This is a genomic window from Geodermatophilus sp. SYSU D00684, assembly GCF_054050455.1.
Window position 1 is genome coordinate 1 of sequence record NZ_JBJGZI010000037.1, and the last position, 51,116, is coordinate 51,116.

The 51,116-nt window shown below is 74.9% G+C and carries 53 protein-coding genes and 1 tRNA gene; 27 read left to right on the forward strand and 27 right to left on the reverse strand.

Going from position 1 to position 51,116, the window contains the following annotated elements; all coding sequences use genetic code 11:
• Positions 1-33 precede the first annotated feature (33 nt).
• The 6 genes from ACI79L_RS21505 to ACI79L_RS21530 all read right to left on the reverse strand — a co-directional run bounded on the left by ACI79L_RS21505 (position 34) and on the right by ACI79L_RS21530 (position 3,902).
• Entirely contained in the window at positions 34-816 is a 783-nt protein-coding gene (locus ACI79L_RS21505) for a zinc-binding dehydrogenase (RefSeq protein ID WP_456938742.1), read from the reverse strand.
• 111 nt (positions 817-927) lie between these two features.
• Positions 928-1,209, reverse strand: a complete 282-nt coding sequence (locus tag ACI79L_RS21510; protein WP_456938743.1) for an alcohol dehydrogenase catalytic domain-containing protein — start codon at positions 1,207-1,209, stop codon at positions 928-930.
• Positions 1,206-1,694, reverse strand: a complete 489-nt coding sequence (locus tag ACI79L_RS21515) for a hypothetical protein (protein WP_456938744.1) — start codon at positions 1,692-1,694, stop codon at positions 1,206-1,208. The genes ACI79L_RS21510 and ACI79L_RS21515 overlap by 4 nt, the downstream gene beginning before the upstream one ends.
• A complete protein-coding gene (locus ACI79L_RS21520; RefSeq protein WP_456938745.1) occupies positions 1,691-2,266 on the reverse strand; it encodes a type 1 glutamine amidotransferase domain-containing protein in 576 nt (191 codons plus the stop codon). Before ACI79L_RS21520 ends, ACI79L_RS21515 begins: the two co-directional genes overlap by 4 nt.
• A 1-nt stretch (position 2,267) precedes the next feature.
• A complete protein-coding gene (locus ACI79L_RS21525) occupies positions 2,268-3,422 on the reverse strand; it encodes a glutathione-independent formaldehyde dehydrogenase (RefSeq protein ID WP_456938746.1) in 1,155 nt (384 codons plus the stop codon).
• Between the two features lie 240 nt (positions 3,423-3,662).
• Positions 3,663-3,902 (reverse strand): hypothetical protein, encoded by a 240-nt coding sequence (locus tag ACI79L_RS21530; protein WP_456938747.1) that lies wholly within the window; start codon positions 3,900-3,902, stop codon positions 3,663-3,665.
• Between the two features lie 192 nt (positions 3,903-4,094).
• On the opposite strand from ACI79L_RS21530, the gene ACI79L_RS21535 reads away from it, so the two are divergent.
• From ACI79L_RS21535 to ACI79L_RS21560, 6 genes are all read left to right on the forward strand, one after another.
• Positions 4,095-4,472 (forward strand): DUF2267 domain-containing protein, encoded by a 378-nt coding sequence (locus tag ACI79L_RS21535; protein ID WP_456938748.1) that lies wholly within the window; start codon positions 4,095-4,097, stop codon positions 4,470-4,472.
• 193 nt (positions 4,473-4,665) lie between these two features.
• Positions 4,666-4,806 (forward strand): hypothetical protein, encoded by a 141-nt coding sequence (locus tag ACI79L_RS21540; RefSeq protein WP_456938749.1) that lies wholly within the window; start codon positions 4,666-4,668, stop codon positions 4,804-4,806.
• Between the two features lie 374 nt (positions 4,807-5,180).
• Positions 5,181-5,948, forward strand: a complete 768-nt coding sequence (locus ACI79L_RS21545; RefSeq protein ID WP_456938750.1) for a LysR family transcriptional regulator substrate-binding protein — start codon at positions 5,181-5,183, stop codon at positions 5,946-5,948.
• 137 nt (positions 5,949-6,085) lie between these two features.
• Positions 6,086-6,439 carry an ANTAR domain-containing protein gene (locus ACI79L_RS21550; protein ID WP_456938751.1) on the forward strand — a complete coding sequence of 118 codons (354 nt, stop codon included), beginning with the start codon at positions 6,086-6,088 and terminating at the stop codon, positions 6,437-6,439.
• A 171-nt stretch (positions 6,440-6,610) separates the two neighbouring features.
• A complete protein-coding gene (locus ACI79L_RS21555) occupies positions 6,611-7,639 on the forward strand; it encodes a hypothetical protein (protein WP_456938752.1) in 1,029 nt (342 codons plus the stop codon).
• A 15-nt stretch (positions 7,640-7,654) separates the two neighbouring features.
• The gene (locus tag ACI79L_RS21560; RefSeq protein WP_456938753.1) at positions 7,655-7,900 is read left to right on the forward strand and encodes a hypothetical protein; all 246 of its coding nucleotides are present in this window, start codon (positions 7,655-7,657) and stop codon (positions 7,898-7,900) included.
• On the opposite strand, the gene ACI79L_RS21565 is transcribed toward ACI79L_RS21560, so the two are convergent.
• On the reverse strand, positions 7,890-8,849 hold the full coding sequence (locus ACI79L_RS21565) for a LysR family transcriptional regulator (protein WP_456938754.1): 960 nt from the start codon (positions 8,847-8,849) through the stop codon (positions 7,890-7,892). The two genes, ACI79L_RS21560 and ACI79L_RS21565, sit on opposite strands and share 11 nt — an antisense overlap.
• 209 nt (positions 8,850-9,058) lie before the next feature.
• Between ACI79L_RS21565 and ACI79L_RS21570 the strand changes: the two genes are divergently transcribed.
• From ACI79L_RS21570 to ACI79L_RS21590, 5 genes are all read left to right on the forward strand, one after another.
• Positions 9,059-10,075, forward strand: a complete 1,017-nt coding sequence (locus ACI79L_RS21570; RefSeq protein ID WP_456938755.1) for a response regulator transcription factor — start codon at positions 9,059-9,061, stop codon at positions 10,073-10,075.
• A gap of 888 nt (positions 10,076-10,963) precedes the next feature.
• Positions 10,964-11,338: a DUF2267 domain-containing protein gene (locus ACI79L_RS21575; RefSeq protein WP_456938756.1), complete on the forward strand. Its 375-nt coding sequence runs from the start codon at positions 10,964-10,966 to the stop codon at positions 11,336-11,338.
• Positions 11,339-11,404: 66 nt separating this feature from the next.
• Positions 11,405-12,121 carry a 4a-hydroxytetrahydrobiopterin dehydratase gene (locus ACI79L_RS21580; protein WP_456938757.1) on the forward strand — a complete coding sequence of 239 codons (717 nt, stop codon included), beginning with the start codon at positions 11,405-11,407 and terminating at the stop codon, positions 12,119-12,121.
• A 51-nt stretch (positions 12,122-12,172) separates the two neighbouring features.
• Entirely contained in the window at positions 12,173-12,457 is a 285-nt protein-coding gene (locus ACI79L_RS21585; protein ID WP_456938758.1) for a DUF2795 domain-containing protein, read from the forward strand.
• A gap of 169 nt (positions 12,458-12,626) precedes the next feature.
• A complete protein-coding gene (locus tag ACI79L_RS21590) occupies positions 12,627-12,845 on the forward strand; it encodes a hypothetical protein (protein ID WP_456938759.1) in 219 nt (72 codons plus the stop codon).
• 262 nt (positions 12,846-13,107) lie between these two features.
• Here the strand turns inward: ACI79L_RS21590 and ACI79L_RS21595 are convergent, their stop codons facing one another.
• The 8 genes from ACI79L_RS21595 to ACI79L_RS21630 form a co-directional block, all read right to left on the reverse strand.
• Positions 13,108-13,956 (reverse strand): aldo/keto reductase, encoded by an 849-nt coding sequence (locus ACI79L_RS21595; RefSeq protein WP_456938760.1) that lies wholly within the window; start codon positions 13,954-13,956, stop codon positions 13,108-13,110.
• A 369-nt stretch (positions 13,957-14,325) separates the two neighbouring features.
• Positions 14,326-14,928, reverse strand: coding sequence for a hypothetical protein (locus tag ACI79L_RS21600; protein WP_456938761.1), 603 nt, complete (start codon positions 14,926-14,928; stop codon positions 14,326-14,328).
• Between the two features lie 16 nt (positions 14,929-14,944).
• The gene (locus ACI79L_RS21605; RefSeq protein WP_456938762.1) at positions 14,945-16,093 is read right to left on the reverse strand and encodes a zinc-dependent alcohol dehydrogenase; all 1,149 of its coding nucleotides are present in this window, start codon (positions 16,091-16,093) and stop codon (positions 14,945-14,947) included.
• A 349-nt stretch (positions 16,094-16,442) separates the two neighbouring features.
• The gene (locus ACI79L_RS21610) at positions 16,443-17,852 is read right to left on the reverse strand and encodes an FAD-dependent oxidoreductase (protein ID WP_456938763.1); all 1,410 of its coding nucleotides are present in this window, start codon (positions 17,850-17,852) and stop codon (positions 16,443-16,445) included.
• Positions 17,839-19,071, reverse strand: a complete 1,233-nt coding sequence (locus ACI79L_RS21615; protein WP_456938764.1) for a polysaccharide pyruvyl transferase family protein — start codon at positions 19,069-19,071, stop codon at positions 17,839-17,841. Before ACI79L_RS21615 ends, ACI79L_RS21610 begins: the two co-directional genes overlap by 14 nt.
• Positions 19,072-19,342: 271 nt before the next feature.
• Positions 19,343-20,110, reverse strand: a complete 768-nt coding sequence (locus ACI79L_RS21620) for a glycerophosphodiester phosphodiesterase (RefSeq protein WP_456938765.1) — start codon at positions 20,108-20,110, stop codon at positions 19,343-19,345.
• Between the two features lie 484 nt (positions 20,111-20,594).
• Positions 20,595-21,659, reverse strand: coding sequence for a zinc-dependent alcohol dehydrogenase (locus tag ACI79L_RS21625; protein WP_456938766.1), 1,065 nt, complete (start codon positions 21,657-21,659; stop codon positions 20,595-20,597).
• Between the two features lie 29 nt (positions 21,660-21,688).
• Positions 21,689-22,648 (reverse strand): Gfo/Idh/MocA family protein, encoded by a 960-nt coding sequence (locus ACI79L_RS21630; RefSeq protein WP_456938767.1) that lies wholly within the window; start codon positions 22,646-22,648, stop codon positions 21,689-21,691.
• A 161-nt stretch (positions 22,649-22,809) separates the two neighbouring features.
• Here ACI79L_RS21630 and ACI79L_RS21635 point away from each other — a divergent pair, with 161 nt between their 5' ends.
• The 5 genes from ACI79L_RS21635 (at position 22,810) to ACI79L_RS21655 (ending at position 28,797) form a co-directional block, all read left to right on the forward strand.
• Entirely contained in the window at positions 22,810-23,787 is a 978-nt protein-coding gene (locus ACI79L_RS21635) for a glucosyl-3-phosphoglycerate synthase (protein WP_456938768.1), read from the forward strand.
• On the forward strand, positions 23,784-24,962 hold the full coding sequence (locus ACI79L_RS21640) for a glycosyltransferase (RefSeq protein ID WP_456938769.1): 1,179 nt from the start codon (positions 23,784-23,786) through the stop codon (positions 24,960-24,962). Before ACI79L_RS21635 ends, ACI79L_RS21640 begins: the two co-directional genes overlap by 4 nt.
• Before the next feature lie 337 nt (positions 24,963-25,299).
• Positions 25,300-26,055: a type 1 glutamine amidotransferase domain-containing protein gene (locus ACI79L_RS21645; RefSeq protein ID WP_456938770.1), complete on the forward strand. Its 756-nt coding sequence runs from the start codon at positions 25,300-25,302 to the stop codon at positions 26,053-26,055.
• Positions 26,056-26,298: 243 nt separating this feature from the next.
• Positions 26,299-27,312 carry a response regulator transcription factor gene (locus tag ACI79L_RS21650; RefSeq protein ID WP_456938771.1) on the forward strand — a complete coding sequence of 338 codons (1,014 nt, stop codon included), beginning with the start codon at positions 26,299-26,301 and terminating at the stop codon, positions 27,310-27,312.
• A 162-nt stretch (positions 27,313-27,474) separates the two neighbouring features.
• Positions 27,475-28,797, forward strand: coding sequence for a DUF2254 domain-containing protein (locus ACI79L_RS21655; RefSeq protein ID WP_456938772.1), 1,323 nt, complete (start codon positions 27,475-27,477; stop codon positions 28,795-28,797).
• Between the two features lie 184 nt (positions 28,798-28,981).
• Here the strand turns inward: ACI79L_RS21655 and ACI79L_RS21660 are convergent.
• Positions 28,982-29,054 (reverse strand) — tRNA-Ala (locus tag ACI79L_RS21660).
• Positions 29,055-29,149: 95 nt separating this feature from the next.
• Positions 29,150-30,067, reverse strand: a complete 918-nt coding sequence (locus tag ACI79L_RS21665) for a M23 family metallopeptidase (RefSeq protein WP_456938773.1) — start codon at positions 30,065-30,067, stop codon at positions 29,150-29,152.
• Positions 30,068-30,585: 518 nt separating this feature from the next.
• Between ACI79L_RS21665 and ACI79L_RS21670 the strand changes: the two genes are divergently transcribed.
• The 4 genes from ACI79L_RS21670 to ACI79L_RS21685 are packed head-to-tail and all read left to right on the forward strand — an operon-like array spanning position 30,586 to position 34,844.
• Positions 30,586-32,139 carry a mannitol dehydrogenase family protein gene (locus ACI79L_RS21670; protein ID WP_456938774.1) on the forward strand — a complete coding sequence of 518 codons (1,554 nt, stop codon included), beginning with the start codon at positions 30,586-30,588 and terminating at the stop codon, positions 32,137-32,139.
• Entirely contained in the window at positions 32,136-32,915 is a 780-nt protein-coding gene (locus ACI79L_RS21675; RefSeq protein WP_456938775.1) for an HAD family hydrolase, read from the forward strand. The genes ACI79L_RS21670 and ACI79L_RS21675 overlap by 4 nt, the downstream gene beginning before the upstream one ends.
• Positions 32,912-34,039 carry a CDP-glycerol glycerophosphotransferase family protein gene (locus tag ACI79L_RS21680; RefSeq protein ID WP_456938776.1) on the forward strand — a complete coding sequence of 376 codons (1,128 nt, stop codon included), beginning with the start codon at positions 32,912-32,914 and terminating at the stop codon, positions 34,037-34,039. Before ACI79L_RS21675 ends, ACI79L_RS21680 begins: the two co-directional genes overlap by 4 nt.
• Complete coding sequence (locus ACI79L_RS21685; RefSeq protein WP_456938777.1) at positions 34,026-34,844, forward strand: phosphocholine cytidylyltransferase family protein; 819 nt, start codon at positions 34,026-34,028, stop codon at positions 34,842-34,844. Before ACI79L_RS21680 ends, ACI79L_RS21685 begins: the two co-directional genes overlap by 14 nt.
• 26 nt (positions 34,845-34,870) lie before the next feature.
• Here the strand turns inward: ACI79L_RS21685 and ACI79L_RS21690 are convergent, their stop codons facing one another.
• The 5 genes from ACI79L_RS21690 to ACI79L_RS21710 are packed head-to-tail and all read right to left on the reverse strand — an operon-like array spanning position 34,871 to position 39,846.
• On the reverse strand, positions 34,871-35,968 hold the full coding sequence (locus tag ACI79L_RS21690) for a hypothetical protein (RefSeq protein ID WP_456938778.1): 1,098 nt from the start codon (positions 35,966-35,968) through the stop codon (positions 34,871-34,873).
• Positions 35,965-36,648: an SCO family protein gene (locus tag ACI79L_RS21695; protein ID WP_456938779.1), complete on the reverse strand. Its 684-nt coding sequence runs from the start codon at positions 36,646-36,648 to the stop codon at positions 35,965-35,967. Before ACI79L_RS21695 ends, ACI79L_RS21690 begins: the two co-directional genes overlap by 4 nt.
• Complete coding sequence (locus ACI79L_RS21700) at positions 36,645-37,376, reverse strand: YcnI family copper-binding membrane protein (RefSeq protein WP_456938780.1); 732 nt, start codon at positions 37,374-37,376, stop codon at positions 36,645-36,647. Before ACI79L_RS21700 ends, ACI79L_RS21695 begins: the two co-directional genes overlap by 4 nt.
• Before the next feature lie 32 nt (positions 37,377-37,408).
• Positions 37,409-39,205: a copper resistance CopC/CopD family protein gene (locus ACI79L_RS21705; protein WP_456938781.1), complete on the reverse strand. Its 1,797-nt coding sequence runs from the start codon at positions 39,203-39,205 to the stop codon at positions 37,409-37,411.
• Positions 39,202-39,846 carry a zf-HC2 domain-containing protein gene (locus ACI79L_RS21710; RefSeq protein ID WP_456938782.1) on the reverse strand — a complete coding sequence of 215 codons (645 nt, stop codon included), beginning with the start codon at positions 39,844-39,846 and terminating at the stop codon, positions 39,202-39,204. The genes ACI79L_RS21705 and ACI79L_RS21710 overlap by 4 nt, the downstream gene beginning before the upstream one ends.
• 68 nt (positions 39,847-39,914) lie before the next feature.
• Between ACI79L_RS21710 and ACI79L_RS21715 the strand changes: the two genes are divergently transcribed.
• From ACI79L_RS21715 to ACI79L_RS21730, 4 genes are all read left to right on the forward strand, one after another.
• Positions 39,915-40,472, forward strand: a complete 558-nt coding sequence (locus ACI79L_RS21715; protein ID WP_456938783.1) for a sigma-70 family RNA polymerase sigma factor — start codon at positions 39,915-39,917, stop codon at positions 40,470-40,472.
• Positions 40,473-40,579: 107 nt separating this feature from the next.
• Complete coding sequence (locus ACI79L_RS21720; protein WP_456938784.1) at positions 40,580-41,197, forward strand: DUF47 domain-containing protein; 618 nt, start codon at positions 40,580-40,582, stop codon at positions 41,195-41,197.
• A 6-nt stretch (positions 41,198-41,203) separates the two neighbouring features.
• Positions 41,204-42,205, forward strand: coding sequence for an anion permease (locus ACI79L_RS21725; protein ID WP_456938785.1), 1,002 nt, complete (start codon positions 41,204-41,206; stop codon positions 42,203-42,205).
• Between the two features lie 300 nt (positions 42,206-42,505).
• A complete protein-coding gene (locus ACI79L_RS21730) occupies positions 42,506-43,510 on the forward strand; it encodes a sulfite exporter TauE/SafE family protein (RefSeq protein ID WP_456938786.1) in 1,005 nt (334 codons plus the stop codon).
• 108 nt (positions 43,511-43,618) lie between these two features.
• On the opposite strand, the gene ACI79L_RS21735 is transcribed toward ACI79L_RS21730, so the two are convergent.
• The 5 genes from ACI79L_RS21735 to ACI79L_RS21755 all read right to left on the reverse strand — a co-directional run bounded on the left by ACI79L_RS21735 (position 43,619) and on the right by ACI79L_RS21755 (position 48,459).
• On the reverse strand, positions 43,619-44,596 hold the full coding sequence (locus ACI79L_RS21735; RefSeq protein ID WP_456938787.1) for an NAD-dependent epimerase/dehydratase family protein: 978 nt from the start codon (positions 44,594-44,596) through the stop codon (positions 43,619-43,621).
• 61 nt (positions 44,597-44,657) lie between these two features.
• Positions 44,658-45,158 (reverse strand): DUF5994 family protein, encoded by a 501-nt coding sequence (locus ACI79L_RS21740; RefSeq protein WP_456938788.1) that lies wholly within the window; start codon positions 45,156-45,158, stop codon positions 44,658-44,660.
• A gap of 234 nt (positions 45,159-45,392) precedes the next feature.
• Entirely contained in the window at positions 45,393-47,282 is a 1,890-nt protein-coding gene (gene typA / locus ACI79L_RS21745; RefSeq protein WP_456938789.1) for a translational GTPase TypA, read from the reverse strand.
• 103 nt (positions 47,283-47,385) lie between these two features.
• The gene (locus tag ACI79L_RS21750; protein ID WP_456938790.1) at positions 47,386-47,739 is read right to left on the reverse strand and encodes a hypothetical protein; all 354 of its coding nucleotides are present in this window, start codon (positions 47,737-47,739) and stop codon (positions 47,386-47,388) included.
• A gap of 156 nt (positions 47,740-47,895) precedes the next feature.
• The gene (locus ACI79L_RS21755; protein WP_456938791.1) at positions 47,896-48,459 is read right to left on the reverse strand and encodes a YceI family protein; all 564 of its coding nucleotides are present in this window, start codon (positions 48,457-48,459) and stop codon (positions 47,896-47,898) included.
• Positions 48,460-48,549: 90 nt separating this feature from the next.
• Here ACI79L_RS21755 and ACI79L_RS21760 point away from each other — a divergent pair, with 90 nt between their 5' ends.
• The 3 genes from ACI79L_RS21760 to ACI79L_RS21770 all read left to right on the forward strand — a co-directional run bounded on the left by ACI79L_RS21760 (position 48,550) and on the right by ACI79L_RS21770 (position 51,001).
• Positions 48,550-49,056, forward strand: coding sequence for a MarR family winged helix-turn-helix transcriptional regulator (locus tag ACI79L_RS21760; protein ID WP_456938792.1), 507 nt, complete (start codon positions 48,550-48,552; stop codon positions 49,054-49,056).
• An 80-nt stretch (positions 49,057-49,136) separates the two neighbouring features.
• Positions 49,137-50,324, forward strand: coding sequence for a sensor histidine kinase (locus ACI79L_RS21765; RefSeq protein ID WP_456938793.1), 1,188 nt, complete (start codon positions 49,137-49,139; stop codon positions 50,322-50,324).
• Positions 50,321-51,001: a response regulator gene (locus tag ACI79L_RS21770; RefSeq protein WP_456938794.1), complete on the forward strand. Its 681-nt coding sequence runs from the start codon at positions 50,321-50,323 to the stop codon at positions 50,999-51,001. Before ACI79L_RS21765 ends, ACI79L_RS21770 begins: the two co-directional genes overlap by 4 nt.
• Positions 51,002-51,116 lie beyond the last annotated feature (115 nt).

The following is a 51,116-nucleotide window of genomic DNA, read 5'->3' on the forward strand; positions in this document are numbered from 1 at the left end:
GCCGGGCCGTACGGTGGGCCGGCCGGTGTCGCCTCAGCCACCCGGACGGAACACCGCACGGACGCACCCGTCCTCCTTCTCCTTGAACATCCGGTAGCCCTTCGGCCCGTCGTCGAGCGGCATCACGTGGGTGGCGAGGTGCTCGGTCCGCACCTCGTCCCGGCTCATCAGGTCGAGGATCTCCGGGACGTAGCGGTGCCCGTGCTGCTGGGCGCCGCGCAGGGTGAGCGCCTTGTTCATCACCGCCCCCATCGGGAACTTGTCCACCAGGCCGCCGAACACGCCCAGCGCGAACACCGTCCCGCCCTTGCGGCAGGCGTAGATGGCCTCCCGGAGGGCGGTCGGCCGGTCCGACTGCAGCCGCAACTGCTGCTTGACCTGGTCGTAGAGGTACTGCGGGCCGTTGCCGTGCGCCTCCATGCCCACCGCCTCGATGCAGACGTCCGGACCGCGCCCGCCGGACATCTCCCGCAGTTCCGCGGGGACGTCGACCTGCTCGTAGTCGAGGGTCTCCGCCCCGATGTGCGTGCGGACCTGCTCGAGCCGGTTGTCGTACCGGTCGATGACGACGACCCGCTCGGCACCCATGAGCATCGCCTTGCGCGCGGCCATCTGCCCGACGCCGCCGGCCCCCCACACCGCGACCACGTCACCCGGCCGGACCTCGGCCTGGTGCGCCCCCGTCCAGCCGGTGGGTGCGGCGTCGGAGGCGAACAGCGCCCGCTCGTCGGAGACGCCGTCCGGGATCGTGAAGGCGCCCTGGTCGGCGTAGGGCACCCGGATGTAGGGGGCGTGGCTGCCCGCCCAGCCGCCCATCGCGTGCGAGTAGCCGAAGCAGCCGCCGATGGACTGACCCCACAGCGCCTCGGTGATTCCCGGGTTGGGATTGCCGTTGTCGCACAGCGACCACAGCTCCTGCTTGCAGTATCAGCACTGCCCGCAGCCGATGAAGGAGACCACCACCACGCGGTCGCCGACCCGGTGCTTGGTCACCCCGGCCCCGACCTCGGCGACCGTGCCCATGAACTCGTGCCCGAGCACGTCACCGGCGCGCATCGCGGGGATGTACCCGCCCATCAAGTGCAGGTCGGAGCCGCAGGTCACTGACAGGCCGACCTCGAGGATGATGTCGTGGTCGTTGAGGAGCTTCGGCTCGGGGACGTCCTCGACGCCGATCTCGTTGACCCCGCGCCAGGTCACCGCCTTCATCGCACACCTGCTCTGGGGGCCATCCGGGTCCACGCCTCCAGGAGCACGCCACCGGGCGTCGCCGTCCGCCTGCCGTGCGGCGCCGGGTCCACCGCCAGCACCTCGCCCACCTCGATGAGCTGCTTGGCCTGGCGCAGCGCGGACCGCAGGTCGGCCTGCGGGTCGTTGCCGCTCAGCCGGCCGAGGGCGGTGCCCGGCGACGGCCGGTCGCGCAACCGGGCCGCGAGCTCGGTGCCCTTGCCGCCCGCGGCCGGGCGGACGCGGACCTCGATCCGGTCCCCGAACCCCGCGAGGGGGGCAGGCAGCCGCGCGGTGTCGACGTCGGACGGCTCGCGGAACACGGTCACCACGAGCCATCCGGACGCCGGCCGGCCCGCGCCGGCCGGCCGGGCGGCGGACGGGTCGATGGCCGACCGCACCTGGCGGACGACGCTCCCGCCGGCGCGGGCGGCGAAGGACGCCACGTTCCCGATGGGGTTGGTCATGCCCGACCTCCCGCGGCGGCGGTCTGCGGTGCCCGCGCGAACTCCTGCACGATGCGCTCGCAGAAGGCCGGCAGGTCGTCCGGCGACCGGCTGGTGGTGATGTTGCCGTCGGTGACGACCTGCTCGTCGACCACCTCGGCGCCGGCGTTGCGCAGGTCCGTGCGGATGCTCGGGAACGACGTCAGCCGCCGTCCTCGCGCGACGCCGGCCTCGACGAAGTTCCACGGCCCGTGGCAGATGCTCGCCACCGGCTTGCCCGACTCGACGAAGTTCCGCACGAACTCGACCGCCGCCGGCTGCATGCGCAGCTGGTCCGGGTTCACCGTGCCGCCCGGCAGCAGCAGCGCGTCGTACTCGTCCACCGACGCCGCGCCGACCAGCCGGTCGACGCCGAAGGTGCCGGCGTCCTCGAGGTCGTTGTTGCGCGCCTGGATCTCACCGTCGTGGATCGACAGCACGTCGGTCCGCGCGCCGGCGTCGTCCAAGGCCCGGCGGGGCTGCTCCAGCTCGACGCGCTCCACCCCGTCGGCCGCCAGGATCGCGACCCGCCGTCCGTTCAGCTCCCCGGCCACGTCAGCTCCCCGCCATCGCCGGGTGCAGGACGACCTTCGTCCAGCCGTCGTCCCGGGCGTCGAAGTGCTCGTAGGCCTCCGGCGCCTGGTCCAGGGGCAGCTCGTGGCTCACGATGAACGACGGCTCGGCCTTGCCCCCGGCGATGAGGTCGCGCAGCTGCCGGTTGTACTTCTTGACCGGCGCCTGGCCGCTGCCGATGTGCTGGCCCTTGAACCAGAACATGCCGAAGTCGAAGGCGAGCTTGCCCTGCTTGGCCAGCTCGTCGCTGGCGCCGGGGTCCTGCGGCACGAAGACGCCGACGGTGCCGATCGTCCCGGTGAAGCGCACCGAGGCGACCAGCCGGTTCATCGTCAGGTTGGCCTGCTCCTGGCCGTCGGGCTCGTGCGCCTGGTAGCCGACGCACTCGCAGCCGTTGTCCGCACCCAGCCCCATCGTCTGCTCGAGGACGGCCTGCACCGGGTCGACCTTCGAGTCGTCGATGGCGATCGCGCCGATCGACTCGGCCAGCTTGAGCCGGTCCGGGTGCCGGTCGACGACCATCACCTTGCCGGCCCCCCGGATGGTGGCCGAGAGGGCGGCCATCAGCCCGACCGGGCCGGCGCCGTAGATGACCGTCTGGTCGCCGGGCTTCACGCCGGCCATCTCGGTGGCGTGGTAGCCGGTCGGGAAGATGTCGGCGAGCATCACGTAGTCGGTCTGGCGCTGCTCGGCGTCCTCACCCAGCCGCAGGCAGTTGAAGTCACCCCAGGGCACGCGCAGCAGCTCCGCCTGCCCACCGGCCCAGGGGCCCATGTCGGCGAAGCCGTAGGCGGCGCCGGCCATCTTCGGTTCCGGCTGCGCGGTCAGGCAGTAGTTCGTGAGCTGCCGCTCGCAGTTCTTGCAGTGCCCGCAGGCGATGTTGAACGGCAGGACGACCCAGTCGCCCACCTGCACCTTGTCGACCCCGTCGCCGACCTCGACCACCTGGCCCATGTTCTCGTGCCCGAACCAGCGGCCGGTCTCGAAGTCGGTCCGGCCCTCGTACATGTGCAGGTCCGAGCCGCAGATGTTCGCCGAGGTGATCCGCACCAGGACGTCGGTCGACCGCTCGATCCGCGCGTCCGGTACGTCCTTGACGCTGACCTGGCGGGGTCCGTCGTACACGACTGCCTTCACGCTGCCTCCTCGTCGGGGTGGTCCCCGCTCCCGGCTCGGGTCGGGACCCCGATTGCACCCGGCGCGGCGGGGCGCCCGGAATCGGCAGACATGCCCATACCGGGCCGGTCGACGTCCCCCTGAGGGGTCCGACGGCACCAGAGAGAGCACGCCCACGGCGGCTGGCCAGCGCGCCCCCTTCACGACGGGACGCGGGGCGAGGGACCGGGCCGCGGCGTGCGCAGGAACAGGCGAGCAGGGTCAGGTGCGAGGCGCCAGCTCGTACACCGGTCCCAGATCGGTGCGGCTGGTGTCGGGGACCTCGTGCAGGATCTTCGGCTCGCTGTGCAGCAGGCGGTGGACGGCGGCCCGAGCCCGCTCGAGGTCCAGGCCGGCACCCCGGGCGATGTCCTGCAGGTGCGGAGCGCCGGCACCGACCTCCGCCTCGGCCACGGCCCGGTACACCGCGGCGTCGTCCCCCGACAGGTCCTCGACTCGCATGGTGGTCCTCCCCGGGACGGCGGCTCGACACCGCGGTCGGCGTCGCGGGAGGCCTACCCGGCTCGCGCACCGGTACCCGGACGGCGGGAGCACATCGGCAGGTCTGCCGATGTGCTCCCGCGGCCGCATCGTCCAGGTTGGGGGGCACCGGCCGGCGTCCGACGCGTCCGGTCTCCGCGAGGAGGAGGAGCAGTGCAGTACGACGACTTCGTCTCGTCCGTGCAGGCCCGCGGCGGGCGCCCCCGCGACGAGACCGAGACGCTCGTCCACGCGACGTTGCGCGTGCTGGCCGAGCGGCTCACCGCCGGCGAGGCCGACGACCTGCGTGCCCAGCTGCCCGGGGCCCTGCAGGCCGACCTCATCCCGCCGGAACCGGAGGCGCAGCCCTTCGGACCCGACGAGTTCGCCCGGCGGGTCGCCCGGATGGCGCGGTTGCCCGAACAGGACGCGCGGGACGGGATGGTCGCCGTGCTCGCCACGACCCGCGACGCGGTCGAGCCGGGCGAGTTCGACGACGTGCTGTCCCAGCTGGGCGGGGAGTTCGCCCGGCTCGTGCCCGGATCGACGTAGGCCCGACGGTGGCGTCCCCGACACGAACGGATCCGTAGCGCACGCCGGCCGGCCGGCGTCCTTCCGCAGCCCGACCGCGTGAGCACCCACAGCGCACGACCTGGATGGTGGAGTCGTGAGCGAGTCAGAGCTCGAGCAGACCGGGACCGGGTAGGCCGCCGAGCGCATCGGTCAGGCGCCGACGACCACCGACGTGACCGATCCGGAGCGGTCCTCCCGGAACACCGCCGCCGGCTCCGGTTCCGAGCCGGGCGAGGGCCCCGTCCAGCCGGACGCCGACGAGGGGGTGGACCCCTCGGCCGGCATCGAGCCCCACGACGAGGGGCTCGTCTGACCACGGCCGCCCCGCGGTCGCCGGCTGCGGAGGGGGCCAGATCAGGCTGGCCGCGAGAGAGTGGGTGTGCACGTCCAGCAAACGGCAGGCGCTGGTGGAGCGCTTCCGTTACCGACCCCGCCGGCGGGGGGGGGGGGGGGGGGGGGGGGGGGGGGGGGGGGGGGGGGGGGGGGGGGGGGGGGGGGGGGGGGGGGGGGGGGGGGGGGGCGGGGCGGGCGGGCGGGCGCGCGCCCCCGAACCCCCCGCCCCCGGGGCGGCGCCCCCCGCCCCACCCCCCCCCCCCCCCCGCGGGCCGCCCCCCCCCCCCCCCCCCCCCCCCCCCCCCCCCACGGCCCCGTGCCAGTGGAGCAGCCGATGCCGGCCGGCGAGAAGGCGTGATTCACCAGGCGCCGCAACCGGACGAACCTGGGTGCGGGAAGCCGGCGTGCGTCACCTCGAATGCCGGCCGCCGTTGCCGCAGTCGGGAGGCTCGCCGACGCCGGACGGGCTCTGCTCCCACCCGCCCGCGCCGCCCCTGGCCGGGACCGAGCGCGCCCGCGACGCCGTCGCCGAGGTCACCGGCCTGCTCCGCGGCTCGGTCCGCATCGCCTGCTCCACGACGGCGCCCGAGACCTCGTCGGACCGGTCGCCGACGGGGCCAGGTCGACTTCGCCGTCACCCCCTTGACCCACCTCGCCGGCCCGGCGCTGCGCTTCGAGCCGCTGGCCGGCACCCCGGTCGCGATCGTCTGCCCGGCGGGCCAGCGGCTGGCCGGGGCGCTCGACGTGGACCCCGGGGAGGTCGCCGACGAGCCGGTCATCGACCTGCCCCGCGGCTGGTGGGTCCGCGACCTCTTCGACCGGCTCATGGCCGACCGGGACATCCCCCGGCAGGTCCGGTTGGAGGCCGACGAGTGGTTCGGCGTCCTGACCATGGTGCAGCGGGGCCTGGGCACCACCTCCGGCCCGCAGGCGTGCCTCGACGAGGCCGTCTTCGGCGACGTCGCCGTCGCCACGTCGGCCGGCGCACCCCTGTGGGAGCTCGGCATCGTCAGCCGGGACGAGGTGCTCCGCGGCGCGGCCGGCCGCGCCGTCCTCGCCGCCCACCGCTCGCAGTGCCGTGGGCCGGTCGGCGGGCACGACCGTGGACCCGCCGAGGTCTAGATGGCTCGTGGAGCGCCGGACGTTGCCTGGCCGGACCCCGTCCCGCCCACCCCGGAGGCGCGGATCGGTCGCTCTGCCGATGCCGGACGCCGGAACGCGCCCGCACCCTGGCGTCCGTCGCAGGAGAGGTTCACGGCGTGCAGGCGACGACGCGCCGACCCATCCGCACACCGGTCGCACAGCAGGAGGACCAGGACACGATGACCGTCGACCCGTCAGTGGAGGCGCCGGCCGCGCCCGTGCACCGCCTCGCCGTCCTCGCCGAGCTCGACCAGCTGCACGCGCGGGTCCGATCGGCGGAGGACAGGGCGGCCAACCTGGAGCAGGCGCTGGCCACCAACCGGCAGATCGGCATCGCGATCGGCATCCTGATGTGCCAGCGCCAGCTCACGGCCGATCAGGCCTTCGCGATGCTCGTGACGCACAGCCAGAACGGCAACGTCAAGGTGCGAGTGCTGGCCGAGACGGTGATCTACACGGGGAGTCTGTGAGACGTGCCCCGCAGGACGGTGGCCGCCGACGCTCCTGCGCTCGAGTCGCCAGGGGGCGCACGTGGGGCACGTCCCGGCCGGGCCGGCGGCACCGACGCGAACCCGTGCCGCTGACCGTGCCGAACGCCTCGGGCTGTACGTCCACCCATGAGTGAGGGAGGGTGAGCTGTGATGAGCGGGAGCGAACCGCGGCTCCAGCGTGTGTGGTCGGAGGTCGTGGGCGTCGTCGCGTCGTCCGCCACCGTGCAGGAACGGGCTGCGGAGTACCTGCAGCAGCTCCGGCGGATCCTGGCCTTCGATGCCGGCTGGCTTGCCGTACGCGACCCCGAGCGGCAGACCCACGTCCCGCTGGCGACCACCGGTCCGTCCGAGGCATTCGTCGCCTACTTCGGCCGTCCGGAGGCCGACGAGGAGGTGGAGCGGCTCGGCCTGCACCGGCGCCGTCCGCCGATGCTGGCCAGCGACATCCCGGGTCCCCTGTCCGAGGTCCGCGCGTGGGCCGACCACCTGCTCCCGGCCGGCTTCCGCCAGGGTCTGGCGGCCGGGCTGTTCACGACGGACGGGCGGCACGTCGGCTTCCTCAGCCTGCTCTCCGCGGATCCCTCGCGACCGAGAGAGGCCGATCGCCGGGTCGTCGCGGCCGTCACCACGGTGATCGCCGACGACCTGGACCGGACCCGGGACATCGCCGAGAGCGCCCGCATCGTCGGGAACGCCGGCGCCGGCGTCGTGCTCACCCGCGGAGGCGACGTCCTGCCGCTGCCGGGGCTGCCCGGCGACCGCCTGTTGACGCCGGATTCACCGATCCTCGGGGTCGCCGCTGACGAGCTGGCCGTCAGCGGCGCGTACACCTCGTTCCTCGCCCCGGCACCGGGGACCGGCGGCGAGCAGCTGATCCGGGTGACCGCGCTCGACTTCGCCCGCCCGGACCTCGACCACCTCTCCGCCGCGGTGCTCCTGTGCCCACCGGGCGACCTGCACGGCCTCACCGTCCTGGACCTCCGGGTCCTGGGCCTCGTGATCGAGGGCGTCACCGACGTCCCGGCCCTCGCGCAGTCACTCCACGTGGCCGCGGAGGCGGTGGCGGACTCCCTGGGGCGGAGCCTGGTCGCCCTGGGGACCAGCGACCTCACGGCCGCCGCGGTGCGCGCCCTGCGCGGCGGGTTGCGCATCCCGCCCGGAGTGACGGGAGCGACCTGAGCGGCGGTCATCGGCGTGTACGGAGGGGGGTTCGTCGACAAGTTCCCGGCCGGCTCCTGGATGAACCGCTCCCTGACCCTGAAGACCGGGCAGTGCCACGTCCAGCGGTACATGCGCCCGCTGCTCGAGCGCATCGAGCGTGGCGAGATCGACCCCACCCGGGTGATCACCCACCGGCTGCCGCTGTCCGAGGCGCCGCACGGTTACGACGTCTTCAAGCACGAGCAGGATCGTTGCGAGAAGGTGGTCCTCAGGCCCTGACGGTGGCGTCCCGCCGGCCGTCGCCGGGACGGCGGACCGGCTCGATGAGCGTCTGCGGGTCCCGGGACGACGCGACGAGGAAGTCGACGAGCCTGCGGACGGCGGGGGTGGCCGGTGCCCGCCAGACCGCCTCCAGGTCCCACGTCAACGCCGGAACGAGGGGCCGCACCGTGATCCCCTCGATCCCCAGGTGATCGACGAGCCTGAGGATGCTCACGGCGATGCCGGTGCCGGCTCCGACCGCGCGCAGCACCGCCTCCGGCGCGTTCAGCAGGTTGGGTTCGATGACGACGTGGTCCTGCGCGGCCCCGGCGGGGAACACGTGGTCCACGGCCCGGTCCCACGTCCCGGCGAACGGCTCCCGCGGGAACATCACCAGCACCTCGTCGGCGAGCGCGGCCACCGGCACCGTGACCGCGCCGCTCAACGCGTGCCCGAGCGGGAGCACGACGCCGAGGACTACCGAGCCCAGCACCACGCCGGCGAGGTCCCGCTGCGGGTAGGACCGGCTCCAGACGATCGCCGCGTCCGCCCTGCCCTGGCGGACGGCCTCGACGGCGTCGTCCCCCCGGCCGGAGCTCACCGACACCTCGATCCCGTCGATCGCCAGCGCGGCGTGCCGCAGCGGGCCGTCGAGGACGAGGTCGGCCATGGTGGCCACCCGCAAGGTCAGTCGCTCGCGGGAGTCCGCTCCGGCGGCGCGCGCGTCAGTCAGCGCCCGGTCCACCTCCGCCAGGATGATCCGGGCCCGCTCGACCAGGACGACGCCGGCGAAGGTCAGCCGGGCCGCTTCCGGGGTGCGCTCGAACAACGGGACCCGGAGTTCCCGCTCCAGCGCGCGGATCTGCTGCGAGAGCGACGGGGCAGCCATGTGGAGCCGTTGCGCGGCCCGACTGAAGCGCCCCTCCTCAGCCACCGCCAGGAAGTAGCGCAGTTGGCGCAACTCCATGGTGGATCCTACTGCGGAAAACGTGCCGTCCACGGGCCGTGGTGGCGGTGGCGACGACTCCGACCACCGAGGTTTCCGGTCACGCGGTCACGGGTTGCTCCCCTGGTCGGGTCGGTATGTACAGCTGCAGCCCGGTCAGCCTCGTCCAGGGCCGCGGCCGTCCTCGACGGCTCCGTCCGACCGCGCAGGCCCTGGACTGGTGAAGCGACATGACCGAGGCCCCGGCTCTCCACCTCGCGGAGATCGCCGCCACTCCGGGACGGCTCCCCGACCGCGCCCAGGAGCTGCTGCACGAGCTGGGCCGCCACATCCCCTTCGACGCCTCCTGGATGGCGCTGGCCGACCCGCTGGGCAACGGCTACTCCACTCTGGCCAGCACCTCGCTGGACCGGAGCACCGTCCGGTACCTCAGCAGTCCGGCGACGGCGCACGACATCGAGGTGACCGGAGCCTGTCGCGCCCGCCCACCGCTGAGCCCGTCGGACCTCCCCCGTTCCGCCAAGGACCTGCCGACGTGGGCCGAGTGCCTCACCCCCGCCGGCTACCACGAGGCCCTCACCGTGGGACTGTTCGTACCGGGGCAGCGCCACGTCGGGTACCTGGCACTGCTCTCCGCCGACACCCGGCCTCCGCCGGAGGCCGTCCGGCGCCGCTTGGCGCAGTTCGCCCCCATCCTCGCCCGCGGCATCGACCCGATGGACTCGCTGCTCACCGCCGCCCGCATGGTCCAGGGTGCCGCGGCCGGCGTGGTGCTCTGCAGGGGCGGTGGCACCGCCCCGTTCCCGGGTCTCGGCGACGACGCGCTGCTCGCGGGAGGCTCTCCCGCCCTGGACGCCGCCCGCGCCGCCGTCCGGAGCGGCCAGGTGTACGCGTCCTTCCTGTGGCCGCGCGGTGGCCGGCACGCCCCGGACGGCCATGTCCGCGTGACGGTCCTGACGGGCACGGACGACGTGTCCCCCGTGCTGTCGGGGATGGTGCTGCTCTCCCCGGTCGGCGACCTGCGCGGGCTCACGCCCCGGGAGCTGGAGGTCCTCGGGCGGCTGGTCGAGGGGGACTCCAACCAGGAGATCGCCCGGGCTCTCGTGGTGGCCCCGCGGACGGTCGCCGCGCACCTGGAGCACATCCTCGTCAAGCTCGGGGCTCCCTCGAGGACGCTCGCCGCCGTGCGCGCCGAGAGGGCCGGCCTCTACGTCCCAGCGGGAACGGACGCGGCCGGCCGGCGCTGAACCTCGGCGGAGGACTCACGGCCACAGCGCCGACGGGACGTGGAGGCCGGCCCGCGCGACGCCGGGGAGCAGCCCGGGGACCGTGCCGGACCCCCCGGTGGGCCTGCTCCTCCGCCCGCGTGGCGTCCCGGGGAGCGCCGCAGCACGCGCTGATCCGCTCGTCGTCCCAGCCCTCCGCCCGGGCGCCCAGGATCCGCAGCCCCAGCGGTCGCCGCCCCCTCCCCGGAGAGCCGCAGCGGCCGGGGAGGAGACGACCGACGACCGGCGGGGTCCGGTCCCGGTCCGCCAGGCGACCGACGGGCATCGGCAGGTCTGCCGATCTCGGCCGGCGGCTCTGGTTCCGGCGGTGGCTCGGGGTACCCCCACGGCATGGACGGCGGAAGCATCCCTCCGCAGGACGACGCACCCGCGGCTGCGGCTGCCGACGAGGTCGACATCCGGCTCCCTGACGACCCGCGGGTGCCCCAGCCCGACGACGCGGATCCGACGGTGAGCAAGGAACTCGGCGGCGCGGCTCCGGCCGTCGGCCCTGGGCACTCGCGAGAGGAACCCGGGACCCGGGACCCGGACGGCTCTCGGCCGGGTGCGGACGACTAGCGGCTGACCGGACATCTCGGTCTCCGCAACGGTCCCCGACACGGAGACGCGGGCCGGGCGGTCACGTCCGGCCCGCGTCCGTCGTGACCAGCCTGCCGGCGTGCGGTCGCGGCGCGGAACCGCCGCTGCGTGTCGCCTCCCCGCGCGGGCAGCCGTGGCGGGACCCGGGACCGGAGGCCGGATCGGTCGATCGACCGATGTCCAGGGGTCGTGACGGGTCCTAACGTCTGAGCCGCGGTCGGACGACGGGATCCCTACGACCGGCGCCCGACGGCGCCTCCGGGAGCGCAGATGGACTACGCGACGTTCACGCGGACGACGGCCGAACGGGCCGGCGTGCCCGAGGAGACGGCGGAGCGGATCGAGCACGCCACCCTGCGGACCCTCGCCGACCGCATCAGCGGGGGTGAGGCCCAGGACCTCGCCGCGCAGCTGCCGACCCGGCTCCGGGGCGACCTGCGGCCCCCGCGCGAAGAAGCGGAGGCGTTTCGGGGTGGACGAGTTCCTGCGCTGGATCGCGGAACGCGGGGACGTCGGCCCGGACGAGGCACGGGGGCCGCCGCCGTCCTGACCACGGTGCGGGAGGCGCTGAGGCCCGGCGAGTTCGACGACGTCCTCTCCCAGCTGCCGCAGGAGTACCGGGAGCTGGTCGGGCCGATGGCCTGAACCCGCCGTCGCCCGTGCAGTGGCCGACGACGGGAGGCCAGGACCGCACAGCTCAGGAGGAATCCGGTGATCAAGTACGCGACGTTCATCGAGGCCGCGGGCGCTCAGGCCGGCGTTGCCGACACCGAGGAGGCCCGTCGGGCGGTGGAGGCCGTGATCGCGGCCGTGGCCGCCTCCCTGGACGAGCCCGACCGGGACCGGCTGGCCGCGGTCCTGCCCGGCTCCCTCCGGGCTGCCGCCGAGGTCCGCGGGCCGGGTCTGCACCCCGACAGCAGCGCCGCCCTGGTCTCCGCGGTGAGCGCGGGGTCCGGATGCCCGGCCGAGCGGGCCCGCTTCTACACCCAGGCGGTCCTGTCGACGCTGGCCGCCTCCGAGCCGGAGGTGGCCGGCGTCCTCGCCCGGCGGCTGCCGGACGGTGAGGAGTTGTTCGCACCGATCGACCAGGGCGTTCCGCCCCGCGGTTCCGGGGTGCCGATCGGGCTGACGCCGCGACTGCTCGAGCAGGACGAGCTCGACCGCGCACTGGCCGCCCTGGAGGGCTGGGAGGGCGACGAACACCGCCTGCGGCGCACCGTCGTGCTCCCGCCCGAGCGCCAGCGCCCCCTGCGCGACGCCGTCGCCCGCGCCGAGCAGGACATGACCCACCACGCGCGCGTCGAGCAACTGCAGGACACGGTGACCTTCGAGGTCTGGACGCACTCGCTCGACCGCGTGACCGACATGGACATCGAACTCGCCCGGCGGATCGACGCGGCCATCGCCGCGGTCGGGTCCCACGGCTGAGCCGCCCTCGGGCGCCGGACACCCACGACCACCAGTCGGAAGGCAACCACCGTGACCGATCCGCTCACCCCTGAGGACGTCCTGCGGTACCTGGAGGACGTCGACTACCCGGCCGGCAAGGAGGCGCTGGTCGACGCCGCCGAGCGGGCGGGCGCACCCGAGGCGGTGGTCCGCAGCCTCCGCGCCATCCCGCCGGTCGAGTACCGCAGCCGTGCGGAGGTGGCGCGGTCGGTGCGCGTCGACCCCGGCGCCGGACGATCGGCGAGCCGGGCGGCCGAGCAGGCCCGCACCCGTGCCCCTGCGGGGGTCGCCGAGCACATGCGCGAGCCCCGGTAGGACCGGTCACCGGCCACGTCACCGCGCCGGCCGGGTCCCGGCGTGCGCCGGCCGGCCCTCCGGACGTCACTGTCCGGCCAGCCGTCCCACGAGCCCGAGGAACTCGTGGAGCCCACTGCGTGATCACCGACGTCGTACGACCTGGATGAACCACCTGGATGGAGGAGTCGTGAGCGAATCAGAGCTGGAGGAGACCGGGACCGGGGATGCCGCCAAGCGCATCGGTCAGGCGCCGACGACCACCGACGTGACCGATCCGGAGCGGTCCTCCCGGAACACCGCCGCCGGCTCCGGTTCGGAGCCGGGCGAGGGCCCCGTCCGGCCGGACGCCGACGAGGGGGTGGACCCCTCGGCCGGCATCGAGCCCCACAACGAGGGACTCGTCTGACCGCGGCGGCGGCTCCGCAGTCGCTGACTGCGGAGCCGCCGTCCTGCCCAGCGCCGGCCGAGTCCCTCCGTCGCCTGCGACGCCGTCCGGGACTCCCCTCGGAGCCCGGCGAACGGGCCCGCGCCGGCGGGCGAGGCACCCGGGTCGCCGCTTGCCGGAGTGAGCACCGGCGAACCGCCCGCCGCTGTCACGGGATCGAGCCGAGGAACCCGCCGGCTGCGGCTCGTGAGGCAGGCCCTCGCGATCGGCTCGTCGGCCGGTCCTACAGGACGTCGAGCGGGACCTTGCCGGACGGCGGCGGGAAGAGCCGGTCGAGCTGGTCCAGCTCCGCCTGGCTGAGGCCGATCTCCAGCGCCGCGCGGTCCTCGATGACGTGCGCGCGGGTCGAGGCCTTGGCGACGGCGAACACGTCGGGCAGCCGCAGCACCCACGCGATGGCCAGCTGGGCGGGGGTGACCCCCTTCTCCGCGACCAGGTCCCGGACGGCCCGGTGCTCGAGGAGCCTGCCGTGGTCGACGGGCGAGTACGCCATCAGGGGCATGCGCCTGCCGCGGCACCAGGGGATCAGGTCGTACTCGGGGCCGCGCCGGGCGAGGTTGTAGAGCACCTGGTCGGTCTGGACCCGGTTGTCGCCGGGGAGCCCGACCAGCTGGTCGAGGTCGGGGACGTCGACGTTGCTCACGCCCCAGGCACGGATCAGCCCGCGGGAGACCAGCGACTCGAAGGCGGCGACGGTCTCCTCGACCGGGACCCGGCCGCGCCAGTGCAGCAGGTACAGGTCCAGGCGGTCGGTGCCCAGTCGGCGCAGGCTCCGCCGGCAGGCGTCCACCGTGCCCTGGCGCGTGGCGTGGTGCGGCAGCACCTTGCTGACCAGGAAGACGTCGTCCCGCCGGACGGCGATCGCCCGGCCGACGAGCTCCTCGGCGGCGCCGTCGCCGTACATCTCGGCGGTGTCGACCAGCGTCAGGCCGATGTCGATGCCCGTGCGGAGGGCGTCCAACTGGATGTCGTTCCTGCGGGGGTCCTCACCGAGGTACCAGGTGCCCATGCCGAGGGCCGGGGCTGCGGTGCCGTCGGGCAGGGTCACGGTGCGCATCGTGGATGCGGTCATGCGGGGCTCCTCCAGGTCCAGCAGGACGCGCACCGCGCCGTCCGGGTGGTGTGCACGCGGAAACCGCTCCCGGCCGCCACGAGCCGGCCGGAGCTGATGGTCAGGGCAGCGGCCCTGACCGGTTCACCGACCGGCCGCACCGCCACGTCGCGCACGCCGGCCCCACCGGACCTGCCCGGCGGTGTCCACCCGGAGCAGTTCGCGGGCGCCGTCGCACACCGGTCCTACCCCGCGTCGCGCGGGGCGGGACCGGGCGGGCGCGGCCTCGAGGACCGCGGGGTGGGCGGCCCGGTCGGCATCCGTCCGGCGGCGTGCCGTTCCCCGGGTCGCGCCGGTCCGTCCGTGTCCCCGGGGCGAGCCGTCCCCGGCTCAGTGCACCGGCCGCTGCCCGTCGGACCCGACGCGCGCCAGCGACCTCGACATGCTCCGGGCACCGGCGTAGACCGCCCCCGCCGCGGCGATCCACGGGCCACCGACGATCACCGGGTCCAGTACCTGGTGCTTGAGGTCCGTGCGGTGCTGCCCGATCCGCGACCGCAGGCCGTGGCGGGTGAACTCGGCCTTCACCCCGGTCTCGGTGATCGGGTTGTCCGGGTGCAGCGTGAGCAGCGACTTCAGGTGGTGCTCCCACGCATCCACCCGGTCGGCGAGGATGAGCAGCAGCCAGTGCGCCGCGCGGCCCTCGCTGTAGCGGTAGGCGTAGCGACGGATGGCGCCGGCGACGCCCGACGGCGGCTGGGCGGTGCCGAAGACCGGGGTGAGCATCCCGTGCTCGACCGAGCGTTCCCGCGGATACCTCTCCGGCTGCCGCTCGGGGAACTCCCAGTGCGCGCCGGTGAAGTCCTCCTGGAACTGCAGCTTCGGCACCGACGGCCGGTCCTTGGGGTCGAGGTCGACGCCCCAGCCCGGGATGCGCTTGCGCAGTTCCTCGGGCGACTCCGCGATCGGCGGCTTGTGCGGTGTGTAGGTCATCGGGGTCTCCTGACGCTCACGCCGCGGTCGGGACGACGAGGGGTTTGATGCAGCCGTCGAGCTTGGCCGAGAACATGTGGTAGCCCTCGGCGATGTCCTCGAGGGGCACCCGGTGGGTGGCCAGCTCGCTGGGCCTCAGGTAGCCGTCGCGCACGTGCTCGAACAGCCGGGGCCACTGCCGTTTGACCGGGCACTGGTTGGTGTGGATCGTCAGCCCCTTGTTCATCGCGTCGCCGAACTTGACGGCGCTGAAGAGCGGGCCGTACGCGCCCATCACCGAGATGGTCGCGCCCTTGCGGACGGAGTCGATCGCCCAGTTCAGCGCGACCGGGGAGCCGCCCTGCAGCTTGAGCTTGGACGAGGTGACGTGCTGGAGGAAGTTGCCGTCCGCCTCGGCGCCCACGCAGTCGATGGCCACGTCCGCGCCGAGCCAGTCGGTGGCCTTCTTCATCTCCAGGACGATGTCGCCGTACTCGGTGAAGTTGTAGGTCTCGGCATGGGCGAAGGTGCGCGCCTTCTCCAGCCGGTAGTCCAGGTGGTCGATGACGATGACCCGGCCGGCCCCCATCAGCCAGGCCGACTTCGCCGCCACCAGTCCGACGGGCCCGGCGCCGAAGACGATGACGACGTCACCCTGCACGATGTCGCCGAGCTGCGCTCCGAAGTAGCCGGTCGCCGTCATGTCGGTCAGCAGGACCGCGTCCTCGTCGGCCATCCAGTCCGGGATCTTCGACGGGCCGACGTCGGCGAACGGCACCCGCACGTACTCCGCCTGGCCGCCGTCGTAGCCCCCGGTCGTGTGCGAGTAGCCGTAGATGCCGCCGACGGCGGTGGCGTTCGGGTTGACGTTGTGGCAGTTGGAGTACAGCCCTCGCGCGCAGTACCAGCAGGTGCCGCAGAAGATGTTGAACGGCACCATCACCCGGTCCCCGACCTGCAGGTTCTGCACGGACGACCCCACCTCGTCCACCACGCCGATGATCTCGTGGCCGAACGTGTGACCGATCCGGGTGTCCGGCATCATGCCGTGGTAGAGGTGCAGGTCGGAGCCGCAGATGGCGGCCAGGGTGACCCGGACGATCGCGTCGTTGGGGTGCTCGATCCTGGGCCGCTGCTTCTCCTCCATCCTGACCTTGTAGGGACCTCGGTACACCATCGCTCGCATCCGGTCGCCTCCTGGTGCGCGGGCCCCGGGGCTCCTGAGAGCACTACGGGGCGCCCAGCGGCCGGCTCTGCTCACCGGCCCCCTGACTCTGCGTCGGCCGTCCCCCCGGGGCCACCGCACATCCGGACTCGCCGCGGGGCTCCGCCGAAAGATCGGCAGATCTACCAATGCCCGACATCCCTCCGGTCCCGCTCTGATGGGCTCGGACGTTCACCCCGCTGAGAGCTGACCGCACTGCCGGGCCGCTGGTCTGGTGGGACCCCGACCAGGGGCGGTACACGGGCCACGACGGCCCCGACTTCCCCGTCACGACCCCGCCCGACTGCGAAGCGCGGAGCAACCGGTCCGGTCACCCCGCCGGATCACCGCACGACACCCCGCTCGAGGGCCACGCCGCGTCTTCCCCGCGGCCCCCCAGATCGGCGCCCTGCCGGACCAGCTCCGCCTGCACGGCGGCGATCTCCACATCCCGGGGCGCCCGGCCCGCGGCGGCCGCGAGCGCCGCGCAGACCCCGGCGGCCTGGCCGGTGGCCATGGCGGTGGGCGTGACCCGGTAGGAGGAGTGGGCCTCGTGGGTGCCGGAGATGCAGCGTCCGGCCGTCAGGAGGTCGTCGACGTCCCGTGGCAGCAGGCAGCGCAGGGGGACGTCGTACGCGTCTCCTGGGGGCACCGACCGCAGCACGGTCCCCCTGCCGTTGGGGTTGTGGATGTCGACCGGGTAGGTGCCGCGCGCGATCACGTCGTCGAACTTCCGTGCGCTCAGGATGTCCTCGCCCGTGAGCACGTAGTCGCCCAGGATCCGCCGCGTCTCCCGGACGCCGACCTGCACGCCGCTCTGGGCGACGTAGGAGTCGGCGAAGCCGGGCACGTAGTCCCGGAGGAAGGCCGCGATCCGGGACATCTGCCGGTGGCTGACCGCCTCGGCGCGGGTGAGGTCGAAGACGTCGGTGCCGAAGACCTGCGTGACCCGTGTCGAGTTGACGGCGACCTCCCCCGGGTGCGCCGAGTTGAAGAAGAGGACGTCCTCGCGGGGCAGGTCCAGGTCGCCTGCTGCGGTCGCCTCCTCCACCAGGTCCCAGAGCCCGTGGACGCTGCGCCACTGGTCGGGGTGGTCGGCGACGTAGCGCTCGAAGGGTCCCGGGTCGAAGCCCACGACACGGAACATCAGCGTCATCGGCTGCACCAGTCCGTCGCTCTCGCGGCCGATCTCGAACGGCGCTCCCGCAGCCGCGGCGACGTCGCCGTCCCCCGTGCAGTCGACCGTCACGCGGGCGGTCACGACGACCGGCCCGGACTTGGTCTCGAACACCACCTCGCCGGCCCGGCCCGGTGTCCGGACCCCGCTGGCGAAGGCGTGCAGCACGTACCGGACACCCGCGCCGTCGAGCAGGTCCAGGGCCACCTGCTTGAAGACCTCGGGGTCGAAGGGGACGGTGTACCCGGTCTCCGGCGACGGGGGCAGCGCCCCGTCGGCCCGCACCAGCCGGTCGATGACCTCGATGTGCTTGCCCGCGACGACGGGCTCGCCCTCGCCGTGGTCGGTGGGGAACAGGCTCACGTCACCCAGCCGCGGCGGCTGCGGACGGCGGGTGTGGAAGGACATCCACGGCATCACGAGCGCCGCCGTCGCATTGCCGCCGAGGAACCCGTACCGCTCGACGAGGACGACGTCGGCGCCGGCGTCGGCAGCCGCCAGCGCAGCACCGATGCCGGCCGGCCCGCCTCCGACGACGAGGACGTCGGCCTCAGCCGCGTGCAACGCTGAGCGCGGGGGCAACGTCAACCGCTCCCCCGCGACCGGCCGGGTCAACGGCGGCATGCTGGACTCCCTCCTGCTCGATGGACCGGCCTGCGATCGCGGATGCCACCGGTGCCGACGGCCCCGCCAGGACGTCGAGGACGTGCTGCAGCGGGGCGGCCGACCGGCGCTTGAGCCTCTCGATCCGGGCCCGTACCCGTCCGGCGTCCGCCTCGCGCTCGTCCCAGAGCCGGTCGACGGCCGCCAGCAGCGGTCCCACGGCGTCCCGGTCGAGGCTGCCCGGCGTCTCGATGCCCAGTGCCCGCGCGAAGTCGGCGACCTTGCCCGCGTAGGGCAGCGGGAGGAAGGGCACCCCAGCGAGAGCCGCGAAGACCAGGAAGTGCAGCCGCATGCCGACCGCGAGGTCCATGTGCTGCATCAGGCCGAGGATCTCGCGGGGCCCGTACGTGCCGTGGAGGACCCGCGCGCGGTCGGGAGCCGTCATGCGGGCCAGCACCGCATGACTCTCGCGGACGTCGCCGCGCTCCATGGGGACGAACACCACCTGGCCGCCGTAGCGGTGCACCGCGAAGTCGGCGACCGCGGCCAGGGTGGCGTGATAGGCGTCCACGGCGAGATCCGGTGCCGCTCGCCCCGGTTCCCGGACGGACACGGCGATCAGCCGTCCGGAGGTGTCCACCCCGCTCCGGGCCAGTTCGTCGGCCGGGAAGGGAGCGGGGCTCAGCAGCAGCGCCGGGTCGGCCACCACCTCGATGGGCCGCTCGATGCCGACCTCCTCCAGGACCCGCCTGCTCTCCTCGTCGCGCACGGTCACCTGGGTCATCACCGACACGACCTCGCGTACGGCGCCGCGGTCCTCGGCCGTCGTGAGTGGCCCGACGCCGAGGGCGTATCCGACCGTCGGCACGCCGTTCCGGTGGGCCGTCCGCACGTGCCGGAGGTACTCCGTGGCCTCGCTGTCGTACAGCAGCCCGCCGCCACCGAGGACGAGGACGTCGAGCCCGGCGATCTCCTCGTTGACGGCGTCACACCGGCCCCGGCGGGCGTCGATGACCCGATCGACCAGATGAGCGTCCCGGGTGTGCGCGGCGTCGCGGGAGAACACCACCACCTCGGCGAAGGGCACGGCCTCTCGCCAGGTGGCGAGGATCGAGGTCAGGATCGCCTCGTCGCCGATGTTGAGCCCGCCGTAGGAACCGAGCAGTCCGATGGTCGCCATCCGGGTCCTCCAGTCGATGTGTCGCCGGTGGGTCGGGGAAGAAGGGACGCCGAGCAGGAGTCGCGATGCAGGACAGGCGGCCGAGGGACGGGATGATCGAGGGCGGGGCCTCGTGGTCCGTGGTCGCCGAGCCGGCCGGGTGCCGGCTGCCTCAGCGGAACGGCGTCGTCTCCAGAATCCCCTCGGCAGCCCCCGGCACACTCGGCAGATCGACCGATCCTGGCGGTCGGCACTCCGCCCACCTGCGTTCCCGACCACCAGCGGTCGTCGGCTAGGGGGAAGGGCTCAGTGCGACCAGCGCCTCCGGCAGGTCGTCCACGACCACGGCGTCGGTACCCGCGGAGACCAGCAACCGGGCCAACGCGATCTGCGGGCACCAGACCAGCAGTTGCCGCCCGCAGCGGTGGAGCAGTGAGAGCAGTCTCGCCAGGACGCCCGGGTCGACCTGGCCGGCGGCCGTCCCCTCCCCGAGCGAGCCGACGTGGAGCGCGAGCACCTCGACGTCCATGTGGACGCAGGCCGCCACGGCCATCTCCACGGGGAACCCGTGCCAGGTCAGCAGTCCGAGGGGCACCCGCGGCGCCGTCGCACGCAGGAGCCCCAGGGCTGCCGGGTCGAACGAGGAGACCATCAGCGGCCGCCGCGTCGCCTCCGCCGCCACGACCGGCGCGAGGATGCCTGCGCTGGTGTGCCCGGGGGACCGCAGACAGTCGTCCATCGAGGACTTGAGGTCCAGGTTGAGCCCCACCTCGCGAGGGAGCTCGTCCAGCAGGGTGCGGAGACGCAGCGTGCCGCGACGGTCGGCCTCCGCCCCCGTGACGTCGTCGAGCCGGGTGCCGTCCGGGTACACGGCGTCGTGCGCCACCACCAGGACGCCGTCGGGCAGGCGCCGGACATCGGCTTCCACCCATCTCGCCCCGCTGCGCACGGCGGCGGCGAAGGAGCCGAGGGTGTTCTGCCGATGCCCGTCGACCACGCCGCAGCCGAGCCCGCGGTGCCCGATGACGGCCGGCCCCTCCCCGAACACGTCCGGGGGCACGGGTCGTGCCCGGCCGGCCGTGGTCACGGGTCCACCGCGAGGTGGAGCAGGTGCACCGTCCCGTCCGGAGGGGTCACCGGCCGCAGCCCGCGAGGCCCCGACGGAGGGCGCAGCCGCCCCGTGACGCGAGATGGAGCACGCGGTCATCTCCCCCCGTGGCGTGGACGCGACCGCCGGCGTACCTGGCACGGCGTGCAGGTGCGGAGGTGCTACGAGACCGCCCGTTCCCGTCGGGCAGCCGCTCTCCCAGGATGGTCGGGCCGGTGCCCGGGCGCCGTCGGCACAACTGCCCATCTTCGGCCCCGAGCGGCCCGCACTCCCCGGGGCCCGGAGGCAGCTGCGCAGCGCCCGATCGTGGACACATCCGTATTCCTGCCGATCGACGCGGCGGCCCCGACCCGGCTGTCATGGACGCCTGGGCGCGCCCGCGCCGCAGGGACGGTGCGTTGCGCGGTGGACGGGAGGGACGGCCTCGATGACTCCCTCACGGCTCCGGCACGCGCAGTACTGCCGTGATCACGTGCCGACGCCGCGCGCTGATCTCGGCGAACAGCCGGGGTGCCTCGGCGAAGGGGACGACGTCGGTCACCAGTTCTCTCCCGATCCTCGCGCCGTGGACGTCGAGCAGCGCGAGCGTCTCCGCCGAGAGGCGCCGGCGGTCCCAGCGGTGCGCCAGCCCGCGCGGGACACGGCCGATCTGGGCACAGCGGAGCGACAGTCCGTTGTGGTGGAACTCCTCGCCGAGTGCGACGTGCTCGGCGCCGCCGGAGTAGAAGGCCAGGTCGATCACCGTGCCCTGCGGCCGGAGACAGCGCAGCGCGGTGGCCAGCGCCGCGCCGGTGCCCCGGCACTGGAACGCCACGTCGGCTCCGTGGTCGGCCGGTCCGTGCCGCCACCGGATCTTGAGTTCACGCGCCAGGTCAGGCGTGTCGTCGGCGGCGTCGAGGCCGAGCGCGCGCGCGGCCGCGCGACGCTCCGGGGTCGAGTCCACGAGGACGACCTCCGCGGCCCCGTGCACCTGTGCCAGCAACCCGACCAGCAGGCCGATCGGCCCGCCGCCCGTCACCAGGACGAGCCGGCCGTCCACCCCGTCCCGGAGCTCGCTGCCACCGACGTCCGCGGCCGCGTGCAGCAGACCGTTGACGCAGATGGGTCCGAGGTGGGCCGCGTACACGCCCAGCAGCGGGTCGAGTCCCGAAGGCAGGGGCACGACGTGCATGGTCAGCGGATCGCCGTGCACGGCCGTCGCGTGCCCGTAGGCCATGGCGACCAGGGCGCCCTCGGCCACCGCGGCGGTCCGGCTGTCGGTCACCCGGGCGACCTCCATGTAGCCCAGCCGCTGCACCGGGAAGTGCGTCGTGGGCCGGTCGCGGTCGAACACGCCCAGCTCGGCGTCCCAGCCGGCGCGGAAGTACGGGCTCGTCCCGCGGTACCAGGTGAGCTCGGTGCCGGCCGACAGGCCGGTGAACAGCGTCCGTCCCAGGAACCGGCCGTCCGGGAGCGGTGGCAGGGCGGTCTCCACGATCTCCAGTTCTCCCGCCCGGGGCACCACGAGGGTGCGGACGGGGACGGGGGTCCTCACCGGTCGCCGACGCGGACGGCGGCCCCGGTGCGGGCGGCCTCGGAGACGGCCCAGGCCAGCCGGTGGGTCCGCAGCGCCTCGGCCACGTCGACGATCGCCGGTGACGCGCTCCCGCCGGAGAGCAGGTCCACGAAGGCCCGGTCCACCGCCCTCCTGGCGTCGACCTCCGGCTCGGCGCGCACCTCGGCGTCCCGGGTGCGCACGTGCAGTGCGGTCTCGGTCAGCTCCAGGGCGACGCCGTCGCCGATCACCTCCAGGCCCGCAGCCGTCAGCGCCGGCAGGACGCAGGAGACGCTGACCGTCCCGACGGCGCCGGACTCCAGGCGCAGCACGGCCGCTCCGGCGTCGGGGACGTCCCGTCCACCGGCCGAGGACGGCGCGGACGCGCCGACCACCTCGACCACCTCCCCCGCCAGCAGCCGGACGAGGTCGAGCAGGTGGGTCGCCTGCTCGACCACCTGGCCGCCGGACCGGTCCCGCCGGCTCCACCAGGCGGGCGGGGGCGTGGTGCTCCACCAGCGCGCGTCCACGAGGCGGACGGTGGTACCGGCGAGCGCCGAGCGAGCCCGCTCGACGGTGTCCAGGTGCCGCCAGTGGTATCCCGTCGCCGTCGGCAGCGCGGCGGCGGAGACCGCGGCGGCCACGTGCTCGGCCACGCGGAGGTCGGCCGCCAGGGGCTTCTCGACGAAGAGCGGCAACCCGGCGCGCACGACGGACAGTTCCAGGTCCCCGTGCGCGAACGGCGGCACACACAACCAGACGGCGTCCAGCCCGAGGGCGAGCAGGCCGGTGAGGTCGGGGACGTGCCGGGCGTCCACCTCCTCGGCCAGCACCTCGGCGGACGCAGCCACGGGGTCGCAGACGGCGACGAGGTCGACGTCGTCGAAACCGGCCAGCGTGCGGGCGTGCCGGGCGCCGACGCCGCCCGCTCCCACGAGCCCCACCCGGACGGTCACGACGGTGCGGTGCCGTCGTCGAGGGTCACCGTGCCGATCCTGCCCCTCGGACCGCCTCCGCGGGGGAACGCCGTCCCGCCCGGACGGTCGGGAACCGCCATGCCTCCCCGCTGCCGAGACGCGGTGGCGTACTGGTCGTCGCTGGACGGGAAGGACACCGCATGCGCGTGGACGTCTCCCGGTGGCTCAGCCGCCGGACCTACACCGCCACGGACTACCGCGCGGCCGCGCTGACGGCCGCCAAGCGGGCCCAGGGCCGAACGGTCAGTGTCGTGCTCCCCGCGCTGAACGAGGAACGCACGGTCGGCGCGATCGTCGCCGAGATCCGCCGCGAGCTCGTGGAGCGGCACGCACTGGTGGACGAGCTGGTCGTGGCCGACAGCGGCTCGACGGACCGGACGGCGGCCACTGCGGCGAGTGCGGGCGCCCGGGTGGTGCGGGTCGACGACGTGCTGCCCGAGCGCGGCCGCGTCGCCGGCAAGGGCGAGGCGCTGTGGAAGTCGCTGCACGTCACCGACGGCGATCTGGTGGTCTTCATCGACTCGGACCTGATCTGCTTCGATCCGCAGTTCGTGGTGGGGTTGCTGGGCCCCCTCCTCACCGACCCCACCGTCGGCTACGTCAAGGGGCTCTACGACCGGCCGCTGTCCACCACCGAGGGACTGGTGCCGAGCGGCGGCGGACGGGTGACCGAGCTGACCGCCCGGCCCCTGCTGGGCGCGCTGTGGCCGCAGCTGTCCGGGTTCGTCCAGCCGCTGTCGGGTGAGTACGCGGGTCGGCGCGACCTGTTGGAACAGGTCCCCTTCGTCTCGCACTACGGCGTGGAGTTCGGTCTGCTCATCGACCTCGCGGAGCTGGCCGGGGTGGACGCCCTCGCGCAGGTCGACCTCGGCACGCGACGGCACTCGCACCAGCCCGACGCCGCACTGGGACGCATGGCCGGCCAGATCGTCCAGACCGCGCTGGCCCGCTGCCCCGGCATCGGGGTGCCGAGCGACCAGTTGGTCCAGTACATCCGGACCGGTGGGGGCATCGAGGCGGTGACCTGGGACGTCGGCGTGGTCGAGCGGCCACCGATGCGGACGGTGCCGGCCTACGCCGCCCGCCGCGCAGCCGGTGTGCCGGGCCGGTCGGCGTGAAGATCCTCATGGACGCCGGCCCGTGGCTGGCGGTGCCACCCCGGGGCTACGGCGGCCTCGAGACCGTCGTCGCCACGTTGACCACGGAGTTCCGCCGTCGCGGCCACCGCGTCGTCCTGGCGACCGTGGGTGAGAGCGAGCAGGACGCCGACGGCCGGGTGTGGGCCTTCCCCCGCGGGCAGTTCGCCCGTCTCGCGGCGCCGTACCCGGAGGTGGTCGGGGCCGCGCACGCGCACGCGCGGGTCGTGGTGGAGGAGATCGGCCGGCACGCCGCCGCGGGAGAGCCGTTCGACCTGGTGCACACGCACCTGGAGGTGGTCGGCCCCGCGGTGCTGGGAGCCCTCGGCGATGCGGTCCCGCCCGTGCTGCACACGCTGCACTGGGACCTGCGACGCAATGCCGACTTCTACGAGGCCTTCGACGGACGGGGGCGGGTCCTCTTCGCCGGTGTCTCGGACTCCCAGGTCGAGCGGGGCCCGGCCACGCTGCGCCGGCAGACCCTCGGCTCCGTGCCGCTCTCCGTGCCCATCCCGGACACCCCGCCGGCGACGCCGGAGGAGCGGACCGACTCGGTGCTGGTGTTGTCCCGGCTGTGCGAGGCCAAGGGCATCGACATCGCGCTGCGGGCCTGCCGGGCGGCCGGCGTGCCGCTGGTGCTGGCCGGACCGGTCGGTGGTCAGCCCGACCGGACCGCCCTGGAGACCGCGCTCGCCGACCCCACGAGCCCGGTCCGCGGCTACCCCGACGTCCGCTGGTTCCTCGACCGCATCGCGCCCCGTCTCGACGGGGACCGGGTCCGCTGGATCGGCAGCGTGGCCGGGGAGGAGAAGGCCGACCTGCTCAGGCGGTCGCGGGCCGTGCTCTTCCCCATCCGCTGGGAGGAGCCGGGCGGCACCGCGGTCTGCGAGGCGCTGGCCGCCGGCACACCGGTCGTGGCCATGGCCCGCGGGTGCCTCCCCTCGCTCGTCGAGCCCAAGGTCACCGGGTACCTGGCCGAGGACGAGGCGGACTTCACCGCGGCGCTGGGCCGGCTGGCCGAGCTGGACCCCGAGGCCTGCCGGGGGACCGCGCTGAGCCGCTTCAGCCCCGGGGTCATGGCCCGGGGCTATGAACGGCTCTACGCCGAACTCCTCGCCCGGACCGCCCCGGGGGCGCCCTGCGGCACGGCCGGATGAGCACCGGCAGCCCGCGCAGTACCGCGGCGCAGGCCGGCACCGAGCCGGACGTCGTCCCGAACGCGCTTCCCGGGCCCGCTCCGACGGCCGCACCGGCTCGGCGGACCCGCCGTGGGCCCACGTGCCGGGTCAGCCGGGTGCTCCGGCCGGTAGGAGCAGGACGACGGGCTGGTCACGCGTCGGTTCGCCCGGGGACGTGTCCGGCTGTCGGGCGCGGGTACCCCGCTCACCGCCGAGCAGCCGGCCAGGTGAGAGCAACTCCGTGGCGCCCCGATCGAGGCTCCCGCCGCCGAGGGGATCTCCGTCATCTCTTCGCCATCGAGCAACAGGGGACGACATGCCCACCAGACGCAGGCTGAAGGGCCGCACGCTCGCTGCCCTGGCGGCCGACGGCTTCGAGAAGGTCGAGCTGATCGTTCCGCTGCGAGCCCTGAAGGCGGCCGGCGCCGAGGTGGACGTCGTGTCCCTGCGGCGCGGACGCATCCGCGGGGTGAACCTGCACATGCCGGCCGGCCGGGTCCGCGTGGACAAGACGATCGAGGAAGCCGATCCCGGCGACTACGACGGCCTGCTGTTGCCCGGTGGGTTCATCAATCCCGACCTCCTCCGGCAGTCCGCCCCGGCACGGGAGTTCGTCCGCGCGTTCGCCGCGAGCGACAAGCCCATCGCCACTCTCTGTCACGGACCGTGGGTGCTCGCCTCGGCGGGACTCGTGGACGGACGGACGCTCACCTCCTGGCCCGGGATCCGCGACGACCTGGTGAACGCGGGTGCCACCTGGCTCGACCAGGAGCTCGTCCGGGACGGGAACCTCACCACGAGCAGAGGGCCCCAGGACATGGCCGCCTTCATCCCCGGGATGCTCGATGCCTTCGCGAAGGCGTCGCCGGAGCCGGCGACGACCGCACCGCGTCGTGAGTCCGATCGGCAGCGCGAGACGCCCGTCGGCTGGGCCATCGCCGCGCTGCGGTGGTCTCCGAAACCGTCGGCCGCCGCCGTGGTGGGCATCGGCCTGGCCGCCGCCGCCCAGCGCACCCTGCACAGCCCGGCCACGCAGGGCTGGAGGGCCCGGGCGGCAGGCCGTGCCGGGTGACGTCCGCGCCTGCGGCGGCCGAGGAGGTACCCGAGGCGGCGCAACTCCACGACCCCGCCGGTGCTCCGCGGCGTCCCCGCGTCGGTGGCACCGTTAGCCGGGACCTCAGACCACTGCGCCACTTTCGTCAGCCGGAACGGGACTACTCCGTCCCGCTTCGCGGTACCTGGGCGCACGGGGGTCAGGCGTCGGCAGCGTTGAACAGACAGCGTGTCTGCCGCGGCCGCGGTCCCGGGAGCATCGATGCAGGAGACCGCGAGCCTCGAACTGGCCGAGATCGCCGACTCGGCCAGTCCCCTCCCCGAACGTTCGCGGGAGATGCTTGAGCTGGTGCACCGCCTGGTGCCGTTCGACGCCGCGTGGCTGGCCCTCGCCGAGCCGATGAGCAGCAGCTACACGTGCATGGCCAGCATCGCTCTCGACGAGGGAACCCTGCAGTACCTGAGCGGTCCGTCCATGGCGCGCGACATCGAGATGACCCACACCGCCCCTACGCGCCGGCCGCTGAGCCCTTCCGACCTGCCCTACCCGGCCGCTGACCTGCAGACCTGGGCCGAGTGCTTCATCCCCGCCGGCTTCCACGAGGCCCTGGGCGTCGCCCTGTTCGACGGAGGCCGGCGCCACGTCGGACACCTGGCGCTGCTCTTCAGCAGCACGGAGCCGCCGCCCCTGGCCCTGCGGCGCCGGCTGCACCAGCTCACGCCCGTTCTGGCGCGCGGGTCGGACCCGTTGCGCTCGCTGGCCACGGCAGCGCGGGTGGTGCGGGGGGCGGCCGCCGGTGCGGTGCTGTGCCGCGACGGCGCCACCCGGCCACTGCCCGGCCTCGACGGCGACGCACTGCTCGCCGAGGGATCGCCCGTCGTCAGCATCGCGCGCTCGTGCATCGACGACGGCCGGGTGTTCGCGTCCTTCCTGTGGCCGCGCGGAGGACGCCACGCCCCGGACGGGCACGTCCGCGTGACCGTCCTCTCCGCTCCCGGGGAGGCATCGGCACGCCTGCTCGGAACGGTCGTCCTCTCCGCCGTGACCGACCTGCGGGGGCTGACGCCGCGCGAGCTGGAGGTGCTCGGGCTGCTGGTCGACGGGTGTTCCAACCAGCAGATCGCCCGCGCGCTGGTCGTGGCCCCGCGTACGGTCGCTGCCCACCTCGAGCACGTCCTCGTCAAGCTCGATGCGCCCACGAGGACGCTCGCCGCGGTGCGGGCCGAGCGCGAGGGCCTCTACGTGCCCCTGCTCCCGTCGCCCTGCCGGGCCTGAATCGGGCGTTCTGCCGATGGTGCTCCCCCGTCTGCCTCGGTTCCATGGGAGGACCGGGCGGTCCGCGAGGTCGCCGGGTCGAGCGCGTCCGTCCACCCGGAGGGAGACCATGACCGCGTACGAGTCGTCCACCCAGGCGGCGGGCCCGCAGGCCTCCAGCGCATGAGTTGGCTGCGGCTCCAGCGCTTCGTCCGCACCAGCATGTGGCTGCTGCCGATCGGCTGCCTGGCCGCGGGCGCCCTCCTCGCCGTCGGAACGCTCGCCGTGGACCGGGCGACGGGCTACCGGCTCGTCCCGCAGAGCCTGACCGGGACGCCGTCCGACGCCCAGACGATCCTGTCCTCCTTCGCCACCGCCATGGTGTCGCTGACCAGCCTCGTCCTGACGGTCACCCTGGTCGCGGTCCAGCTGGCGATGGGGCAGTTCTCGCCCCGCATCGTGGGGGCGCTGCTCACCGACCGGTGGAGTCAGCTGGCGATCGGGTTGTTCGGCGCGAGCTTCCTGGTCGCGGTGCTCACCCTCCGCGAGATCCGCGGCTCCGACACCGGCACCGTGCCCGGGCTGTCGATGCTGCTGTGCTACCTCCTGATGCTCGCCAGCATCGTCGTGCTCGTCCTGTTCGTGCACCACATCGGCCAGGGCCTGCGGGTCGCCGGGCTGATCGACCTCGTCGGCGACCGGAGCCGCGAGTTCATCGTCCGCGAGCACGGGGAGCGGCCCGTCGTCACCGGCGGCCCGGACGAGATGGTCGCCGCGCAGCCCGGCAACGTGATCCGCGTCGACCGCCCGGCGCTGGTCGCCGCGGCCCGGCGGGCGGACTGCGTGCTGGAGCTGGTCCCCGTCGTCGGGGACTTCGTCGTCGGCGGCGCGCCCCTGTTCCGGGTGCACCCGGGCACCCGGACGCCGGTGAGCGCCGACCGCCCCCCGGCCGGTCGGCTCCGGGCCACCGACGTCACCCGCCACGTCCTGCTCGGCCCGGAGCGCGTGCACACCGAGGACCTCGCCTACGGCTTCCGCAAGCTCGTCGACATCGCCGTGCGCTCGATCGCACAGCCGTTCAACGACCCCACGACGACGGTCCAGGCGCTGCACCGGCTGCACGACCTGCTGCGCCAGATCGCCGCTCGCCCCCTGCCCTGCGGTGAACACCGCGACGAGGACGGCGTGGTGCGCCTGCTCGAGCGGACCGTCAGCTGGAACGGCTACGTCCGGCTGGCCTTCGACGAGATCCGCCTGGCCGGGGCGTCCGAGCCCCAGGTGACCCGGAAGATGTGCGCGGCGCTGGCCGACCTCACGAGCGTGGCACCGCCCGACCGGCAGGAGCCGCTGGACCGCCAGCTCCGGCTGCTGCACGCCGCCGTCCGGCGCGCCCACGAGGACGAGGAGGACGTCATCGCAGCGCTCACCCCGGACACCGAGGGCATCGGGTCGGGGGCCGACGTCACAGCCGCGCCACGATCTCGGTCGGCTCGCGCACCGCACTGAGCCGGCCAGGTGCCGGCCTGACCATCGCCGAGGCGAGGAGCCGGACCTCCGCCTCGACGCAGCGCGGTCCAGGTCGGCCCGCGAGAGCACCGCATGGGCGCCGTGCTGCTCGTGACGACGGCGTCAACTGCGACCAGAGACGACTCAGGCCGTTCTCCCGGGGAGAACGGCCTGGTCACACGGGTGGAGCTGAGGGGACTCGAACCCCTGACCCCCACACTGCCAGTGTGGTGCGCTACCAGCTGCGCCACAGCCCCGTTCCTCGGCCCGCCCGGTCTCGCTCGGGCCATGGAGAACTATACGACCCCCGGAACCGCACCCTGCGACGGGGGGTCGTCCCGCGCGTCGTGGGTCAGACCTCGACCCCTCGCTCGGCCAGCCACGGCACCGGGTCGATCCTGCGGCCGTTCATCCCGCCCTGGTGCACCTCGAAGTGCAGGTGCGGCCCGGTCGACTGGCCGCGGTTGCCGAGCAGCGCGATCGTCTCCCCGGCCTCCACGTACTGGCCGGGCTCGACGAGGATCTCCTCCATGTGGCCGTAGACGGTGACGTCGCCGTTCTCGTGCAGGACGTAGACGGCCAGGCCGAAGCCGCTGGCCGCACCGGCCCGGACGACGACGCCGTCCATGGCGGCGTACTCCGGCGTCCCGATGGGGGCGGCCAGGTCGATGCCGTAGTGGAAGGTCCCCCACCGCGAGCCGTAGCCGCTGGTGAAGCGCGCGCCGTCGACCGGCAGCACGGCCTCGGGCCGCGCCGCCTCCCGGGCGGCCTCCGCGGCGGCGGCCTCGGCCGCGGCCCGCTCGGCGCGGCTGGCCGCGACCTCCTGCAGGCGCGCCTGCGCCTCCGCCTCGGTGATCGAGGCCATCGGCAGGACCTCGAGGGACTCCTCGCCGGTGGCCAGCTCCATCTGCGCGCCGAGCACCGGCGTGGACCCGGTCTCCGCCCCGGACCCGCCGGGCACCCCGAGGACGCCGGCGCCGACCGCGCCGGCCACGAGCGCGGCGAGCAGCAGCTGCGGGCGGCGGTCGCGCAGGCCGCGACGGCGGGCGCGCGGCGCGGCGAGCGCGGCGGTGGCGGGCTCGGCGGCCGCGGCGAGGACGGGCAGGGCGGTGGTGGCCGTCGCGGGGACGTCGTCGGCGGCCTCGGTGGTGACCTCGGCGGCGGACCGCGGGACGGGGACGACCGCGGGGCGGACCGGCGGGAGGCCGCGCAGCGAGGAAGCCGGGTGGTCCGCCGCGCCCCGGGGGTCGCCGGTCCGGGGACCGGGCACCGCCGCGGGAGAGCCGCTGACGGGACGGGTCAGCAGACCCGCATCACTCCGGTGACTGGCCAAGGCGCGTACCCCGCTCGCTCGTGGGAAGCGGCCCGTCCGGGCCCGATCGAGTCGTATCGATCCAAACACACCGTGACCTCGCCGTGACCCGGAGTGCGGCGTGTCCGCCGGTGACACGCCGTGTGCGCTGTGTCACGTGGTGCGCGTGTGTTTGGGGCGGTCCCCGCGTGGGGATGTCCGGTCTTCCGGTGTGCAGCAGCCCGCGCCGGTCCGACGAGACCGCCGGGCCGACGCCGGCCCCGACCGACGCCCGCGTGCCCACGTTTTGCGGGCGTCGTCGCGACCCACCGGCGCGACCCACCGCAGCACCGCCCCGCCGACGCCCGTCCGCCCCTCGAGCTGCGCCCCTCGATGTGCGTCCGGGAACCCCGGCGTGGTCCCATGATCGTTCCCCGCCGCGCGCGGGCGGCCGACCGTGCGCCGGCCGAGCACGGACAGGAAGGACCGATGCCTCGATGGCACAGCCCGAGCGCTCCCCGCGGCACCTCCCGCGGGCCGGCACGGCCGCGCAGCCGACGGCACTGCCCGTCGGCCGCGTCCGGCCGCTGACCGCGGCGACGCTCGAGCAGCACGGGGCCCGGCTCACCGTCCCCACCTACGACCGGGCGTCGCTGACGCCGTCGGTCGTGCACCTGAGCGTGGGCGGGTTCTCCCGCGCCCACCAGCTCATCTACTTCGACGAGGTCGCCCAGCAGCGGATCTCCTCGGAGTGGGGCGTCGTGGGCGTCGGCCTGCGCGCCCGGCGGCTGCGGGAGGCCCTCGCGCCGCAGGACAACCTCTACACCGTCGTCGAGCGCAGCCCCGACGGCGAGCGGGCCCGGGTGGTCGGCGTCCTCACCGACTACCTGTTCGCCCCCGACGCCCCGGCCGCGGTCCTCGACCGGCTCAGCGACCCGCGCACCCGCGTGGTCACCATGACCATCACCGACGCCGGCTACCTGCTCGATCCCCTCACCCGGGCCTTCACCCCCGACGACGACGTCCGGCACGACCTCGCGCACCCCGGCGCCCCGCGCACCGTCTTCGGGTTCCTCGTCGAGGCGCTCGACCGCCGCCGCCGGGCCGGCGCGGCGCCGTTCACCGTCGTCTCCTGCGACAACCTGCACCGCAACGGCGACGCCACCCGGGCCGCCGTCACCGGGTTCGCGGCGCTGCGCGACGAGGTCCTCGCCCGGTGGATCACCGACCGCGTCGCCTTCCCCAGCAGCATGGTCGACCGGATCACCCCGCAGACGACGTCCGACGAGCGCGAGGCGCTCGCCCGCCGGTACGGGGTCGACGACCGGTGGCCGGTCGTCACCGAGCCGTTCTCGCAGTGGGTGATCGAGGACACCTTCTGCAACGGCCGCCCGCCGCTGGACGCCGTCGGGGTCCGGTTCGTCCGCGACGTGACCGACCACGAGCTGATGAAGACCCGGCTGCTCAACGCCAGCCACTCCGCGCTCGGCTACCTCGGCACGCTCGCCGGGCACGAGCGGATCGACGTGCTCATGGGCGACCCGGTGTTCGCCGCGTACGCCGCCCGGCTCATGGACGACGAGGTCACCCCGCTGATCCCCGTGCCGGAGGGCATCGACCTGTTCGAGTACAAGGCCACGCTGCTGCAGCGCTTCGCCAACCCGGCGATCGCCGACCGGCTGTCCCGGCTGTGCCGCCGCGGGTCGACCAAGCTGCCGCACCACCTGCTGCCCTCGCTGCGCCAGGCCCTCGCCGAGGACCGCCCGCACGCGCTGCTCACCCTCGCCCTGGCCGGCTGGGTCCGGTACCTGCAGCGGGTCGACGAGCACGGCCGCTCGCTGCCGATCGAGGACGACCGCGGGCCGCACCTGCAGGCCGTGGCCCGCGCCGGTGGCGACGACCCGCGCCTCCTGCTGGCCGAAGGGACGGTCTTCGGCGACCTCGGCTCGGTCCCCGGGTTCACCGACGAACTGGCCGGCGCCGTGCGCCGGCTCCGGTGCGACGGCGTCCGCGAGACCGTCGCCGCCGCCACCGCCGCGAGCGCCCGGTGAGCGCGCCCCGCACCGGCGGGGCGGCCGCGGTCCTCCCCCGCGACGTCGTCGCGGGCCTGACCGCGCTGCTGTGCGACGCCGACGGCAACCTCTTCCCCTCCGAGGAGCCGGCCTTCGTCGCCTCCGCCGAGGTCACCAACCGCTTCCTCGCCGAGCTCGGCGACGCGCGCCGGTTCACCCCGGAGGAGCTGCGCCTGGCCACCACCGGGATGAACTTCCGGACGACGTCGCGCCGGCTGGCCGCCGAGGCCGGCCGCCCCGAGGTCGACGTCGAGCCGTGGGTGGCCGAGGAGAAGCGCGCCGTGACCGCCCACCTCGGCGAGCACCTGCGCCCGCACGGGCCGACCAGCGCCGCCCTCACCGCGCTCGCCCCGCACCTGCGGCTGGCCGCGGTGAGCTCCAGCGCGCTGGCCCGGCTGGCCGCGTGCTTCACCGCCACCGACCTGGACGGGCTCATCCCGCCGGCGGCCCGGTTCAGCGCCGAGGACTCGCTGCCGGTGCCCACGAGCAAGCCCGACCCGGCGGTCTACCTGTACGCCTGCGAGCGCCTCGGGATCGCCCCGGAGCAGGGCCTGGCCGTGGAGGACTCCGTCCCGGGGGCACTCTCCGCGGTCCGCGCGGGTTGTCCCACGGTGGGCAACCTGCTGTTCGTCCAGCCCGCCGAGCGCGCCGAGCGCGAGGCCGCGCTGTGGGAGGCCGGCGTGCTCGCCGTCGTCCCGTCCTGGCAGGAGCTCGCCGACCTGCTGCTGCCCGTCCTGACCGGAGGTGGTCGATGAGGATCGTCTACACCAGCTTCCGCGGCCTGTTCTCCGACAGCCCGCGCGCCGTCTACGAGGCCCTGGTGGCCCGCGGCGACGACGTCACGCACACGTGGCTGACCGCGCCGGTCGCCGAGTCCGCCTTCCCGGCCGACGTCGAGACCGTCCCGTTCGGCAGCCCCGAGAGCATCGCCGCGCTCGAGGCCGCCGACGTCGTCGTGTCCAACGACCACGTGCCGCTGGACTGGGAGAAGCGCCCGGGCGCCTTCTACCTGCAGACCTGGCACGGCACCCCGCTCAAGCGGATCCACAACGACGTCCTCTGGGCGCCGGAGGGCCGGCTGGCCTACCTGGAGCACGACATCGCCCGCTGGGACGCGATGCTCTCCCCCAACCCCTACAGCACCGGCCGGTTCCGCCAGGCCTTCGGCTTCCGCGGGCCGGTGCACGAGACCGGCTACCCCCGCAACGACCTGCTCTCCAGCCCCGGGCGGGACGCGGTGCGCGCGCGGGTGCGGGCCGGGCTCGGCATCAACGACGACGCCCGCGTCGTCCTCTACACCCCCACCTGGCGCGACGACCTGGTCTTCGAGGGCACCGGGGAGCGCGACTTCCACTTCCCGGTCGACCTCGCCGACTTCACCGACCGGCTCGGCAAGGACCACGTGCTGCTGCTGCGGCTGCACAACATGGTCTCCGACCGGCTCGAGTCGATCGACGGGATGCCGGTGCAGGACGTCTCCTCGTACCCGGACATCCGCGACCTGTACCTGGCCGCCGACGTGCTGGTCACCGACTACTCGTCGACGATGTTCGACTTCGCGGTCACCGGGAAGCCGATCCTGCTGTTCCCCTACGACCTCGACGAGTACCGCGACCGGCTGCGCGGGTTCTACGTGGACCTCGAGCAGGTCGCGCCCGGGCCGATCGTGACGACCAGCGGGGAGCTGGTCGACGCGCTCGCCGACCTGGACGCCGTCACCGCGGAGCACACCGACCGCTACCGGTCCTTCCGCGAGACCTACACCGCCCTGGAGGACGGCAACGCCACCGGGCGCGTCCTCGACCTGTTCTTCCCGCCCGGCGGCCCCGCCGGCGCGGCTGACCCGACCCGAGGAGGGGACGACAGTGCGCATCGCTGACCTCGTGCAGACCCGGGTACCCGGCCGCAGGACCGGAGCCGCCCGGCCGGCCGCCCGCACGCAGCCCGTCCCGCCGCAGGTGGTCATCCTGGCCGCCGGGATGGGCACCCGGCTGGGGCGCCCGCTGCCCAAGCCGCTGACGCCCCTGGTGGACGGCCGCAGCATCCTGCACCGCCAGCTGGACACGCTCGCACAGGTCTTCGGCCCCGCCGTCGACGTCACCGCCGTCGTCGGGTTCCAGTGCGAGCTGCTCATGCAGGCCGCGCCCGACCTGCGCTTCGCCTACAACCCGCACTTCGCGCGGACCAACACCTCCAAGAGCCTGCTCCGCGGCCTGCGGACCACCCGCGAGGGCGGCGTGCTGTGGCTCAACGGCGACGTCGTCTTCGACGCCGCCGTGCTGGAGGCCGTGGTGCCCGCGCTGGAGGCCGACGAGAGCTTCGTGTGCGTCGACACCTCCACCGTCGCCGACGAGGAGGTCAAGTACACCCTCGACGGGGAGGGCTACATCGCCGAGCTGTCCAAGACGGTGAAGGGCGGCCTGGGCGAGGCCGTGGGCATCAACTACGTCTCCTCGGCCGACAAGGCCGTGCTGGTCGAGCACCTCGACGGCTGCGGCGACCAGGACTACTTCGAGCGCGGCATGGAGACGGCGATCATCGAGGCCGGCGTGCGCTTCCGCCCGGTGGACATCTCGCGGTGGGCCGCCGTCGAGGTCGACTTCGAGGCCGACCTGGACCGGGCCAACGAGATGCTCTCCGGCGCCCGCCCGCACCTGCACCCGGTCCCCGACGGCACCGCCTAGCCGGACCGCCCCCGGGCCTCGGCCGGTCACGCGACCGGCTGGGGCTCCGGGGCGGGGTCCTGCGGGCGGGCCCGCTCCGGGTCGCGGAAGCGCCGGGCGGCGGCCAGCCCGCCGACGACGAGCCCCGTCCCGCCCGCGACGAGGACGGCGACCGCCACCCGGGCGAGCGGCTCCGGGCCGGCGCTGGCCACGTGCGCGCTCCACAGCACGTCGACATCGGGCAGGCCCTGCACCAGCAGCAGCCAGCCGAGCACGACCGCGAGCAGCCCGGCCATGACGCCCCGGCCGCGGCGGGCGGCGACCCAGCCGAGCACCGCCACCAGCGCCGCGGTGACCGCGGGGAGCAGCGCGGACACCACCGCCGCCGCGTGCGAGGACACCGTCACGGGGGGCTCGGGCGTGCTCGCCGCGTGCCACAGCGCGGCGGCGCCGCCCGCGGCCAGCGCCCAGCCCAGCGGCCGCGGCGACCGGGCCAGGAGGCCGGCGGCCGCGACGGCGGCGGCCAGCGCGAGGTGCAGCCCCCAGGTGAGCGCCGTCGACGGCGGCGGGCTCCAGGTGAGGACGCCGCGCACGGTCACCGCGGTGTCGCCGTGCCGCACGGGGACGGTCCAGGAGAACACCGTCTGCGCGCGGTCGGGATCGGCCGCGACCGCCGGCGGCAGCTGTCCCTCGGTCATCCAGTGCGTGCGGTGGTCGTGCCAGGTGTACTGCGGCTCGGTGGAGACGCGCACCCACTCCGGCTCGGCCCGCGGGTCGGCGTCCGCGGGCAGGGTGACCCGGCCGAACCGGTCGAGGTTGATGTAGGTGGCCGGGCTGTGCGCGTTGCGCCAGACGCCGTCCGGGCCGATCCGCAGGTAGGGCTCGTCGGAGTAGCCCGGCACGGTCACCTCGGTGCCGGTGGCGTTCACCAGCTCCAGGGAGTATCCGAAGTCCAGCACGCGCACGCTCACCCCGGGCACCGCGGGCACCGCCGAGGTGACCCGGCCGGCGAAGTCGCTGCCGGCGGCCTCGCCACCGACGTGGGCCCGCGCCGGGCCGGCCAGGGCGAGGGTGGCCAGCACGCCGAGCAGGACGACCAGCAGCCGCGCGCCGGCGGCCCGGGCCCGCTGCACCGCGCGGCTCACGCGACGTCGGCGACCGCGGCCAGGTCGCCGGCGATGTCCCGCGCGGTGTTGCCGGCGTCGAAGGCGACGTGCGCCTGGTCGTCGGCGCCGTAGAGCAGCAGCAGCGAGCTGTGCATCCGGCCGTCCTCCTCGGCCAGCGGCACGCCGGCCGACAGCTGGGCCTGGTCGATCGCGTCCTGGTCGCCGGTCAGCCCGACGAACTGCGTGGGCAGGTCGGCGTCGAACCGGTCCAGGTACTCCCCCAGCACCGGCGGGGTGTCGGTGGCCGGGTCGGTGGTCACGAACACCACCTGCACCTGCTCGGCCAGCGCCGGGTCGGTGTCGCGCAGCGCGAGGGCGACGTCGGCCATCGTCGTCGGGCAGATGTCGGGGCAGTCCGTGTAGCCGAAGAACAGCAGCGTCGGGCGCCCCGCCGTGACGGACGCGAAGTCGTAGGACGCGCCGGTCTGGTCGGTCAGGGTGAACGCGGGCCGCTGGTAGGGGTCGGGCAGGTCGAGGCCGGCGTAGGTGTCGTCGGGCCCCTCGACCGTGGCGACCGGGCCGCCCGCGTGGTCCCCGCCGTCATGGGAGTGGCCCTCGGCGGCCGCCGCCTCGTCCCCGTCGTCGGAGCCGCAGGCGGACAGCGCCAGGCCGGCGGCGAGGAGCAGCGCGGCGCTCCGGCCGCGTCCGGGAGCGGTCACGAGGACACGGTACGTCGGCCCGCGCGGTACCCGAGGACGACGCCCGCGACGCCGACGGCCAGCGCCAGGATGGCGAGGAACAGCGCCAGCCCGGCCGGCTCGCCGCTCACCTCGGTGTCGTGGGAGTGCCCGTCGGCGGCCGCCGCGGTGTCGGTGGCGGTCGTGTCCCCGGAGGCGGCGGCCAGCGTCAGGGTCGGCGCGGGGTTCTCCGGCTCCTCCTGGCCCTCGACGGTGGGCTCGATCCACGCCGACTCGGTGCCGTCGCTGTAGGTCTGCACCGTGGGGAACGCCAGCGTGTCGGCGTCCGGGAACGGGCCGCCGGACAGCGAGAACTCCTGGAACTGGCCGGGCGCGATCCCGCCGCCGGCGTCGGCGCGGAACTCGACCACCGAGACGTAGCTGGTGATCTCCGTCCCGTGGTCGTCCACCGGCGAGGAGAGCTCGGCGGCGGTCGTGACGACCGTCCACCCGGGCACCGGCAGGGTCCGCAGCGAGGCCAGCGCCTGGTCCTCCGGGATCGAGATGCGCACCGAGACCGTGCTCGCGGTGTCGCTCTCGTTGGGCACCCGGAAGGTCAGCTTCCCGTAGCCGCCGGCGGCGGCGTCGGCCGACGAGACCGACACGTGCGCCGACGCGGTGGCCGCGACCACGACGGACGCGACCAGGGCGGTCAGCACGGCGGCCAGGACGACGCCGGCACGGGCCGGCGGTCGCAGGATGAGGGACACGGTTCTCCTTCTGTCGTCCCGCGGAGGGGTTCTCAGCGCACCGGGAAGTCGGTGCCGGCGGTGGTGGCGGTGAACTCGTCGAGCCGGACGCTGACGGCGACGGTCCAGGTGCCGGCGCCCGGGATCGGCATCCCGTCGGCCACCCAGTGGCCGGGGCCGGCGGGCTCGAGGTCGACGTCGAGCGGGCCGATCTCCTGCTCGGGCTCGGTGAGTGTCACGCGCAGGTCGGCCGGCTGGGCCAGCCGGCCGTCGTCGTCGAACAGGTAGAGGTGCAGCGTGTTGGCGCCGGGGCGGGCCGGGTCGATCGACAGCTGGACGCTGCCGGACTCCCCCGCCGACGACTGCAGCGGCAGGGTGACGTCCACCGGCTGGGCGGCCGTCGCGCGGGCCGGCGGGGTGCCCACGAGCAGCGCGGACAGCACCAGCACGACGGCGGCGACGGCGGCCTCGACCAGGATCGTGCGGCGCAGCGGCGCGACGTCCTCGACGGCGCCGCGGGCCTGCGCCTCGGCGCGGGCCCGGGCGGCCTCGGTGACCCCCGGCTCGTCGGCGCCGGGACCGGGGGCAGCGAGGGCGTGCGCGGTCACCCGGCGGCGCCCGCCCGGCCGCGGCCGGGTGAGGCCGAGGTGCTGCTGCACCCACACCCGCGAGACGCCGGCGGCGGCCAGCAGCAGCAGGACCAGCGCGAGCTTGGCCAGCAGGATCCAGCCGTAGGTCGTGGAGACCAGCGCGGCCGGCGAGCCGACCTCGCGCACCGACTGGACGACGCCGGTGACCACCAGCGCGGCCACCGAGCCGGAGGCGATCCGCGACCAGCGCGGCAGCGCCGCGGCCAGCTCCCCGGCCTCGACGCCGGGCCGCAGCAGCCCGGCCAGCAGCGCGGCCAGCCCGCCCAGCCACAGCGCCATGGCCGCGACGTGCACCGCGGTGACGGCGGTGGCGAACACCGGGAGGCTGCCGGCCACCGGGTGCCCGACCGCCGCGGTGGTGAGGACGACGCCGGCGCCGAGGACCGCCGGCCCCGCCGGCTGCGGCGCGGTCCCCCGGCGCCACAGCGGCACCAGCAGCGCGGCCAGCAGCAGCGCGAGGGCGCCGCGGCCGAGCGTGGTCAGGCCGTAGGCGGAGGAGCCGGTGGTGGACAGCAGCGCCGGGTCGAGCAGCGACCCCAGCCCCGCCCCGCCCGCGTACGGGCCCTGCAGGAGGAAGGTGAGCACCGCGGCCCCGGCGACCGTCCCCAGCCCGGCCGTGGTCAGCCGCCGCATCCGCCGCGAGGCCCAGCCGGCCGGCCAGCACAGCAGCAGGAAGGCGGGCACGCCCAGGCCCACGGCCTCGCCGGCGAACCCGAGGGCGCGCGCGGCCGGCAGCGCGACGGCGACGAACGGGTCGGCGTCGGGGTCGGCGGCGACCGCCCCGGCGTCGGCGAGCTCGCCGTCGCCGACGACGAAGGCGTAGGCCCCGCTGACCGGGTGCGAGTCGGCGGAGACCACCCGGTAGGTGACGACGTAGCTGGCGTCGGGCAGGTCGCCGCGCAGCGGGATGGTGACCGTGTCGTCCTGCACCGACGCGGCGCCGGTGTCCGCGCGCGCGCCGTCGTCGCCGAGGACGCGGGCGTAGCCGGCGCCGAGGGACACGCCCTCGGTGAAGCGCAGGGTGACCTGGCCGGGTACCGCGTCGAGGCGGGCGCCCTCCCCCGGGTCGGTGGAGACCAGCTCGGCGTGCGCGGCGGCGGGGCCGGCGGTGGCCACGCCGAGGCCCAGCCAGCCGGCGAGCAGCACGAGCAGCAGCAGGGCCGGCCGCGGCGAGCGGCGGGCCGGGACGGCGGTGCTCACGCGACCACCCGCCGGGCCGCCGCGGGCGCGGCCGCCCGCCGCGGCCGCTGCCGCCAGGCGACGACGGCGATGAGCACGACGCCGGCGAGCAGCAGCAGGTGCGCGGCGGCGCGGTCGGCGTGCACGTGCCCGGCCTGCAGGTCGCGCACCGTGGTGACGGTCAGCAGGACGGCGAAGGTGGCGAGGAACGGCAGCGCCCCCGCGGCCAGCCGGGGCGCGGCGGCGACGGCGAGGAAGGCGGCCGCGACGGCGAGGTTCCACGCGCCGGTCTCGTGCGCCACGTGCACGGGCGCGCTCATCGCCGCGGTGCCGGCGGACAGCGCCGGCCACGCCAGGCCGGCCTGCGCCACGCCCACGGCGAGGAGCGCCAGCCGCAGCGCCGACCGCACCAGCCGGGCGCGCGCGGCCGCCGCGGTGCCGGGCAGCTGCCGCGGCAGCGCGCCGAGGACGGCGGCGGTGAGGTCGGGCACCGGCGGCGCGGGGGCCAGCCGCGCCCGGCGGGTCACCGCCTCCGCGGCGTCGGCCCACCCGGCGCACGCGGGGCACGCGGCGAGGTGGCGGTCCAGGTCGGCGGCGGGCACGCCGAGCGGCTCGCCGTCGAGTCGCGCGGAGACCGCCTCGCGGAAGGGGGCACACTGCATGTCGTCGTAGTCGTCACGGAGGGCCCGTCCGGTTCCCGGGACAGGCCCGGTTGTGACGGAGGGAACACGTGGACGAGCTGGCGCGGGTCGCGGCTGCCGCCGTCGACGGCGACCCCCTCGCCGCCGCGACCCTCGTGCGGTCCACCCAGTCCGACGTCTGGCGGCTGTGCGCCGCGCTCGGCGACCGGGACTCCGCCGACGACCTGACCCAGGAGACCTACGCCCGCGCCTTCGCCACGCTGCACCGCTTCGAGGGCCGCTCCTCGCTGCGGACGTGGCTGCTGGCGATCGCCCGGCGGGTCTGCGCCGACGCCGTCCGCTCGCGGCGCCGCCGGCGGCTCACCCTGGTCCGCGACGACGCCGACCTGGAGGCCCTCGGCCGCGGCGAGGACGCCGACCGGGTGGGCGAGGGCGCCGCCGTCACCGACCTGCTGGCCCGGCTGGACCCCGACCGCCGGGAGGCGTTCGCGCTGACCCAGCTGCTCGGGCTCTCCTACGCCGAGGCCGCCGAGGTGGCCGGCTGCCCGGTGGGCACGATCCGCTCGCGGGTCGCCCGCGCCCGGGCCGACCTGGTCGAGGCGCTCGGCGACGGCGCGCAGGAGGCACCGGACGCGGCCCGCGGGTGAACCTGCGCTGAACCGCGCGTGAACGGGTACCTATGCTGCCCGACGGCCGTGCGACCGCTCATCCGCGGCGGGCGCCTCCCCGAACCCCGCCGATCCGGAGTCCCTTCGTGCCCTTCAGCCTGACCCCCAAGGACCAGAGCTTCTACACCCTGTTCAGCGACTCGGCGCAGAACCTGGTGGCGGCCACCGACGTCCTGGGCGACTTCATCCACGACCACGCCCGCCGGCCCGAGCTCGCCGACCGGCTGCGCGACCTCGAGCACACCGGCGACCAGTCGACCCACGCGATCTTCCGGCAGCTGAACTCCAGCTTCGTGACGCCGTTCGACCGCGAGGACATCTACAGCCTGGCCAGCCACCTCGACGACGTCATGGACTTCGTGGAGGCCGCCGCCGACCTGGTGATCCTCACCGGGCTGGGCACCCTGCCGGCCGAGATGGGCCAGCAGACGGCGCTGCTGCAGCGCGCCGCGGAGACCACCGCCGAGGCGATGCCGCGGCTGCAGACGATGAAGGCCCTCCCCGACTACTGGATCGAGGTCAACCGCATCGAGAACGAGGCCGACAAGCTCTACCGGCGGCTGCTCTCCCGGCTCTACAGCGGCGAGTTCGAGGCGCTGGAGGTCCTCCGGCTCAAGGAGGTCGCCGACCAGCTCGAGGAGGCCGCCGACGCGTTCGAGAAGGTGGCCAACGTCGTCGAGTCCATCGCGGTCAAGGAGTCCTGAGCGTCGATGGACGCGGCCTTCGTCGCGCTGGTCGTCATCGTCGTCGTCGCGCTGGCCTTCGACTACACCAACGGGTTCCACGACGCCGCCAACGCCATCGCCGTCGCCGTCTCCACCAAGGCGCTGACGCCGCGGGTGGCGCTGGCGCTGGCGGCGGTGATGAACCTGGTCGGCGCCCTGCTGTCCACCGAGGTCGCCAAGACCGTCGGCGCCGGGATCATCGAGGCGCCGACCGGGACCGGCGGGCTGGAGATCGTCTTCGCCGCGCTGGTCGGCGCGATCGCGTGGAACCTCATCACCTGGTACTTCGGGCTGCCCTCGTCGTCCTCGCACGCGCTGATCGGCGGCCTGGTGGGCGCCGCGCTGGCCGCGGCCCACGACGTCCAGTGGCTGGGCGTCGTCGACAAGGTCGTCATCCCCATGGTCGTGTCGCCGCTGGTCGGCTTCGGCCTCGGCTACCTGTTCATGCTCGCCATCCTGTGGACCTTCCGGCGGGCCAACGTCACCCGCGCCAACCGCGGGTTCCGCTACGCGCAGATCGTCAGCTCCGCGACCATGGCGCTCGGCCACGGCCTGCAGGACGCCCAGAAGACGATGGGGATCATCACGCTGGCGCTGGTCACCGCCGGCGAGATCGACGACTTCGAGGTGCCGCTGTGGGTCGTGCTCGCCGCGGCCCTCGCGATCAGCGCGGGCACCTACGCCGGCGGGTTCCGGATCATGCGCACCATGGGCCGGCGCATCATCCAGCTCACCCCCGCCGGCGGCTTCGCCGCCCAGACGGTGGCCTCCGGCGTCATGGTGACGACGGCGACCGTGTTCGCCGTGCCGGTCTCGACGACGCACATCACGACGACCTCGATCATGGGCGTCGGGTCGACGCGGCGGCTCTCGGCGGTCCGCTGGGGCGTGGCCGGCAACATCGTCGTCGCGTGGGTCGTCACCCTGCCGGCCGCCGGGGCGGTGGCCGCGCTGGCGTACCTCCTCACCGGCCTCGTCGTCGGCTGACGCCGCCGCTCTCCTGACCGAGGGGTCACCCCGCGAGGCGCTCGCGGGGTGACCCCCGACTCGCCGACCCCCCGCTGGCATATCCCGATCGATCTGGTAGACATAGTCCTCGTGGCGGCGACGGCGGTGCTCCTGGTGGGGCGGATCCACGTCGACCTGCTGCGCGTCTGCACGGCCACCTGTCCGGGCCGCTGACGCCCGCGCCCTCCGGGGCGTCCCTCCCCTCGCACGACCCGCGTCGAGTCGCGCCCTGACGCGCGCCCGCGGCCCGTCTCCCAGCCGGACAGGAGCCCCACCCTCGTGAAGACCTTGATCGTGCTCGCCCTCGCCGGGCTGGGCGCCCAGCTCGTCGACGGCAGCCTGGGCATGGCCTACGGCGTCACCTCGACGACGCTGCTGCTGGCCCTCGGCACCAACCCGGCCGCCGCCTCGGCGACGATCCACCTCGCCGAGATCGGCACGACCCTCGCCTCCGGGGTGTCGCACTGGCGGTTCGGCAACGTCGACTGGAAGGTCGTCGCCAAGGTCGGCGTGCCCGGCGCCGTCGGCGCGTTCGCCGGCGCCACCGTGCTGTCGAGCCTCTCCACCGAGGTCGCCGCCCCCGTGATGTCGCTGATCCTGCTCGCGCTCGGCGTCTACCTGCTGGTCCGGTTCACCTTCCGCGGCATCGACCGCCGCAACCTCGGCAAGCCGGTCCGCAAGCGGTTCCTCGGCCCGCTCGGCCTGGTGGCCGGCTTCGTCGACGCCACCGGCGGCGGCGGCTGGGGCCCGGTCGGCACCCCGGCGCTGCTGGCCAGCGGCCGCATGGAGCCGCGCAAGGTGATCGGCTCGATCGACACCTCCGAGTTCCTCGTCGCGCTGGCCGCCAGCCTCGGCTTCCTCTTCGCGCTCGGCTCGCAGGGCATCGACCTCGCCTGGGTGGTGGCGCTGCTGCTCGGCGGCCTGGTCGCCGCGCCGATCGCCGCCTGGCTGGTCCGGCACGTGCCGCCGCGGCTGCTCGGCTCCCTGGTCGGCGGGATCATCGTCCTGACCAACACCCGCACGCTGCTGCGCAGCGACTGGATCGACGCCTCCGACCCGGTCCGCTACGCGGTCTACGCGGCCATCTACCTGGTCTGGGCCGCCGCCGTCGCCCACTCCTTCCGCCAGTACCGCAAGGACCGCGTGCAGGAGTCGGCCGACGCCCTCGCCGCCGAGGCCGCCCGCCTGGCCGAGGACGAGCACCTGCACACGCCGGACGCGGCGGACGTCGCGGACCTCGAGCGCAGCCTCCGCGCCGGCCGCCCCGCCGACCCGCGCGACTGAGCAAGGACCTCCCTGCCCCCACCACTCGCGAGCTCGCGGCGGGCCCCTGCAGGGAGGCCGAGTCCGGGAGGCCCCGTCCGGCAGCTGCCGGGCGGGGCCTCCGGCGTCTCAGCGGCCGCCCAGCAGCCTCGCCTCGAGCTCCCCGGGGAGGCCGGGCTCGGGCAGGCCGTGCGGCGTGGGCAGACGCTCGGGGTCCTGCCGCAGCCAGGCCCAGGTGTCCGCGACGGTCTCGCGGACCGGCCGGGTGGGCAGCCCGAGCGACCGCGCGCGGGTCGTGTCGACGTCCCACGCCGTCGCCGCCGTCTCCCGGGGCAGCCAGAACGGCAGGTGCAGCCAGGGTTCGACGCCGGCGGCCAGCAGGTCCTCCTCCGCCACCGGGACGAGCTCCGCGTCGCTGCCGGTGACGTCCCGGCACGTCTCCAGCAGCCCGCCCAGCGTCGTCATCCCGGCCGGGCCGGTGGCGTTCACCGGGCCGTCCTGGCGGCGCTCGGCCATCTCCACCAGCCAGCCGGCCAGGTCGCGGACGTCGACCAGCGCGATCGGCTGCTCCAGCGCGTCGGGGACGACCACGCGGCCGCCGCGGGCGATCCGCTGCAGCCACCACGGCAGCCGGCGGACGTTGTCGTGCGGGCCGAGGATCAGGCCGGCGCGGGCGGTGAGGAACCGGCCCGGCAGCGCCGCGCCCAGCACCCGCTCCGCGTACGCCTTGTTCGGGCCGTAGTCGTCGTCGGGGGTGTCCCAGGTCGGGTCGTCCTCGCCGCGGACCGGGCCCGGCGGCCAGGTGGAGTAGGCGTTGAGGCTGCTGACGAACGCGTAGGCGCGCACGCCGGCCAGGGTGGCCGCGGCGTGGTCGGCGGCGGGGCGGGTCTGGCAGGAGGTGTCGACGACGACCTCCGGCGTCCAGCCGTCCAGGGCGCGCGGGAGGGCGGCGGGGTCGTCGCGGTCACCGTGCAGCGGGCGGACGCCGTCGGGCGGCGCACCGGTGACGCCGCGGCTGAACGTGGCGACCTCGTGGCCGCGGTCGAGGGCCGCCGTCGCCACGTGCCGGCCGAGGAAGTGGGTGCCGCCGAGGACGAGGAGTCGCACGGGCCCACCCCAGCGGAGCCGCGCCTCCGCCGTCCACCCGGTTCGCGGACGGCGGAAGCGCTCAGACGGCGCGGGTGACCACCGGGAGGTCGGGCACCTGCGGCAGCGGCTGCGAGCGGGCCGCGGCGAGCACCATCTGCGGCGACCGGGGCAGGCCCCGCCGGGTGCACAGCCGCAGCGCGCGCACGCCGGTGATGACGTCGGTCTCCGGCGGGACGACCAGCAGGTCCGCGCGCCGGTTGCCGCCGGCCCAGCTCAGGCACACGACGCCGGGGTCCATGCTGCGGAACCCGCCGGTGCGCACCACCCGGCCGTCGACGAGGACCTTGCGCGGCGCCGGCAGCCACGAGTCCAGCGCGTAGGTGAAGCGCTCGATCCGCACCCCGCGGCGGTCGAGCGCGGCGATCAGCTCGGGTACCTCGACGGCGAGGTCGCGGCCGCGCGGGAACCAGGCCCCGTCGAAGGCGTTCTCCCCCGAACCGGCGTCGGCCCGCAGGCTCACGCGCACGTCGATGCCCCCGCGGAACACCCCCGTGGTCCCCGTCGCCTCCGTGGTCGTCATCAGCAGTCCCGCCTCCCGCTCAGCGTGCTGCGGGCCCGCGTCCGGGCCCACCGGGCGACGGTAGGTCGGCGCGGCGCGGGGTCCCGGCGCGCCGCGGCCGGGCCTGTCGCGCCCGGACGGCCGGTCATCACCAGCGGTCACGATCCGGTCACGGCAGCCCGCGGGCACGTCCGCGGAGATGCGCAGGAGCCCCCGCCCGGCGGACCGGACGGGGGCTCCTGTGTGCTGTCGGCGTCAGACCCTGGGCTTGCGGTTCTTCGCCTTGCCGCGCTCGTTCTGGTCGAGGATGACCTTGCGCACGCGGACGGCGGCCGGCGTCACCTCGACGCACTCGTCCTCGGCACAGAACTCCAGCGCCTGCTCGAGGTTGAGGACCTTCGGCGGCACCAGGCGCTCGAGTTCCTCCGCGGTCGAGGACCGCATGTTGGTGAGCTTCTTCTCCTTGGTGATGTTGACGTCCATGTCGTCGGGCCGGGAGTTCTCCCCGACGATCATGCCCTCGTACACCTCGGTGCCCGGGGCGACCATCATCTGGCCGCGCTCCTGCAGCGAGAACATCGCGTACGACGTCGCCACGCCCTGCCGGTCGGCCACCAGGGAGCCGGTCGGGCGGGCGCGCATGTCGCCCATCCACGGCTCGTAGCCCTCGAGGTTGTGGTTGAGGACGCCGGTGCCGCGGGTCTCGGTGAGGAACTCGGTGCGGAACCCGATGAGGCCGCGCGAGGGGACGACGTACTCCATCCGCGCCCAACCGGTGTCGTGGTGCACGAGGTTCTCCATGCGCCCGCGGCGGGAGGCCAGCGCCTGGGTCAGCGTGCCGACGTACTCGCCCGGGGTGTCGATGGTGACCCGCTCGACCGGCTCGTGCAGCCTGCCGTCGATCTCCTTGGTGACCACCTGCGGGCGGCCGACGGTGAGCTCGAACTCCTCGCGGCGCAGCTGCTCGACGAGGATGGCCAGCGCCAGCTCGCCGCGGCCCTGCATCTCCCAGGTGTCGGGGCGCTCGGTGGGCAGCATGCGCACCGAGACGTTGCCGACCAGCTCCTGGTCGAGGCGGTTCTTGATCAGCCGGGCGGTGAGCTTCTTGCCCGACCTGCCCGAGATCGGCGAGGTGTTGATGCCGATGGTGATCGAGATCGACGGCTCGTCGACGGTCAGCGGCGGCAGCGGGCGCGGGTCGTTCGGGTCGGCGAGGGTGTCGCCGATCATGACGTCCTCGATGCCGGCGATGGCGACGAGGTCGCCGGGGCCGGCGCTGTCGGCCGGGGTGCGGGTGAGGCCCTCGGTGACCAGCAGCTCGGTGATCTTGACGTTCTTGACGCTGCCGTCGGTGCGGCACCAGGCGACGGTCTGGCCGTTCTTCATCGTGCCGGAGTGGATGCGCAGCAGCGCCAGCCGGCCGAGGTAGGGCGAGGCGTCGAGGTTGGTGACCTGCGCGCGCAGCGGCTCCTCGGCGTCGTAGGTCGGCGCCGGGATGGTCTCCAGCAGCGTCTTCACCAGCGGCGCGAGGTCGGGGCTGTCCGGCGAGGTGCCGTCGGCGGGCCGGGTGAGCGACGCCCGCCCCTCCTTGCCGTTGCAGTAGACGATCGGGAACTCGAGGGCGTCGGTGTCCAGGCCGTTGTCCTCGAGCAGCTCCATGAACAGCTCGTAGGTCTCGTCGACGACCTCGGCGATGCGCGCGTCGGACCGGTCGGTCTTGTTGACCACGAGGATGACCGGCATCCCCTTGCCGAGCGCCTTGCGGAGCACGAAGCGGGTCTGCGGCAGCGGCCCCTCGGAGGAGTCCACGAGCAGCACGACGCCGTCGACCATGGACAGGCCGCGCTCGACCTCGCCGCCGAAGTCGGCGTGGCCCGGGGTGTCGACGATGTTCACCGTCACCGGGTTGCCGTTCTCGTCGGCCAGCCGGATGGCGGTGTTCTTGGCCAGGATGGTGATCCCGCGCTCGCGCTCGAGGTCCATCGAGTCCATGACGCGGTCCTGCGTCGTGTCGGCGTCGGTCCCCTCGCCCTTGGCGCGGCCGAGCGCACCGGCCTGGCGGAGGAGGGCGTCGACCAGGGTGGTCTTGCCGTGGTCGACGTGGGCGATGATCGCCACGTTGCGCAGGTCGTCGCGGGTGGGCATGCGGAAGGACACCTCAGGGAGAGTCAGGGGGATCCCGCGGCGGCAGCGCTCGCGGTACCACGGACAACGGCCGCCGGCCCGGCGACCTTCCCACCTTAGGCGGTCAGCGCGCGGTGACCTCGGCCTGCGGCCGGTCCGCCACCGCGTACGTCACCCCCGCGGCGGCGATCGTGACCAGACTCACCGCCAGCCAGGCCGGCATCCCGGCGCCGAGGGCGAGCACGTGCGCCAGGACGAACGCGCCGACGTACAGCGCGCCGAGCCCGAGGGCGACCGCCACGCCGCGCCGCTGCACCCACAGCCGGGCCGCGCCGAGCCCGCCGGCGAGGAACACCGCCCCGCCCAGCGCCCGCACGCCGGTGCCCTGCGCGACGCCGAAGCCGGCCGCCAGCCCGACGGCGACGAGGACGGCGGAGGACAGCCGGGTGCGGGCGCGGGCGAGCACGGACGTCGTCATGACCCCAGTGTCCCCGGAGGGGCACCGCACGATCAGGAGGGCTGATCGTGCGGCGTCCTGGCCGACCGTGGGCGGTGAGCCAGGACGCACGGAGGTGAGCCCGGACGCGCGAGGGCCCCGGACGCGTGCTGCGCGTCCGGGGCCCTCGGGAGCGGATCAGGCGGTGCGGAGCACGGCCTCGATCTCGAGCTCGACCTCGATCTTGTCGCCGACGACGACGCCGCCACCGTCCATCGGCATGTCGATGTCGACGCCGAAGGCCTTGCGGGAGATGGAGGTCTTGGCGCTGAAGCCGGCGCGGTAGCCGCCGTAGGCGTCGGGCCCGAAGCCGTTGAGCTCGAGGGCCAGCGTGACCGGCTTGGTGATGCCCTTGATGGTCAGGTCGCCCTGGACGGTCCAGTCCTCGCCGTCGGCGACGACGCCGGTCGAGCGGAAGGTCATGACGGTGTGGTTGCCGACGTCGAAGAAGTCGGCGGAGCGGATGTGCGCGTCGCGCTGCTCCTGGCGGGTGTCGATCGAGTCCATGTCGATCGTGGCGTTCACCGTGGAGGCGGCCGGGTCCTCGGCGGTGACGATCTCGCCCGAGAACTTCGTGAAGTAGCCGCGGACCTTGCTCACCATCATGTGGCGGACGGAGAAGCCGACGGTGGAGTGGGTCGCGTCGATGTCCCAGGTGCCGGCGACGTAGCCGGGGATCTGGACGGCGGTGGTGCTGGTCATGGGAAGGACCTCTCGGTGGTTGAGCGTTTGAGCTTCCGCGGTCCGTAGCGTAGTTGAGAGCTTGACTATTCCGCCAGTACCCTGACGGACATGACGACACAGGTGTCACCCGGAGCGGGGGCCGCCGCCGGGCCGCCCGCCGGGGAGCCGCGCTGGCTCGACGCCGAGGAGCAGAAGGCCTGGCGGGCCTGGCTCTACAGCACCCAGCTGCTCAACGACCGGCTCGACCGCGAGCTGATGCGGGCCACCGGCATCCCGCACACCTACTACGAGATCCTCGTCCAGCTGTCGGAGACGCGCGGCCGGCAGATGCGGATGAGCGAGCTGGCCGACCGCTGCCTGTCCTCCCGCAGTCGGCTCTCGCACGCGGTGTCCCGGCTGGAGGAGCGCGGCTGGGTGCGCCGCCAGGTCTGCGCCGAGGACGGGCGCGGGCTGCTCGCCGTCCTCACCGACGAGGGCTTCGCCGCGCTGGAGGGCGCCGCGCCGATCCACGTCGAGGGCGTGCGCACCCACCTGTTCGACCAGCTCACCGCCGAGCAGGTCGCGGCGATGCGCGACATCGGCGAGACGCTGCTGCGGCACCTGAACGAGGAGTAGCCGCCTCCCCCCGTGGTCCGACGGGCGGGTCCTCCCCCGGGTGGACGACGGGGCGCGCCGGGCTGCCTAGATTCGGCGCGATGGACGAGCGCGCACCCCTCGAGCAGCTGGCGGCGGCGCTGCGCGACCGGCCGTTCGCCGTCGACGCCGCCTTCGCCGGGCTGGTCGGCCTGGTCACCGTCGTCGCGCCGGCGACGTCGTACGGGCCGTCCGAGGGCGTCGCGTTCCTCCTCGGCGTGCTGCTGGTCACCCCGCTGGCCTGGCGCCGCCGCGCCCCGGTCCCCGCGGCCGCCGTCGTCACCGGCGCGGGGCTGCTCGAGCTGGTCGCGGGCACCGACTTCCTGCCCGCCAACGTCGCCGCGCTGCTCATGGTCTACGCGCTGGCCGCCTACGCGCCGCGCTGGGCGGCGCGGGCGGGGCTCGCGCTCGGCCTGGCCGGCGCCGTGCTCGCCGCGCTGCGCTGGTGGTCCTCGGGGGCCGACGACGCGCTGCTGGTCACCGTGGGTGCGATCGGCGTCGCCGTGGTCGCGGCCTGGGCCCTGGGCCGGCTGCGCCGCTCCCGGCTGGGCGAGATCGCCGGCCTGGCCGAGCGGGCGCGGCTGCTGGAGATCGAGCGGGACCAGGAGATGCGGCTGGCCGCCACCGCCGAACGGGCCCGGATCGCCCGGGAGATGCACGACGTCGTGGCGCACTCGCTGTCGGTGGTCATCGCGCAGGCCGACGGCGGCCGCTACGCCGGGCGCACCGACCCCGCGGCGGCCACCGGCGCGCTGGAGGCGATCGCCGCCACCGGCCGCCAGGCGCTCACCGACATGCGCGCCCTGCTCGGCGTGCTGCGCGAGGACCGGGCCGGGGAGTACGCGCCGCAGCCCGACGTCGCCGCGGTCCCGGTCCTCGTCGACGACGTCCGGGCCAGCGGTCTCGACGTCGACCTGCTGGTGGAGGGCGAGCCGCGGCCGATGGCGGCCGGTCCGCAGCTGGCCGCCTACCGGATCGTGCAGGAGTCGCTGACCAACGTGCTCAAGCACGCCGGGCCGACCGGGCGGGCGTGGGTGCGGCTGCACTGGCGCCCGGACTCCCTCGAGCTGTCGGTGCTGGACGACGGCCGCGGCGCCGCGGCGGCGGTGGCCGAGGGCGACGGGCACGGGCAGGGGCTGCGCGGCATGCACGAGCGGGCCCAGCTGCACCGCGGGCGGCTGGAGGCCGGCCCGCGCGCCGGCGGCGGCTGGCGGGTGCACGCGGTCCTGCCGCTCGGGGGTGCGCGGTGATCCGGGTGGTGCTCGTCGACGACCAGCAGATGGTCCGCGCCGGGTTCCGCATGGTCATCGACTCCCAGCCCGACCTGACCGTCGTCGGGGAGGCCGGCGACGGCGCCGCCGCGGTGGACCTGCTGCGCGGCACGGCGGCCGACGTCGTGCTGATGGACGTCCGCATGCCCGGCACCGACGGCATCGAGGCGACCCGGCAGGTGACCGCGCTGCCCGGCCCGCCGCGGGTGGTCGTGCTGACCACCTTCGACCTCGACGAGTACGTCGTCGCCGCGATCGGCGCCGGGGCCAGCGGCTTCCTGCTCAAGGACGCCCCGCCGGAGGAGATGCTGGCCGCCGTCCGCACGGTGCACGCCGGCGACTCGGTGATCGCGGCCAGCTCCACCCGGCGGCTGCTGCAGCACGTGGCGCCGATGCTGCGCGGCGCCGGGTCGGCCCCCGCGCCGGCGACCGAGCTGACCGAGCTCACGCCGCGCGAGCGCGAGGTGCTCGTGCAGATGGCGCTCGGCGCCACCAACACCGAGATCGCGCAGCGGCTGTTCGTCAGCGAGGCGACGGTGAAGACGCACGTCGGGCGGGTGCTGGCGAAGACCGGCTCGCGCGACCGCGTGCAGGCCGTCGTCCTCGCCTACCGCACCGGGCTGGTCTCCCCCGCCGACCTGCTCCGCGACGCCTGACCCGCCCCCGGGGGGGGGGGGGGGGGGGGGGGGGGGGGGGGGGGGGGGGGGGGGGGGGGGGGGGGGGCGGCGGGGGGGGGGGGGGGGGGGGGGGGGGGGGGGGGGGGGGGGTGCG

Coding starts and splice junctions, on each gene's coding strand:
- ACI79L_RS21570 (WP_456938755.1), top strand. CDS start 9,059: ATGACCGAGGCCCCGGCTCTCCACCTCGCGGAGATCGCCGCCACTCCG.
- ACI79L_RS21645 (WP_456938770.1), top strand. CDS start 25,300: ATGCCCACCAGACGCAGGCTGAAGGGCCGCACGCTCGCTGCCCTGGCG.
- ACI79L_RS21505 (WP_456938742.1), bottom strand. CDS start 816: ATGGGCGGCTGGGCGGGCAGCCACGCCCCCTACATCCGGGTGCCCTAC.
- ACI79L_RS21615 (WP_456938764.1), bottom strand. CDS start 19,071: ATGGCGACCATCGGACTGCTCGGTTCCTACGGCGGGCTCAACATCGGC.
- ACI79L_RS21655 (WP_456938772.1), top strand. CDS start 27,475: ATGAGTTGGCTGCGGCTCCAGCGCTTCGTCCGCACCAGCATGTGGCTG.
- ACI79L_RS21595 (WP_456938760.1), bottom strand. CDS start 13,956: ATGACCGCATCCACGATGCGCACCGTGACCCTGCCCGACGGCACCGCA.
- ACI79L_RS21510 (WP_456938743.1), bottom strand. CDS start 1,209: ATGAAGGCGGTGACCTGGCGCGGGGTCAACGAGATCGGCGTCGAGGAC.
- ACI79L_RS21605 (WP_456938762.1), bottom strand. CDS start 16,093: ATGCGAGCGATGGTGTACCGAGGTCCCTACAAGGTCAGGATGGAGGAG.
- ACI79L_RS21750 (WP_456938790.1), bottom strand. CDS start 47,739: ATGACGACGTCCGTGCTCGCCCGCGCCCGCACCCGGCTGTCCTCCGCC.
- ACI79L_RS21530 (WP_456938747.1), bottom strand. CDS start 3,902: ATGCGAGTCGAGGACCTGTCGGGGGACGACGCCGCGGTGTACCGGGCC.
- ACI79L_RS21515 (WP_456938744.1), bottom strand. CDS start 1,694: ATGACCAACCCCATCGGGAACGTGGCGTCCTTCGCCGCCCGCGCCGGC.
- ACI79L_RS21725 (WP_456938785.1), top strand. CDS start 41,204: ATGGACGCGGCCTTCGTCGCGCTGGTCGTCATCGTCGTCGTCGCGCTG.
- ACI79L_RS21755 (WP_456938791.1), bottom strand. CDS start 48,459: ATGACCAGCACCACCGCCGTCCAGATCCCCGGCTACGTCGCCGGCACC.
- ACI79L_RS21555 (WP_456938752.1), top strand. CDS start 6,611: ATGAGCGGGAGCGAACCGCGGCTCCAGCGTGTGTGGTCGGAGGTCGTG.
- ACI79L_RS21600 (WP_456938761.1), bottom strand. CDS start 14,928: ATGACCTACACACCGCACAAGCCGCCGATCGCGGAGTCGCCCGAGGAA.
- ACI79L_RS21680 (WP_456938776.1), top strand. CDS start 32,912: ATGAGGATCGTCTACACCAGCTTCCGCGGCCTGTTCTCCGACAGCCCG.
- ACI79L_RS21765 (WP_456938793.1), top strand. CDS start 49,137: ATGGACGAGCGCGCACCCCTCGAGCAGCTGGCGGCGGCGCTGCGCGAC.
- ACI79L_RS21710 (WP_456938782.1), bottom strand. CDS start 39,846: ATGCAGTGTGCCCCCTTCCGCGAGGCGGTCTCCGCGCGACTCGACGGC.
- ACI79L_RS21575 (WP_456938756.1), top strand. CDS start 10,964: ATGGACTACGCGACGTTCACGCGGACGACGGCCGAACGGGCCGGCGTG.
- ACI79L_RS21670 (WP_456938774.1), top strand. CDS start 30,586: ATGGCACAGCCCGAGCGCTCCCCGCGGCACCTCCCGCGGGCCGGCACG.
- ACI79L_RS21650 (WP_456938771.1), top strand. CDS start 26,299: ATGCAGGAGACCGCGAGCCTCGAACTGGCCGAGATCGCCGACTCGGCC.
- ACI79L_RS21740 (WP_456938788.1), bottom strand. CDS start 45,158: ATGACGACCACGGAGGCGACGGGGACCACGGGGGTGTTCCGCGGGGGC.
- ACI79L_RS21635 (WP_456938768.1), top strand. CDS start 22,810: ATGCGCGTGGACGTCTCCCGGTGGCTCAGCCGCCGGACCTACACCGCC.
- ACI79L_RS21565 (WP_456938754.1), bottom strand. CDS start 8,849: ATGGAGTTGCGCCAACTGCGCTACTTCCTGGCGGTGGCTGAGGAGGGG.
- typA (WP_456938789.1), bottom strand. CDS start 47,282: ATGCCCACCCGCGACGACCTGCGCAACGTGGCGATCATCGCCCACGTC.
- ACI79L_RS21760 (WP_456938792.1), top strand. CDS start 48,550: ATGACGACACAGGTGTCACCCGGAGCGGGGGCCGCCGCCGGGCCGCCC.